The sequence below is a fragment of the Pseudomonas sp. 8209 genome, from assembly GCF_028682105.1.
Classification (GTDB): Bacteria; Pseudomonadota; Gammaproteobacteria; order Pseudomonadales; family Pseudomonadaceae; genus Aquipseudomonas; species Aquipseudomonas palmensis.
The window spans coordinates 110,453-168,123 of the sequence record NZ_JANIAH010000005.1 but is presented as its reverse complement, the minus strand read 5'-3'; the positions used below and the strand labels follow the sequence as shown (position 1 = coordinate 168,123).

Sequence of the window (57,671 nt, the reverse complement as noted above, 5' to 3'; positions counted from 1 at the left end):
CGAGCGGGTCGCCTTGTCGATGCGTGCCCAAGACGCCCACGCCAGCCAATGACGAGCCACAGGTAATGCGTTGATGATCGATGGGCCGCCAAGGCGTTGACATGATTCGTAAGCCTTCGAATTTGCAAAATTCTCCAGATTTATCTATAGGTCAGTTCTTTCGGGGGCTGGCCTTTACTGCTGTTGCAGCATCAACAATGCCGATCCACCGAGCCTGGTCGCAGCCTTTCGAGGATGTTGCCGGGCTTTGTGCGTTGGCTGGTCCCTACTGCTTAACCACGCTCGTTGTGACGGGAGCCGTATGTCAATACCTCGCTTGAAATCCTATCTGTCGCTGTTCGCCGCCGTGCTCATGCTCGGGCAGGTGCTCAACGCCCAGGCCGAAGCCCTGCCTGATTTCACCACCCTGGTCGAGCAGGCCTCGCCGGCGGTGGTCAACATCAGTACCAAGCAGAAGCTGCCTGATCGCAAGTATGCCGCGGGTCAGATGCCAGACCTAGAAGGCCTGCCGCCGATGTTCCGCGAGTTCTTCGAGCGCAACATGCCGCAAGCCCCGCGCTCACCCCGTGGCGATCGTCAGCGCGAGGCCCAGTCGCTGGGTTCGGGCTTCATCATTTCGGCCGACGGCTACATCCTCACCAACAACCACGTGGTGGCCGATGCCGATGAAATCATCGTGCGCCTGTCCGACCGCAGCGAACTGCAGGCCAAGCTGGTCGGCACCGACCCGCGTACCGACGTGGCATTGCTGAAGGTCGATGGCAAGAACCTGCCCACGGTCAAGCTGGGCGACTCCGAGAAACTCAAGGTGGGCGAGTGGGTACTGGCCATCGGTTCGCCGTTCGGCTTCGATCACTCGGTGACCAAGGGGATCGTCAGCGCCAAGGGCCGCACCCTGCCCAACGACACCTACGTGCCGTTCATCCAGACCGACGTTGCGATCAACCCGGGTAACTCCGGTGGCCCGCTGTTCAACATGAATGGCGAAGTGGTCGGCATCAACTCGCAGATCTTCACCCGCTCGGGTGGCTTCATGGGCCTGTCGTTCGCTATCCCGATCGATGTTGCACTGGATGTTTCCAACCAGCTGAAAAAGGACGGCAAGGTCAGCCGTGGCTGGCTGGGCGTGGTGATCCAGGAGGTCAACAAGGACCTGGCCGAATCCTTCGGCCTGGACAAACCGGCCGGCGCGCTGGTGGCCCAGGTGCTGGAAGATGGTCCGGCAGCCAAGGGCGGCCTGCAGGTGGGCGACGTGATCCTGAGCATGAACGGTCAGCCGATCGTCATGTCGGCTGACCTGCCGCACCTGGTCGGTGGCCTGAAAGATGGCGCCAAGGCCAAGCTGGAGATCATCCGCAACGGCAAGCGCCAGAACCTGGACGTGACCATCGGTGCACTGCCCGATGAAGATCAGGACGTGACCACCGGTGCCAATGGCGGCGTCGAGCGCAGCAGCAACCGCCTGGGCGTATCGGTAGCCGACCTGACCGCAGAGCAGAAAAAGACTCTGGAGCTCAAGGGCGGCGTGGTCATCAAGGAAGTGCAGGATGGTCCGGCCGCGATGATCGGCCTGCGTCCCGGTGACGTCATCAGCCACCTGAACAACCAGGCCATCCTTTCGGCGAAGAACTTCACCGAAATCGCCAAGGAACTGCCGAAGAACCGTTCGGTGTCGATGCGCGTGCTGCGTCAGGGCCGTGCCAGTTTCATCACCTTCAAGCTGGCCGAGTAAGGCCTGACCGAGAAGGTCGCGGTAAGAAAAAGCCCGACGCCGATGCGTCGGGCTTTTTCATGGGCGCGCAGTCAATTGCGAAAGCGTGCCAGAAGACCGGAGAAACCCCATGCGTGCTGGCTGTTCAAGCCAAGCAGTGTGGCGGCGGGCGTCATTGCGACGGCGATCATCTTTCTGTCCTTGGGGTAGTCTTGGAAGGCGATACCTTGGTTGCCAAAGGCAGTATCCAGTCGGCCATGGACTGTATAGCGGGCACGGTAGATGCGCTGACCGCCCAGGCCAAACACCACCAGCTTGCCGTCCTGGTGCAGCGCTGCGGCTTCCCATTCGTCTTCGGTGTGCGTGTTGAAGGTCAGCACCGTCGGGTTGCCGTGGTTATAGGTCGCGTCCCTCACACCTTCGGCATCGAATTGCCAAGTCATGGCGTTGGTGTCTTCGGGGCGCTCGCCGGGCAGGTTCCCCGCGACGATCAGGTGGCCATCGGGGCGTTGAATCAGTGTGTTGAAGCGGATGTTGGCGTTTCGACGCGGAGCAAGCCAGCGGAGCCAGCGCGGCAACCAGCGCAGCCAGCGCGACAGCGGGGATTCATACAGCTTGAAACCGTATCGGTCGCCAAAGGACGGGTCGGGTGTGCCGTCGTTTCTGAAGCGTGCGATGAAGCCTCGGGTCTCAGGCCCGTTGCGCAAGGTTCCGGCAGCGAGAAATGTACTTTCCTGCGCAATGACATTGGCGATCTGCACCGTCCCGGAAGGGTGCGTGATCTCGATGAACTGACCGCTCGGGAAACCGGCATTGCCGGCAAGATCCAGTCGATAGACGCAAGCATGGGTAGCCAGCCAATCCGACTCCAGCGTAGCACTGGCGAGCAGGTGTCCGGCCCGCAGCTGGAGTGACGTGGAATGCAGCTTCAGATGAAGGCTGTTGTCCTGATCCAGGGCAAGGTAACCGTGGGGGGAGGCATAGCTGGTGTCCAGCGCGCCCTGCGCGTCGAAACGTGCCACCACCAGTCTGTGGGGCTTGCCGGCGCTGTTCACCCATCCCAGCATCCATATCTTCGCGTTGGCATCGACGACGATGGCTTCCGCGCCCGATTCGGCCACCGGGTCGAATGTCCCGAACACTATCCCGTCGTCGCCGAACGTCGGGTCCAGGTCACCTTTTTCATCGAAGCGAAGCAAGGTGTAGCGGGACTGCTCGTGGTCCCCGGTCAGGCCACACACGGTGATTGTGTCATCGTGTATTGCCACATCAGTGATGAAACGATCGGTGTCCGCAATTTGCGGTAGGGAGCGCTCGCCGTTGTCACCAAAGCTCGTATCGGGGCTTCCGGGGACTGCTGGTTGAATATGTGCCATGGCCATTTCTCCGTCTGGTGCCCTATATTCGGGTCTGCGCGAGCGGCCATCTACTGACAGAAATATCAGGCACCATGAAACTGGAGGGGCGGGCGTGGCGGCTGGCCCCTTCATAAGGTACAATTCCCGGCTATTTTTCGGCGGGCGTTCGCCCCGCAGCCTTTTTGAGTGTTGACCCGTGAGTGATTTGAGTCATATCCGCAATTTCTCCATCATCGCCCACATTGACCATGGCAAGTCGACCCTGGCCGACCGTTTCATCCAGATGTGCGGTGGCCTCACCGCGCGCGAGATGGAAGCGCAGGTACTTGACTCCATGGACCTCGAGCGCGAGCGCGGGATCACCATCAAAGCCCATAGCGTTACCCTGTATTACAAGGCGAACGACGGCATCACCTACCAGCTGAACTTCATCGACACCCCCGGCCACGTCGACTTCACCTATGAAGTCAGCCGTTCGCTGGCCGCCTGCGAAGGCGCGCTGCTGGTGGTCGATGCCGGCCAGGGCGTGGAGGCCCAGTCGGTCGCCAACTGCTACACCGCCATCGAGCAGGGCCTGGAGGTCATGCCGGTACTGAACAAGATGGACCTGCCCCAGGCCGATCCGGACCGCGTCAAGGACGAGATCGAGAAGATCATCGGCATCGACGCCACCGACGCCGTGGCCTGCAGTGCCAAGAGCGGCATGGGCGTGGACGAGGTGCTCGAGCGCCTGGTGCAGACCATTCCGGCCCCTACCGGCGACATCGATGCACCGCTGCAGGCGCTGATCATCGACTCCTGGTTCGACAACTACCTGGGCGTCGTGTCCCTGGTGCGCGTGCGCCATGGCCGGGTCAAGAAGGGCGACAAGATTCTGGTCAAGTCCACCGGCAAGGTGCACCTGGTCGACAGCGTGGGCGTGTTCAACCCCAAGCACACCGCCACCGCCGACCTCAAGGCCGGCGAAGTGGGCTTCATCATCGCCAGCATCAAGGACATTCACGGTGCACCGGTCGGTGACACCCTGACCCTCAGCTCCACGCCCGACGTGGAAGTGCTGCCAGGCTTCAAACGTATCCAGCCCCAGGTATATGCCGGCCTGTTCCCGGTCAGTTCCGAAGATTTCGAAGATTTTCGTGACGCGCTGCAGAAGCTGACCCTGAACGACTCGTCGCTGCAGTACCTGCCTGAGAGCTCCGACGCACTGGGCTTCGGCTTCCGTTGCGGCTTCCTCGGCATGCTGCACATGGAGATCATCCAGGAGCGCCTGGAGCGCGAGTACGACCTGGACCTGATCACCACTGCGCCGAGCGTGATCTTCGAGGTCAAGCTCAAGACCGGTGAAACCATCTACGTCGACAACCCGTCCAAGCTGCCGGACGTGTCGTCGGTGGAAGACTTCCGCGAGCCGATCGTGGCCGCCACCATCCTCGTGCCGCAGGAGCACCTGGGCAACGTCATCACCCTGTGCATCGAGAAGCGTGGCGTACAGCGCGACATGCAGTTCCTCGGTTCCCAGGTGCAGGTGCGCTACGACCTGCCGATGAACGAAGTGGTACTGGACTTCTTCGACCGCCTCAAATCCACCAGCCGCGGCTATGCTTCGCTGGACTACCATTTCGACCGGTATCAGTCGGCCAACCTGGTCAAGCTCGATGTACTGATCAACGGCGACAAGGTCGATGCCCTGGCATTGATCGTGCACCGTGACAATGCGCACTACAAAGGCCGCGCGTTGACCGAGAAGATGAAGGAACTGATCCCGCGGCAGATGTTCGATGTGGCAATCCAGGCCGCCATTGGCGGGCAGATTGTGGCGCGTACCACTGTCAAGGCGCTCAGAAAGAACGTACTGGCCAAATGCTACGGTGGCGACGTTAGCCGTAAGCGCAAGCTGTTGGAAAAGCAGAAAGCCGGTAAGAAACGCATGAAACAGGTGGGCAACGTGGAAATTCCACAGGAAGCCTTCCTCGCCGTGCTCAGGTTGGATAGCTAGGTCCTATGTCACTAAATTTCCCGCTGTTGCTAGTCATCGCCGTTGCCGTGTGTGGACTGCTGGCCCTGATCGATCTGCTGTTCCTGGCCCCGCGCCGGCGCACGGCGATCAACACCTATCAGGGCAGCGTCAGCCAGCCCGAGATGGCGGTGGTCGAGCAGTTGAACAAGGAGCCGTTGCTGGTCGAGTACGGCAAATCGTTCTTCCCGGTGCTGTTCATCGTGCTGGTGCTGCGTTCGTTCCTGGTCGAGCCGTTCCAGATCCCTTCGGGGTCGATGAAGCCGACCCTGGAAGTGGGCGACTTCATCCTGGTGAACAAGTTCTCCTACGGCATCCGCCTGCCGGTGATCGACAAGAAGGTCATCGAGGTCGGTGACCCGCAGCGCGGCGATGTGATGGTGTTCCGCTACCCGAGCGACCCGAACGTCAACTACATCAAGCGTGTGGTCGGCCTGCCGGGCGACCAGGTGCGCTACACCAGCGACAAGCGTCTGTTCGTCAACGGCCAGCCGATTGCCGAACAACTGGTCGGCAGCGAGCCGGGCACCCTGGGCAGCGCCGAGCTGTACAAGGAGAAGCTGGGCGAGGCCGAGCACCTGATCCGCAAGGAGATGAGCCGCTATCGCATGCCGCCGGACCAGCAGTGGGTGGTGCCTGCCGGGCACTACTTCATGATGGGCGACAACCGCGACAACTCCAACGACAGTCGCTACTGGGATGACCCCAACATTCCCAAGGAGCTGCTGGGCATGGTTCCCGACAAGAACATCGTCGGCAAGGCCTTCGCCATCTGGATGAGCTGGCCAGAGCCCAAGCTCAGCCACTTCCCGAGCCTTTCGCGGGTTGGCCTGATCAAGTAACACCCTAACGGCGCTGTCCTTCGACAGCGCCGAATGCTTTTCTGGCATAGGCTGTACAAGGGCGTCCACAAGACGCGCCCCAGCCGGACGTCAGGCATGAACAAAACCGTCTTTCAGGATTTGCATTTGAACAACGCGTTAACCCCGTCGGCTTCGAGCCGGACAGAACTGTGTGAGCCCGGCGCCCTGGCGCCGCTGCTGAAAATCGACCACGAACAGCGCGTGGGTACACTGTGAGCGTTTCCTTGAGCCGCCTCGAGCGCCAGCTCGGCTACACCTTCAAGAACCAGGAGCTGATGCTGCTGGCCCTCACGCATCGCAGCTTTGCCGGCCGCAACAACGAACGGCTGGAGTTCCTCGGTGATGCGATCCTCAACTTCGTCGCCGGCGAGGCCCTGTTCGAGCGCTTCCCCCAGGCACGCGAAGGCCAGCTGTCGCGCCTGCGCGCCCGCCTGGTCAAGGGTGAAACCCTGGCCGTGCTGGCCCGCGGTTTCGATCTGGGCGAGTACCTGCGCCTGGGCTCGGGCGAGCTGAAAAGCGGCGGGTTCCGGCGCGAGTCGATCCTGGCCGATGCCCTCGAGGCGCTGATCGGTGCGATCTACCTGGACTCGGACATGCACACCGCTCGCGATCGCGTGCTGGCATGGCTGGCCGGTGAGTTCGAGAGCCTGACCCTGGTCGACACCAACAAGGACCCGAAAACCCGCCTGCAGGAGTTTCTGCAGTCGCGGGCCTGCGAACTGCCCCGCTACGAAGTGGTGGATATCCAGGGTGAACCCCATTGCCGGACGTTTTTCGTCGAATGCGAAGTGACCCTGTTGACTGAAAAAAGCCGAGGGCAGGGCGTGAGCCGGCGTATCGCCGAGCAGGTCGCGGCCGCCGCAGCACTGATCGCCCTGGGCGTGGAGAATGGCAATGACTGAACAGAACACTACCCGTTGCGGCTACGTCGCCATCGTCGGCCGCCCCAACGTGGGCAAGTCGACGCTGCTCAACCACATCCTCGGGCAGAAGCTCGCGATCACCTCGCGCAAGCCGCAGACCACCCGCCACAACATGCTCGGTATCAAGACCGAAGGTGATGTGCAGGCGGTGTACGTCGATACCCCCGGCATGCACAAGGGCAACGAGAAGGCGCTCAACCGCTACATGAACCGTACCGCCTCGGCGGCGTTGAAAGACGTCGACGTGGTGATCTTCGTGGTCGATCGCACCAAGTGGACCGACGAGGACCAACTGGTGCTCGAGCGCGTGCAGTACGTGCAGGGCCCGGTGATCCTGGCCATCAACAAGACCGACCGCATCGAGGACAAGGCCGAGCTGATGCCGCACCTGCAATGGCTGCAGGAGCAACTGCCCAACGCCGAGATCGTGCCGGTCTCGGCGCAGCACGGGCACAACCTCGATGCCCTCGAAGCACTGATTGCCAAGCACCTGCCGGAAAACGAGCACTTCTTCCCAGAAGACCAGATCACCGACCGCAGCAGCCGCTTCCTGGCTGCCGAACTGGTACGCGAGAAGATCATGCGCCAGCTCGGCGCCGAGCTGCCGTACCAGATCACCGTCGAAATCGAGGAATTCAAGCAGCAGGGCAACGTGCTGCATATCCATGCACTGATCCTGGTCGAGCGTGACGGCCAGAAGAAGATCATCATTGGCGACAAGGGCGAGCGCATCAAGCGCATCGGCACCGAGGCGCGCAAGGACATGGAGCTGCTGTTCGACGCCAAGGTCATGCTGAACCTGTGGGTCAAGGTCAAGGGTGGCTGGTCCGACGACGAGCGCGCCCTGCGTTCGCTGGGCTACGGCGACCTCTGATTGCCCTGGCCCGACACCGGCCGGTGTCGGGCCCACCTCTTCGTGAAGTGCTGAATCATGGACATGCCAGACGGCCAACCGGCCTTCGTGCTGCACAGCCGGGCGTACCGTGAAACCAGTGCGCTGGTCGACTTCCTTACCCCCCAGGGGCGCCTGCGCGCCGTGCTGCGTCGTGCGCGCGGCAAGGCCGGCAGCCTGGCGCGTCCGTTCGTGCCGCTGGAGGTGCAGTTCCATGGGCGCGGCGAGCTCAAGAATGTCGGTCGCATGGACAGCGCAGGCGTGGCGGTCTGGCTCAACGGCGACGCGCTGTTCAGCGGGCTGTACCTCAATGAGCTGCTGATTCGCCTGCTTCAGGCCGAAGACCCGCACCCGGTGATGTTCGAGCAGTACGCTGCCACCTTGCAGGCACTGGGCGCGGGGCGCCCGCTGGAGCCGTTGCTGCGTGCCTTCGAATGGCGCCTGCTGGACGAGCTGGGGTATGGCTTTGCGCTTGAGCACGACATCAATGGCGATCCGCTGGTGGCCGATGGCCTGTACCGCCTGCAGGTGGACGCGGGCCTGGAGCGGGTGTACCTGGTGCAGCCAGGCTTGTTCAGTGGCGCGCACCTGCTGGCCATGGCCGAGGCCGAGTGGTCGATGCCGGGCGCGCTGGGCGCGGCCAAGCGCCTGATGCGCCAGGCGCTGGCGGTGCACCTGGGCGGGCGTCCGCTGGTCAGCCGGGAACTGTTTCGCAAGCCTTGATCACGACGTATGCTGTGAGGCTCAATTTTCAGGAGAGTCTCTTCGTGACCACCAGCAACCGCATCCTCCTTGGCGTGAACATCGACCACGTGGCGACCCTGCGCCAGGCCCGTGGCACGCGATATCCGGACCCGGTCAAGGCCGCGCTGGACGCCGAAGAGGCGGGTGCCGACGGCATCACCGTGCACTTGCGCGAAGACCGCCGGCATATCCAGGACCGTGACGTGCTGGTACTGAGCGAGGTGCTGCAGACGCGCATGAACTTCGAGATGGGCGTCACCGAAGAGATGATGCAGTTTGCCGAGCGCATTCGCCCGGCGCACATCTGCCTGGTGCCCGAGACACGCCAGGAACTGACCACCGAAGGTGGCCTGGACGTGGCGGGGCAGGAGGCGCGGATCAAGGCGGCGGTGGAGCGCCTGTCGCGCCTGGGGTCGGAGGTGTCGTTGTTCATCGATGCCGACGAGCGCCAGATCGAGGCCTCGCGCCGCGTCGGCGCGCCGGCGATCGAACTGCACACCGGGCGTTACGCCGATGCGCAGACCCCGGCGGAGGTGGCCGAAGAGCTCCAGCGCGTGGCCGATGGCGTGGCCTTCGGCCTGGCCCAGGGGCTGATCGTGAATGCCGGGCATGGCCTGCACTACCACAACGTCGAGCCGGTGGCGGCGATCAAGGGCATCAACGAACTGAACATCGGCCATGCACTGGTGGCCCATGCGTTGTTCGTGGGCTTCAAGGGTGCGGTCAGCGAGATGAAACAGCTGATTCTGGCAGCCAGCAACCGCTGAATGCGTCGTGACCTTCGCCGGCAAGGCCGGCTCCTACAGGCGCTGCGATTCCTGTAGGAGCCGGCCTTGCCGGCGAAGCCGCCTAGCCAAATATCAGACTGAAGCGCGTAGGCCCCTGCGCCGCGCTGGTCACCTCCACCTGCCCACCATGTACCTGCATGATCGACTGCACGATGGCCAGCCCCAGCCCCGTGCCGCCCTCTACCCGCGAGCGCCCGCAGCCCACCCGGTAGAACCGCTCGAACAGGTGCGGCCAGTGCACCGCCTCGATCCCCGGCCCCTCGTTGCGCACCCAGCATTGCACGCCCCGTGCGCTCTGCTCGATGCCGATTTCCACCAGGCGGCCCTCGGGGCTGTGGCGAATTGCATTGCTCAACAGGTTCGACAGCGCCCGCTGCAGCATCAGCCGGTCGCCCTGCACCGTGCCCCAGCCGCTGACCTTCAGGGTGATCGCCTTGCATTCGGCGCTCAGCGCGAACAGCTCCACCACCCGTTGCGCCTCGTCGGCCAGCGCCACCGGCTTCAACGCCAGTTGCTGACGCGGCGCGTCCACCTGGGCCAGGAACAGCATGTCGGTGATGATCCGGTTCAGGCGCGTCAGCTCCTCGATGCTGTCCTCCAGCGCCACCCGGTAATCCTGCGCCGAGCGCACCCGTGACAAGGTCACCTGGGCCCTGCCCATCAGGTTGCTGATCGGCGTGCGCAGTTCGTGCGCCAGGTCATCGGAAAACTGCGACAGACGCTGCACGCCGCCATCCAGCCGGTCGAGCATCACGTTGATGCCGCGCGCCAGGGCACTCAGTTCCTGGGGCAGCTTGTCCTCGGGCAGGCGGTGGCTCAGCTCCTGCGCCGACACCTGGGCGGCAATCCGCCGAAACCTGCGCAGCGGCAGCAGACCACGCTGCACCAGCTTCCAGGCGGCAATGCCGATCAGCAGCAACAGCAGTGGCAACGCCAGCAACGTCGAACGCAGGTAGGCTTGCAGCAGGCCGAGGTCGTCGGCCCGGTTCAGCGTCAGCAGTACCCGCACCGGGGTGCCGTCACGCAGGGTCATCAGGCGCGCGGCGGTCATCAGGCGGGCCTCGGCGCTGTCCTGCCATTCGCTGTAGCCCAGCGCTGTCCCGGCCGCGATACGCCGCAGCGGCTCGGCCTCCACTGCAGGCCCCAGGCTCAACAGGGCCGGGTGGCGTCCGGTCTGGGCGATGATGTTCAGGCTCAGATCGTCGTGGCCCATCACCAGGTCGAGCAGGGGGTGGGCGCGCGAGCCCAGGTCGCTGGCCTTCAGGTCCACCCCCAGGCTGTGCTCGATCTGCTCCATCTTGCGTGCCAGCACCTTGCGGGCGCGGTTGTCCAGTTCGTGGTCCAGCGCCAGTACCGCCAGGCTCGCCAGCAGCAGCACCAGCGCCGCGCCCATCAGGCTGACGCTCAGGCCCAGGCGCAACGACAGTCGTGCCGGTTTCATTCGCGCGCTTCCAGTACATAGCCCACGCCGCGCAGGGTGTGGATCAGCTTGTCCTCGAAGGGGTCGTCGATCTTGGCCCGCAGGCGCCGGATCGACACCTCCACCACGTTGGTGTCGCAATCGAAGTTCATGTCCCACACCAGCGAGATGATCTGCGTGCGCGACAGCACCTCGCCGCTCTGGCGCATCAGCAGGTGCAGCAGGGCGAACTCCTTGGCCGTCAGGTCGATACGCTGGTTGCGCCGGTAGGCGCGGTGGCGGCTGGGGTCCAGCTCAAGGTCGGCGACCCTGAGCGTGGCCGGCGCCAGGTTCTGCTCGCTGCGCCGCAACAGGCTGCGAATGCGTGCCAGCAGTTCGGGAAATTCGAACGGCTTGAGCAGGTAGTCGTCGGCGCCCAGGTCCAGGCCCTTGACCCGATCCGAGAGCCGGCCGTGGGCGGTCAGCATCATTATGCGGGTCGAGGACTCCGCCCGCAGGCGTTGCAGCACGCTCCAGCCGTCGAGCTGCGGCAGGTTGACGTCGAGGATGACCAGGTCGTAGGCGTGCTGGCGGGCCAGGTGCAGGCCGTCAATGCCGGTGGCGGCGCAGTCGACGATGTAGCCGTTCTCGCTCAGGCCCTGCTGCAGGTACTCGGCGGTACGGACTTCGTCTTCGATGATCAATAGGCGCATGGGGTACTCGCGGCGTGCAAAACGGCAATTCTCAACCCTTGAGTCACTTCAGGGTCAAGGCGTGTCGCGCATGGTAAGCCAAGCCGGTCCTGAGCGGCGCTGGATAACAGATTTGTAATCCTGGGGTCATGTTGACGATAAAGCCCGCTCCCTAAAGTGCCCGCTTCGAAATGGGCGCGGGGGATTCACGCATGACGTGCAGGCACAGGCTTCATCCACAGCGCGTGGCGCGGCTGGCGGCGCTGGCCGGGGTGCTGCTGGGGCTTTCGACAGCGCTGCAGGCGAGCGTGCTGACGCTTGATGCCGCCTTGCGCACCGCGCAGGACAACAACCCCGAGCTTGCCGCGGCGCGCTGGGGCACCGAGATCGCCCTGGGCGAACGCAACCAGGCCGGCCTGCTGCCCAACCCGGAGTTGAGCTGGGAGCAGGAAGATACCCGCCGCGGCTCGCAGACCACCACCGTCAGCCTCAGCCAGCGCCTGGAACTGGGCGGAAAGCGCGGTGCGCGGGTGGAGGTGGCTCAGCGCGAGCAGGCCCTGGCGGCGCTGGAACTGGAACGCCAGGGCAATGCCTTGCGCGCCGAGGTGCTGGCTGCGTTTCATGCCGCCGTGCAGGCCCAGGAACGGCTGCAACTGGCCGAGCAGTCGCTGCGCCTGACTGAGCGTGGCCTGCAGGTGGTGCAGGGGCGGGTGCGGGCCGGCAGCGCTTCCCCCATCGAAACCACCCGCGCGCAGGTGCAGGTGTCCGAGATGCGCCTGGAACGAGGCCGTGCCCAGCAGGCCGTGGCCGTGGCCTATCAGCAACTGGCCAGCGTGACGGGGGCGCCGCAGGCGGGGTTCGAGCGGGTGGCAGGCATGCCGTCCGACGCCCTGACCCCAGCCGAGGGCGACACGCTGCTTGCCCGCCTCGAGCGCACGGCCGAGCTGCGCCTGGCCCGCCTGCAGATCGAGCAGCGCGAGGCTGACCTGGGGCTGGCTCGCAGCCAGCGCATCCCCGACCTCACCGTCAGCCTGGGTAGCCAGTACAGCGAGGCCGACCGCGAGCGCATCAATGTGGTCGGGGTGTCGATACCGCTGCCCTTGTTCGATCGCAACCAGGGCAATGTGCTGGCGGCGGCGCGGCGTGCCGATCAGGCCCGCGACCTGCGCAACGGCGCCGAACTGCGGGTGCGCAGCGAAGTGGTGCAGGCGCTGGCGCAGTGGCAGGTGGCTGCGGGCGAGGTACAGGCCTTCGACCGCTCGATACTGCCGGCGGCGCAGCAGGCGGTGGACGCCGCCACGCGGGGTTTCGAGCGCGGCAAGTTCAGCTTTCTCGAGGTACTCGACGCCCAGCGCACGCTGGTGGCGGCGCGCACCCAATACCTGGCGGCGCAGGCCCAGGGCAGCGATGCGCGAGTCCGCCTGGAACGACTTTTCGGCGACCTGGCCACCGCCAGCCGCTGACCCCCGACGATTTGCCGAGGAATGTGCATGAACAGCAAAACCATCACGCTGGTGGCCGTCACCCTGACCCTGGGCGTTGGCCTGGGGGTTGTGCTGGGTCACCAGATGAATGCGCCGCAGGCCTCCCACGCGGCGCATGCCGAGGCGGGCCATGGCGATGAGGAAAAGGGCCATGGCGACGACGCCCATGGCGAGGAAGGCCACGGCGAAGAACAGCAGGAGGGCCACCTGACCCTGAGCGACGAGCAGATCCAGGTGGCCGGTATCGAGCTGGCCACCGTGGCCCCGCGCACCTTGAGCCGCAGCCTCGGCCTGCCGGGCGAGATCCGCTTCGACGAGGACCGTACCGCGCACCTGGTGCCGCGTGCGGCCGGGGTGGTGGAATCGGTGGCCGTGGTGCTCGGCCAGCAGGTCAAGGCCGGGCAACTGCTGGCGGTGATCGCCAGCCCGCAGATCTCCGAGCAGCGCAGCGAGCTGGCGGCCAGCCAGCGGCGACTGGAACTGGCGCGCGGCACCTTCGCCCGCGAAAAGGACCTGTGGCAGGAGGGCATCTCTGCCGAACAGGACTACCTGCAGGCGCGCCAGGCCCTGCAGGAAGCCGAGATCGCCGCCACCAATGCCCGGCAGAAGATCAGCGCGCTGAGTGGCAGCGTGGTGCTGGCCGGCGGCAACCGCTATGAGCTGCGTGCACCGTTTGACGGGCAGGTGGTGGAAAAGCACCTGGTGCCGGGCGAAGTGGTCAGCGAGAGCAGTGCGGCCTTCACCTTGTCCGACCTGTCGCGGGTATGGGCAACCTTTGGCGTGGCCCCGCGTGACCTGGCCAGGCTGCGCGTCGGCATGCCGGTGACGGTGCTGGCCAGCGAACTGGACGAGCAGGCCAGCGGCACGGTCAGCCATGTGGGCAGCCTGCTCGGCGAGCAGACCCGCACCGCCACCGTGCGGGTCACCCTGGACAACCCTCGCGGCGCCTGGCGCCCCGGCCTGTTCGTGGCGGTGCGGGTGCCTACCGAACGCCTGGACGAGGCGCTGGCGGTACCGGAGGCCGCGCTGCAGACCCTCGAAGAGCAGCCCACCGTGTTCGTGCGCAGTGCAGAGGGCTTCACCGCCCAGGTGGTGACCCCGGGTGTGGTGGCCGACGGCTTCGTGCAGATCAAGGCGGGCCTGCAGGCCGGCCAGCAGGTGGCGGCACAGGGCAGCTTCATCCTCAAGTCGGAGCTGGGCAAAGCCAGCGCCGAGCATTCCCACTGAGCCCCCACGAGTACTCCTCATGTTCGAACGGATCATTCAATTTGCCATCGAGCAGCGCCTGATCGTGATGCTCGCGGTGCTGCTGATGGCCGGGCTGGGGCTGGCCAGCTACCAGAAGCTGCCGATCGATGCGGTGCCCGACATCACCAACGTGCAGGTGCAGATCAACACCTCGGCGGCGGGCTTTTCACCGCTGGAAACCGAGCAGCGCATCACTTTCGCCATCGAGACCGCCATGGCCGGCCTGCCGGGCCTGGAGCAGACCCGTTCGCTGTCGCGCTCGGGGCTGTCGCAGGTGACGGTGATCTTCGACGAGGGCACCGACCTGTTCTTCGCCCGGCAACTGGTCAACGAGCGCCTGCAACAGGCGCGCGGGCAGTTGCCCGACGGCGTCGAGGCGGCCATGGGGCCGATCTCCACCGGCCTGGGCGAGATCTTCCTGTGGACCGTGGAAGCCGCGCCGGATGCGCGCAAGGCCGACGGCAGCGAGTACACGCCCACCGACCTGCGCGAGATCCAGGACTGGATCATCAAGCCGCAGTTGCGCAACGTGCGCGGCGTGGCCGAGATCAACAGCATCGGCGGCTACGCCAAGGAGTACCAGATTGCCCCCGACCTCAGGCGCCTGGCCGCCTACAAGCTGACCCTGGGCGACCTGCTGACGGCCCTGGAGCGCAACAACGCCAACGTCGGTGCCGGCTACATCGAGCGCCGTGGCGAGCAACTGCTGATTCGTGCGCCGGGGCAACTGGCAGGCATCGACGACATTGCCAACATCGTGCTGGCCACTGTCGACGGCACCTCGATTCGCGTGCGCGATGTCGCCCAGGTGGGCATCGGCCGCGAACTGCGCAGCGGCGCGGCTACCGAAAATGGCCGTGAGGTGGTGCTGGGCACCGTGTTCATGCTGGTCGGCGAGAACAGCCGCACCGTGTCGCGGGCAGTGGCCGACAAGCTGGCGCAGATCAACCGCACGCTGCCGGCGGGTGTCAGCGCGGTCACGGTGTACGACCGCACCGACCTGGTCGACAAGGCCATCGCCACGGTGAAGAAGAACCTGGTGGAAGGTGCAATCCTGGTGATCGCGGTGCTGTTCCTGTTTCTGGGCAACATCCGCGCCGCGCTGATCACCGCCATGGTGATTCCGCTGTCGATGCTGTTCACCTTCACCGGCATGTTCGGCAACAAGGTCAGTGCCAACCTGATGAGCCTGGGTGCGCTGGACTTCGGCATCATCGTCGATGGCGCGGTGGTGATCGTGGAGAACGCGATCCGCCGCCTGGCCCACGCCCAGCAGCACCATGGCCGCCTGCTGACCCGCTCCGAGCGCCTGCACGAAGTGTTCAATGCCGCCCGCGAGGCGCGCCGCCCGCTGATCTTCGGCCAGTTGATCATCATGGTGGTGTACCTGCCGATCTTTGCCCTGAGCGGGGTGGAGGGCAAGATGTTCCACCCCATGGCCTTCACCGTGGTGATCGCCCTGCTGGGAGCGATGCTGCTCTCGGTGACCTTCGTGCCGGCGGCCATCGCGCTGTTCGTCACCGGCAAGGTCAAGGAAGAGGAAAACCTGCTGATGCGCAGCGCCAAGGCCGGCTATGCGCCGCTATTGCGCTGGGTGATGGGGCACCGTGGGCTGGCGTTTTCCCTGGCCGGGGCGTCGGTGCTGCTGTGCGCGGTGCTGGCCGGGCGCATGGGCAGCGAGTTCGTGCCCAGCCTCAGCGAAGGCGATTTCGCCCTGCAGGCGCTGCGGGTGCCGGGCACCAGCCTGAGCCAGTCGGTGCAATTGCAGCAGCGCCTGGAGGAGAGTGTGGTCAGCCAGGTGCCGGAGGTGCAGCGCGTATTTGCGCGCACCGGCACCGCCGAGATCGCCGCCGACCCGATGCCGCCGAACATCTCCGACAGTTACGTGATGCTCAAGCCGCAGGCGCAGTGGCCCGACCCCGGCAAGTCGCGCGAGCAACTGATCGCCGATATCCAGCGCGCGGCGGCGCGGGTGCCGGGTAGCAACTACGAGCTGTCGCAGCCGATTCAACTGCGCTTCAACGAGCTGATTTCCGGGGTGCGCAGCGATGTGGCGGTCAAGGTCTTCGGCGACGACATGACGGTGCTCAACCGCACGGCAGCACAGATTGCCGCAACCTTGCAGGCGGTGCCGGGGGCATCGGAGGTCAAGGTCGAGCAGACCTCGGGCCTGCCGGTGCTGACCATCGAGGTCGACCGCGACAAGGCTGCACGCTACGGGCTCAACGTCGGCGATGTGCAGGACACCATCGCCGTGGCCGTGGGCGGCCGCCAGGCCGGCACGCTGTACGAGGGCGACCGGCGTTTCGACATGGTGGTGCGCCTCTCGGACGATGTGCGTACCGATATCGAAGGCTTGTCGCAGCTGCTGATTCCGGTACCGGCCAGTGCGGGCAGCGACGGCGGTATCGGCTTCATCAGCCTGGCCGAGGTGGCCAGCCTGGCGCTGGTGCAGGGGCCCAACCAGGTGAGCCGCGAAGACGGCAAGCGCCTGGTGGTGGTCAGCGCCAACGTGCGTGGCCGCGACATCGGTTCGTTCGTGGCCGAGGCCGGCGAGCGCATCGATACGCAGGTGGAAGTGCCGCCTGGCTACTGGACGCGTTGGGGCGGTCAGTTCGAGCAGCTGCAATCGGCGGCCAAGCGCCTGCAGGTGGTGGTGCCGGTGGCATTGCTGCTGGTGTTCGGGCTGCTGTTCATGATGTTCAACAGCGTCAGGGACGGCCTGCTGGTGTTCACCGGCATCCCGTTCGCGCTGACCGGCGGGGTGGTGGCGCTGTGGCTGCGCGACATTCCATTGTCGATTTCGGCGGGGGTGGGCTTCATCGCCCTGTCGGGGGTGGCGGTGCTCAACGGGCTGGTGATGATCGCCTTCATCCGCAGCTTGCGCGAGCAGGGCCGGCCGCTGCGCGTGGCCATCGACGAAGGTGCGCTGACGCGTCTGCGGCCGGTGCTGATGACCGCGTTGGTGGCGTCGCTGGGGTTCATTCCGATGGCACTGGCCACTGGCACCGGTGCCGAGGTGCAGCGCCCGCTGGCCACCGTGGTGATCGGCGGCATCCTCTCGTCCACCGCGTTGACCCTGCTGGTGCTGCCGGCCCTGTACCACTGGGCGCACCGCAAGGAGGAGGAGCACAATCTTGCAGCACTGTAATGTGCGGCTCACCTTGGCGTTAGCTTGGGCTGCTTATGATCGGTTCGAATCCAATCATGAGGGAAGGTCGATGAACCTGAGCAAGTACGCACTGATCGCCGCGTTGCTGCTGGGCAGCAGCGCGGCAATGGCCGAAGGCGGCGCCGAGCGCACCAAGGCGTTCTGGGCCGAGTTTCGCAAGAGCCAGGAGCGGGTGCATGGGGAGGGCAGGAAGGAGGTAGCGCAGAAGAAGGAGCAGGTGCAGCAGCAGGTGGTGAAGGACTGACGCACGCCGTGTTCGCAAGGGCCTCTGCGCCGGCAAGGCCGGCTCCTGCAGGCGAAGGGGCCCCCTTCTGATTACTTGCGCGCCACCAGCACCGCCCGCCTGGGTGCCGGCAGGCCTTCGACGGTTCGGGTCGGGTCGGTAGGGTCGAGGAAGTCGCTCAGCGACTGGTAGCGCATCCAGTCGGTGCTGCGTTGTTCCTCGACGCTGGTCACGCTCACATCCACGCAGCGCACATCGCTGAAGCCGGCGCGACGCAACCAGCGCTCCAGTGCCGGCACCGAGGGCAGGAACCATACATTGCGCATCTGCGCATAGCGGTCTTCAGGCACCAGCACCTGATGCTCGTCACCCTCGACCACCAGGGTTTCCAACACCAGTTCGCCCCCCTTGACCAGGCAGTCCTTGAGCGCCAGCAAATGCTCGATCGGCGAGCGGCGGTGGTAGAACACCCCCATCGAGAACACCGTGTCGAAACCTTCCAGGTTGGCCGGCAGGTCTTCCAGGGCGAACGGCAAGTGCCAGGCGGGAAGGTCCGGCAGGTAACGCTGCACGGCCTGGAACTGGCAGAAGAACAACCAGTTGGGGTCCACGCCGATCACGCTGTCGGCGCCGGCGCCGAGCATGCGCCATTGGTAGTAGCCGTTGCCACAACCCACATCCAGCACGCGTTTGCCGCGCAGGTCCAGGTGCGGCGCGACCCGTGACCACTTCCAGTCCGAACGCCATTCGGTGTCCACGTGCACGCCGAACAGGTCGAACGGGCCCTTGCGCCAGGGCGACAGGCCCATCAGCGCGGTGCGCACCTGTGCGCGGGTGGCGTCGTCGCAGTCGCTGTCCAGGCGCAGGCCGTGCAGCAGGTCGACCTGGCTGGGCTCCAGGGCCGGCAGCGCATCCAGTGCGCTTTGCCAGCGCTCCAGGTCGCCATGGCCCTTTTCCAGCTTGGCATCGAGTTGCGCTTGCAGGCCTTGGGCCCAGTGCGCCAATGGGGTGCCCGCCATGCGGCGGACCAGGGGAGTCAGATCGATCATGGCAGGGCAATCAGCGAGGCGAAGTTCAGGCACTGGAACCACGGCACCACCTGCGAGAAACCGGCTGCCAGCAGGCGCTGACGGTGTTCCTCGAGGCTGTCGGGTTTCATCACGTTTTCGATGGCACTGCGCTTCTGGGCAATTTCCAGTTCGCTGTAGCCGTTGGCGCGTTTGAAGGCCACGTGCAGATCGGTGAGCAGGGCCTGTTGCTGCGTGTCGGCAAAGCGCAGCTTCTCCGACAGGATCAGTGCGCCGCCAGGCACCAGGCACTGGCGAATGCGGCCAAGCAGGGCCAGGCGTGCCTGCGGCTCGATGAACTGCAGGGTGAAGTTCAGCGCCACCACCGACGCCGGCTGCAGGTCCAGCGCGGTGATGTCGGCCTCGATCACCTGCACCGGCAGCAACTCCTGGTGCATCGCGTCCTGGTGGCTGAGGTATTCGCGGCAGCGCTCGACCATGGCCGGGGAGTTGTCTACCGCCAGCACCTTGCAGCCCTCGCTGCGTACATGTCGGCGCATCGCCTGGGTCACCGCACCGAGCGAGCTGCCCAGGTCGTACAGCAGGGTATCGGGCTGGGCGAACTGGGCAGCCAGCACGCCGATGTTCTCGACGATCGTCGGGTAGCCGGGCACCGAGCGCTTGATCATGTCGGGGAAAACCCGCACGACATCTTCGTTGAAGGTGAAATCGGGGACCTGCGCCAGCGGGGTGGCGAACAGGCGATCGGGCTCTTTGCTCACGGGCAATCCAGGCGTTCGGCGGTAAAGGGCCGGCATTTTAGCCAATGTTGCAACAGGATGCATGGCCGACTGACCGGCGCGGCTGGCCGCTGCATTCCAATGCCGGCTTCGAGGAAAGCCTGCCGGCTATTTGTCTTGCCGGCGGGTCCTTAGAGTGAAGTGGCTTGACCCTATTGGCTCACTCACAAGGAATGTGAAATGAAACTCGAACCTGGCGCGCGCTCGTACGATACCGGTGAACTGGAAAAGGAAGCGGCCCTGCTGCCCAGAAACCTGATCGAAGGCATGAACCAGCGTGATGGCGAAAACGAGGGAGGGCTGACGCTTTCCCGCGAACATATCGTCACGCTCAATCAGTATGTGAAGTATGTCACCGGCCTGCCGACCGAAACCGCGTCGCTGGTGCCCTGGCTTGGCTACACCGACATCAAGGAGCCGGTACTTTCGGTCAGTGCCATGCGCACGACCTTTCTCAACCTGCACAAGCATGCCCGCGCCTGGGGCACGCTGTCCGACGAGTGCAAGAAGCTGTCCGCCGAGCTGGGGGTGTGTGCCCGTGGCATCAACACCACCGGCGAGGGGGTGATGCAGGAATGCGAGAAGACCAAGGCCCTTGGCGGGCGGCGTGATACGTGGGAGTCCGTGCAGTTCGCAGCGCCGGTTGCGTTGAGCTTCGGCGACCGGGAGATCGTCTCGTCGCTGGTGGACTACATGGAGGTGCTCAAGGATGAAGTCGAGCATTTTCACGCGCGCGTAAGCAGTGTGCGCAGCCACACCGAAACCTTTCGCGACACCGCGCGTTTCGAGCTGATGAACGAGGTCGCCCTCAAGACCGACGCCATCGAGCGCCACCAGGCCAGCGGTGCCACCCAGGCCCTGCGCGATGAGCTGGCGGCGCTGGACAAGGAAATCGACAACCTCAACAAGCAGTACGACGAGTACGTCAAGGCGGCCCTGTCCGGGCTGGCGGCCGGCCCGCTGGGGGCGGTCATCTCAGGCTCGATCTATGGCTCCAAGGCCGAAAAGGTGCGCAAGACCCGCAACCGGGTGCAGAAGGAACGCAAGGCTGTGGGGGCGCGCCTGACGGCGGCGGTCAACCTGGAGGGACGCCTGCAGGTGCTCACGACCCATATGGATGAACTGGCCACCCGCCTGCAGGAGGTGGTGACCGCTTCCTCGCACCTGCAGACGGCCTGGCAGACCATCGGCACCTACATCGAAGCGTCCATCGAAAAGCTCGAAAAGATGAACGACAGCCGGCAGCTGGGCATTTTCATCATCCATTTCAGAAACTTTCTCTCGCAGTGGGCGTTTATCGAAGCCTGCTCCATCACCATGAGCCGGGTCTTCGACGACACGCTGTGGGCCCAATAAGGAGCTACCCATGAGCAACATTCTTCAATTTCCGCTGGGCTGGGATGATCCGCAGTTCGACAGGGTCCTGCGTGCCGGTGCCGCCTACCTGAAGGCCGCCCAGGACAGCCGCTATGCCTTCCTGCCACTGTTGCACGAGCGTGTGGAGCGCAATGCACGCTGTCTTGACGACAACCTCCAGCAACTGATGCGCCATGCCGATCGCATCATCGTCGCGATCAAGAGCAATGACCTGGGCGGCCTCGAAAAGGACATCGACCCGAACGATGATCCCGAGGACATTGCGCAGTATCTGGAGGTGGCACAGGACGCCATCGGCGAGATTGCCGTCAAGCTCAACGATCAGTTGGGGCAGTTGCGCACGGCCACGGCTCAGATCACGGCCATCCCGGTCTATGACTCCAGTGCCGACAAGGCTCGCTATCAGGGCGAGCTCGACAGGCTGGCGGCCAATAGCAAGGCCTGCGAAGACGAACTGGCCGTGCGGCGCGAGGCCCTGGCCAGTCTTGACGAGGCGATCAAGGTACTTGAGGCGGCCAAGGTGGAATCCACCTTCGGCGGCCTGTTGCCGACCACCGAGCAGCTCAAGGCGGCGGCGGATGTCATCGCCACGGGCGGACTGTCGGTCGAGGCAGTGCAAGGCGCGCTGAAGAAAATTGGCGAAATCATCGGTGCGGCAATGGAAGGCATGCGCTATGCAACGATGCTCGAGCAGCGCCGAGGGATGCAGAAGCAGCACGATGAACTGCAACTGCAACTGACCGCGATGGCACGGGACAAGACGCGCCTCCAGGCCCAGTGCCAGCACCTTGAGGCTTATGCCGAGCTGGTCACGTCACGCGAGCAATGGCTGGCCGGCATCAGGCGCATCGCCGTGCAACTGAAGCCGGTTTGGGATCGGCTCATCGCCTGCAGCATCGACGATGTGCAGGCGTTGAGAGCGGTCAGCGAGCTGGTCGAGGCGTTGAAAGCCTACAAGAAAAAGATCAAGGCCGAGTATGTTGCCGGCCTTTGAGTGAAGGGCGCAAGGCGCTACAGGCTGTGCTGGCCAGCAGCGCCTTGCGGCTTCTGGATTGCTCTGGTGATGACCCACAATGAACAACATTATTCAAAGACTGAGGCATCCACTGCCTCAGGATGAGCTGGATACCCAGATAGCCCTGATTCCGCTGCAATTGGTGCAGGATCTGGAGGAGGAGGGGCGAATCGACCTGACGTTCACCCGCGAACACGTTGCCGTACTGGATGCCTACATGGACCATGTGATGGCGATACCGACCCGGCGGGAGGCCTTTCTGCAGTGGTTGGGATACTACCGTCACCCGGACCCCGAGCTCGACTTCTACCCGATGCAGGTGTTGTTCCATCGCATCAACCTCCACGCCGACTCATGGGGGCGGTTGAAGCAGAAAAGCATTCAGTTGCCCATCGCGCTGATCAACTGCGCCAGCTCCATCAGCCTGTCAGGCGAGCGTGCGCTGCTGGCCTGTGAACGTACCAAGGCGTTGGGCGGGCGCAGGGAGGCTTGGCAAGGCGTGCAGTTCGAGGTGCCCGTGCAACTGGATGCACCAGACCGAACCCTTGTGCTGGAGATGGCACGGTGGGTGGCCAACCTCAAGAACTCGGCGGGCGTCTTCCAGTTCCAGGTCGGTGAAGTACGCAAGGAGACTGACAGGTTTCGTGATGACGCCCGGTTCGAATTGAGGCCGGCACTGGGGCGCAAGATCGAGCGCCTGGTGGCATCCGGCACAAAGGAAGGGAACCTGGGGCTACTGGCGCAGCGCATGCGAAATCTGGTGGTACGCCTGGAAGACGTCACCACTGCTGCGTCGCACCTGCAGACCGCCTGGCAGTTCATCGAGACCTATCTGGACGCCTCGATCGGCAAGTTGCACAGCATGCAGGACAGTCAGCAACTGGCCAGATTCGTCATTCACTTCAAGAATTTCCTGGCGCAGTGGTCATTCATCGAAGAGTGCGCCAGGCGTCTTCAGAAACGCCTCGAGTAAATGCTCCGCGGCGCAGCCTCAGCGTACCTGGATGTCGCAGTCGAAGCTCATCGCCGGCTTGACCTCCGGTGCCCAGGGTTGCTGATACACCAGCAGCAGGTGGCCGCTGCCGCTGGCGCTGGCCTTGAAGCGCCACAGCGATCGGCCGGCACTGCCCACCAGGCCGGTGTCTTCGGGGTTGCTGTAGACCTCGGGGCCCAGCGCCGCAAGTACGCCGTTGGCCGGATTCTGCAGCAGCCAGCGATAACCGGTACTGGGGTTGCTGGGCAACGCCAGGGTGATGGCCTGGCCGACATCGAGCGTGACCGGGCACTGGCTCTGTTTTTCCACCAGCAGCGGCTGTGGAGGTGTGGGCTGGCTGGCACAGCTGGCCAGGAGTATCAGGCTCGAACTCAGTAACACACGGGATGCGGTCATCATGACTCCTGGCTCGGGGAGGGTCCGGGCAGCCGATAATAGGGAAAGTGTGCTGCCTTGGGAAGATTCTCACGCTTCGCTGCCGGGTGCCCGCGCGGGCTGCCTGCAGCCCGCGCTGTTTCTGTTACCGCTGTTTCAGAACAGCACCTTGGCCACGTCGCTGAAGCGCCTGGCGAAATGCACCTGCAGGCCGGCCTTCAGGTAGCCGGGCAGTTCTTCGAAGTCGCCGCGGTTGGCCTCCGGCAGGATCAGCTCGTGGATCTTCTGCCGGCGCGCCGCAATCACCTTCTCGCGTACCCCGCCAATCGGCAATACCTGCCCGGTCAGGGTCAGCTCGCCGGTCATGGCCACGCCTTTCTTCGGTGCCTGGTCGCGTGCCAGGGACAGCAGGGCGCTGGCCATGGTCACCCCGGCACTCGGGCCGTCCTTGGGCGTGGCCCCTTCGGGCACGTGCAGGTGAATGAACGACTCGTTGAAGTAGCCCACCTCACCACCGTACTGCTTGAGGTTGGCGCTGACGTAGCTGTAGGCGATCTCGGCGGATTCCTTCATCACCTCGCCCAGCTGGCCGGTGAGCTTGAAGCCACGGTTGAGGGTGTGGATGCGGGTCGCCTCGATCGGCAGCGTGGCGCCGCCCATGCTGGTCCAGGCCAGGCCGGTGATCACGCCCTTGCCCGACAGCACCTGCTCGCTGCGAAACACCGGCATGCCGAGTGAAGCTTCGAGGTCCTTGGGGCCGATCTTTATCACTGCATCGGGTGTGTCGATCAACTGCACCACGGCCTTGCGCACCAGCTTGCCCAGTTGCTTTTCCAGCTGGCGCACCCCGGCTTCACGGGCATAGCCTTCGATAACCGTGCGCAATGCGCTGTCGCTGATACCCAGGCTGGCCTTGGCCACGCCGGCCTTGGCCAGTTGCTTGGGCCACAGGTGACGCTTGGCGATGGCGACCTTTTCCTCGGTGATGTAACCGGACAGGCGGATCACCTCCATGCGGTCGAGCAGCGGCCCGGGGATGGCATCGAGGGTGTTGGCGGTGCACACGAACAGCACCTTGGACAGGTCCAGGCGCAGGTCCAGGTAATGGTCGAGGAAGTCGACGTTCTGTTCCGGGTCCAGGGTTTCGAGCAGGGCCGAGGCCGGGTCGCCCTGGTAGCTCTGGCCCATCTTGTCGATCTCGTCGAGCATGATCACCGGGTTCATCACCTCGACGTCCTTGAGCGCCTGCACCAGCTTGCCCGGCTGGGCACCGATGTAGGTGCGCCGGTGGCCCTTGATCTCGGCCTCATCGCGCATGCCGCCGACGCTGAAGCGGTAGAACGGCCGCCCCAGGGACTCGGCGATGGACTTGCCGATGCTGGTCTTGCCCACGCCCGGCGGGCCCACCAGCAGCACGATCGAACCGCTGATCTCGCCCTTGTAGGCGCCCACGGCAAGGAACTCGATGATGCGATCCTTGATGTCATCCAGGCCGGCGTGGTGCTGGTCGAGCACCTTGCGTGCATGCCTGAGGTCGAGCTTGTCCTTGCCGTACACGCCCCAGGGCAGGGCGGTGGCCCATTCCAGGTAGTTGCGGGTGACGGCGTACTCGGGCGAGCCGGTCTCCAGGATCGACAGCTTGCCCATTTCTTCGTCGATGCGCTTTTGCGCCGCAGCGGGCAGGGTCTTGCCTGCCAGGCGCTGCTGGAACTGCTCCAGGTCGGCGCTGCGATCGTCCTTGGTCAGGCCCAGCTCCTGCTGGATGACCTTGAGCTGTTCCTTGAGGAAGAACTCGCGCTGGTGCTCGCCGATCTGGCGGTTCACCTCGGCAGAGATCTCGTTCTGCAGGCGTGCCACCTCGACTTCCTTGCGCAGCATCGGCAGCACCTTTTCCATGCGCTTGAGCATGGGCACGCAGTCGAGTACTTCCTGCAGCTGGTTGCCGGTGGCGGAGGTCAGGGCGGCGGCAAAGTCGGTGAGCGGCGAAGGGTCGTTGGGGCTGAAGCGGTTGAGGTAGTTCTTCAGCTCTTCGCTGTACAGCGGATTGAGCGGCAGCAGCTCCTTGATCGCGTTGATCAGGGCCATGCCGTAGGCCTTGACCTCGTCGGTCGGCTGGCTGGGCTGGTGCGGGTATTCGACTTCCACCAGGTAGGGCGGGCGGTGGTGCTTGAGCCAGGTGCGGATCCGCACGCGGGTCAGGCCCTGGGCGACGAACTGCAGCTTGCCGTTCTCGCGGCTGGCGTGGTGCACCTTGACCAGGGTGCCGTACAGCGGCAGGGCCGAGGTATCGAAGTGGCGATGGTCTTCGGGCGGGGTGTCCATGAAGAACAGCGCCAGGTTGTGGTGCGGGGTCTTGGCCACCAGGTCCAGGGTCTCGGCCCAGGGTTCTTCGTTGACGATCACCGGCAGTACCTGCGCGGGGAAGAACGGGCGGTTGTGGATCGGGATCACGTAGACCTTGTCCGGCAGTTGCTGGCCGGGGATGGCGAGGGTGCGACCGGTGTGGTCGGAGGCGTCGAGATGCTCGACTTCAGCGTCTTGGTCGGGATGTTCGGGGAGATCCTGCTGGTCGCTCATGGGGCACCTGCGTGAATGACTATGGTGCTTAGATGGGGCGGGAGGGGGGAGGTTTCAATGGGCGGACAGGTATGTGCAGTGCCGGGCGGCCCCTTCAGCGACAAGGCCGGCGCCTGCCGGGCCATGCTGTCACATGGTCCTGCAGGCGCCGGCCTTGCCGGCGAAGGGCTGCACGGCAGCCCAGGTTCAGCGGTCGATCACTGCGCCAGTTTGTAGGCGATCATGTAATCGCCCATCTTGGTGCCCAGCGAACCGTGCCCGCCAGCCATCACCAGCACGTACTGCTGGCCATCCTTGCCGGTGTAGGTCATCGGCGTGGCCTGGCCGCCAGCCGGCAGGCGCGATTTCCACAGCTCCTTGCCGGTGTTCACGTCATACGCACGCAGGTACTGGTCCAGGGTGCCGCTCAAAAAGCCCAGGCCGCCGGCCGTCACCATCGAGCCGCCCATGCTCGGTACACCCACCGGCAGGCCGATCGGAATCGGCGAGCTGTCGCGGCTGGTGCCGTTCTTGTGCTTCCACACCACCTTGTTGGTGGTCAGGTCGATACCGGCCACATAGCCCCAGGCCGGGGCCTGGCACGGTACGCCCAGGGGCGACATGAACGGGTGCATGATCACCGCGTAAGGTGCGCCGGTGTTGGGCTGCACGCCGCTGGTCTCGCTTTCGCGCTTGCTGCCCTCGGCCACTTCGGCACGCGGCACCATCTTCGACACGAAGGCCATGTAGTTGGGGCTGGTGAACAGCAGCTGACGCACGGGGTCGACCGACACGCCGCCCCAGTTGAACACGCCCACGTTGCCCGGGTAGATCAGGCTGCCCTGCTCCGACGGCGGGGTGTACTGGCCCTCGTAGCGCAGTTCGCGGAACTGGATACGGCACAGCATCTGATCGAACGGGCTGGCGCCCCACATGGCCGCCTCGGTCAGGTCCGGGCCCAGCAGGTTCAGGTCCGAGCGGGCCTGGGTCGGTGCGGTGTGGTCGCCCTTGACCGCGCCCTGGGGCGCCGGGATCTCGCGGATCGGCACGATGGCGCTGCCGTCACGACGGTCGAGCACGTACAGGCTGCCCTGCTTGGTCGGGGCGATCAGTGCAGGTTTGACGCCGTCGGCGGTCTTCAGGTCGAGCAGGGTCGGCTGGCTGCCGACGTCCATGTCCCACAGGTCGTGGTGGGTGAACTGGTAGTTCCAGCGTACCTTGCCGGTGGCCAGGTCCAGGGCGACGATGCCTGCACTGAACTTCTCGGCACCTGGGGTGCGGTCGGCGCCCCACTGGTCAGGGGTCTGGTTGCCCAGTGGCAGGTACACCATGCCCAGCTTCTCGTCGACGCTGGCCAGCGACCACATGTTGGCCGAGTTGCGGCTGTAGGTCTTGCCCGGTGCCAGCGGCGCGGTCTCGTCCGGGTTGTCGCTGTCCCAGTTCCAGACCAGACGACCGTCATGCACGTCGTAGGCACGGATCACGCCTGAGGGCTCGTTGGTGGACTCGTTGTCGGTGACGTGGCCACCGATGATCACCAGCTCGCGAGTGATCGCGGCAGGCGAGGTGGAGTAGTAGCCACCGGCGGTGAACGGGCCGATGCCCTGGGTCAGGTCGACCACGCCCTGGTTGCCGAAGCCTTCGCAGACCTTGCCGGTGTCGGCGTTGATCGCGATCAGGCGCGCATCGGCGGTGGGCAGGTACAGGCGACGCGGGCAGCTGCGCACCACGGCCTGGCCGGCTTCGGAGATTTTCGGCGCAGGGGCGCCGTCCATGTTCACGTAGTTGTTTTCGTCGTAGTACGACACGCCACGGCAGGTCATGTGGGCAAAGCCCTTGAAGCCCACCGGGCTCTTGATCTGCGGATCGAAGCGCCAGATCTCGGCACCGGTATCCGGGTCCAGGGCCAGCACCTTGCTGTGCGCGGTGCAGGCATACAGCTTGCCATTGACCTTGAGCGGGGTGTTCTCGTTGGTCAGCTCGACCGGGTCATCGCTGGTCGGCAGGTCGCCGGTGCGAATGCGCCAGGCCTCTTCGAGCTTGTGCACGTTGTTCGGGGTGATCTGGCGCAGCGGCGAGTAGCGGTCACCGAATTCGGTGCGCCCGTAGGCCTGCCAGTCGCCATCGGGCATGGCCGGCGCGGTGCTGCTCAGCTCGGTGCTGTCGCGGCCCAGCTCGCCCTTGATTTCACCCGGGAAGGTGAACTGGCTTGCCACTGCGGTGGCGCCCGACAGCACCACCGCCAGGCTCAGCAGCCCGGTGTTGAGCTTGCCGGGCTGGCCCAGCAGCGGGCGGCGTGCCCACGGCAGCAGCAACACCACGCCCAGGGCGAACCACAGCGACAGGCGCGGTACCAGTTGCCACCAGTCCAGGCCGACCTCCCACAATGCCCACAGGGTGCTACCCAGCAGCACCAGGCCGTACAGGCCCAGCGCGGTGCGGCGCAGTGCCAGCAGCAGCACGCCCGACAGGGCAAAGCCGATACCGGCGATCAGGTAATACAGCGAGCCGCCGAGCTGGCTCAGCTTGATACCGCCGGCCAGCAGCGCCAGCCCCATCAGCAACAGCAGCACGCCGAGCAGTCTCGGCAGCCAGCGGGTTCTACTCAAGGCACCATCAGTGCTCATCGTGTGTTCTCCATCAAGGTGAAAAGGTTCGAGCCGCAGGGCCCGTTCAGAAGCTGCTCTGGATCTTGAGGCCGCCGATCAGCGCGTCGTCCACGTGCCCGACCCCGCCCGGGTGGCGGATGTACTGCAGGTTCGGGCGCACGGTCAGCCACTGGGCCAGGTGGATGCCGTAATACAGCTCGGCGCTGTACTCGGTGTCCTGGACGGGCAGGAAGGCGGGGTTGTCGTAGTCGAAGAGGGCATTGGCGCGGTTGCGGGCCTCGGCGTTCCTGCGATAGGCCGGGTTGACGTGCACGCGAGCGAGGGCGAAGCCGATGTCGTCCTTGGCGCGGGCATCGAACAGCCCTTTGTAAACCACACCTGCCTGAACATAGTTGTCGATGGCATTGGTCTTCTTGTCGTGCAGCGTGGCATTGGCAAAAACGCTCAGGCCACGTGAGTGATCGCTGGCCAACGACGTCACCTGCTGCTGTGCCCCCAGCCAGAACCCGTGCTTGCTCGAGCTGCTGCGATAGTCCTGGCCACTGAGGGCTGCCGGTTGGCCGTTGCCGTCCTTGTAAACATCTTGTGCCTTGGCACTACTGTAGTAGTAACCGGCGCGATATTCCCCTTTGAGGCCGTCGATGGCCGGCGTCCACACCAGTTCCACCGGCAGTACCGCGCCCTGGGTGCCGCTGCCGCTGAGCTTGAAGCCGTTCTGGCGCTCGAGGTTGGAGGGGTTCTGTTCGTAGGCACCGACCTGGGCGTAGAGTTCCGGCGTAAGGTGGTACTTGACGCGCAGGGCCCACTGGCTCACCGGCCAGTTGTACCAGATGCTGCCGGCCCAGTTGCCCACCTGCGAGCCGCAGAAGGCCAGGTTCTGGAAGTCGCAGGGGAAGCTGTTGAAGTCCTCGCCCTGGCCGAAGCGCCCGACCTTCACGTCGAGGTCGCCGTCCAGGTACGTCTGCTTGAACCACATCTGGGTCAGCCGCCAGGTCTGGCCACGGCCCCAGACTTCCTGGGCCGAGGTGAAGCCGCCCACCCGCGGATCGTTGATGCGATCGTTGCTGATGTTGTTGCCGTGGCGCTCGGTCACGGTCAACTGGAATTCGGCGCCCTGCCAGCCGAGGATCTTCTGCAGGTCCAGGTGGCTGCCCAGGCTGAACTGGTCGCTGTAGCGGGCGGTGTTGCTGTGGTCGTGGCCACCGTGCAGGTTGCTGCCCATCTCCCCGGTGTAGCCCAGAGTGAAGTCGTAGCCGCGCTCGGCCAGCGCCGAGCGTGTGCCGCCCCAGTCGCCGAGCATCCAGGGCGAGTCGCCGTCGAAGAGGGGGGCGGCCTGCAGGCTGCAGGCCAGCGTGCTGGCGGCCAGGCCTGCCAGCAAGGTCGCGGCGGCGGGGGGCAGATGATGGAACTGATGCATGAGATAGCGCTGTCTTTTGATTGTTGGAAGAACGGCAAATTGCCCGAGATGCAGGCATCGTCGAGGGCAAGGCAGTATCAGGAATAGGTGAAGCGGTTCAGCTTGAGGCGGGGAGGATATAGGCGAACGTGCCGGAAAAAAAGCCGGATCAGCAAGAGTGACCGTTGCCGGATGGGTAACAATCCGGCAACGGTGTGGGTTCAGAAGGTGGTTCGCAGGCCTACCTGGACGCTGCGACCCGGCGCTGGGGCGATGTCGCGCAGGATCGAACTGGCATAGCGTACGGTCTGGTCGGTGAGGTTTTCGCCGCGCACGAAGGCCAGCCATTCACTCTGGCCGATCTCGAAGCGATAGCCCACGCTGGCCCCCAGGGTGGTGTAGCCGTCGGTGCTGGTTTCATTGGCCGGCTTGCGATGCTGGCTGCTGGCATGCTGCACGTCGACCCGTGCCTGCCAGCGTTCAAGGTTCCAGGTCAGGCCGCTGTTCAGGCGCAGCGGGGCAATGCGTGGCAGGTCTTCGCCGGTATCCAGGTTCTTGGCGCGGGTGTAGTCGCCAGACAGTTCCAGGGCGAAGCTGCCGTAGGCGTTTTCCAGCAGTTGCCAGCGGTCCTGGGCTTCGATGCCGTAGAAGCGGGCGCGCACGCCGTGATAGAGGTATTCGGGCACGTCGCCATGCTCGTGATCATGGTCGTGATCGTGATCGTCATCCCCGTGATCGTGATCATGCCCTTCGCGCAGGTTGCCGCTGGCCAGCAGGCCGATGTAGTTGCGGAAGTGGCTGTAGAACACGCCCACGCTGCCCTTGTGCGTGCCGTTGTCGAAACGCAGGGCCAGGTCGCTGGAGATCGCCTTCTCCTTCGAAAGCCCCGGGTCGCCCACCTCGTAGGTGCCGGTGGCGACGTGAGCGCCATTGGCATACAGCTCGTAGAAGGTCGGTGCACGTTCGGTGTAGCCCAGGCTGGCGGCCAGCGACCACACCGGGGTCAACTGGTACACCGCACCCGAGGACAGGCTGGCGGCGGTGAAGCTGCTGGCGCTGTCGGCCTGGGCGAAACGTTCGCTGCCCTGGCTGTCGGGGTCGACCCGGGTGTGCTCCAGGCGTGCGCCCAGGCTCAGGTCGAGGCGGTCGGTGGCCTTCCACTGTTCGAGCACGAACAGCGCCAGGCTGTCGGTATCGGTCTGCGGCACGAAGGCTTCTTCGCCCAACGCCGAGAACTCGTTGCGGGTGACCTGGGCGCCGATCACGCCTTCCACCGGCCCCAGCGGCTGGTGCCGAGCCTCGACGCGGGCCTCGTAGCCCTTGTTCTTGAAGGTGGTATGCACCTCGCCGCCTTCCAGCTCCTGATGCTTGTAGTCGGTGTAGCCGGCGTCGAACTTGAGCGAGCTGAACGGGCCGTCGAGGTCGCGCAGTTCGGAGGCAAAGGCGTAGTGGTCCTGTTCCATGGCCAGACGCACGCCGGGCTCGGCCACCGAACCGTAGTTGGCATCGTAGCGGCTGTAGGACAGGCCCGCGTAACCGTGTTCCCAGTTGTACGAACCGCCGACGGCACCACCGTCCTGGCGCCCGTCGCTGTTTTCCAGGCGATGCTTGCCGCCGGGTTCGTCGGCATCGCGCACCTTCGAACTGCGGGCGTAGCCGGGGATGCGCAAATCGTTGAACTGGCGGCTGTTGGCGTCCAGGTGCAGGGCGAAGCGGCCATCGCCGGCTTCCAGCTTGCCCGCACTGCTGCGGGTGGTGTCGGCGCCCCCGTAGCGCAGCTCGCCGGCACCATGAATGCCTTGCACCGGCGCGTCGGGGATGCGGTTGTCGAAGGTGTTGACTACCCCGCCGATGGCATTGCCACCGTAGAGCAGGGCGGCCGGGCCGCGCACGATCTCGACGCGCTCGACGTTCACCGGGTCCAGTGGCACGGCGTGGTCGTACGACAGCGAAGAGGCATCCAGTGCACCCACGCCGTTGCGCAGGATACGGATCCGGTCGCCGTCCAGGCCGCGGATCACCGGGCGGCTGGCGCCCGGGCCGAACCAGGTGGAGGCGACGCCGGGCTGGGTGTTCAGGGTTTCGCCCAGGCTGCCCTTTTGCTGCAGGGTCAATGTGTCGCCTTCGAGCACGCTGCTGGGGGCTGCCAGCGGGGTGCCCAACGGGTTGGCGGTGATGACCTGGGGTTGCAGTTCAACCGCGTGGCTGGGCAGCGAGGCCAGCCACAGTGCGGCGGCAAGGGGGGAGAGGTGGAGCGGCAGGTGACGCATGGTGGGGTCCTTGGCAGTTATCGTTTTGGTTACAATATAACATTACCGTAAAACAATAAATGCCAAGGTGCTGTCCAGAGCCTTCGTGGTCACTAGAATCACCTCAGGTGCCCTTGATCGAGAAAGGCCGCACCAGGTGCTGACGCGCCGCCGCACCTGGGCTAAGGTGCGCACCTTCGTTTGGCTGGAGCACAGGCATGACTGCCGCTGACAACAACCCGCTGCATGGCGTGACACTGGAACAGATCCTCACCGCGCTGGTGGCGCACTACCAATGGGAAGGGCTGGCGCAGCGCATCGATATCCGCTGCTTCAAGAGTGACCCGAGCATCAAGTCGAGCCTGACCTTCCTGCGCAAGACGCCCTGGGCGCGGGAGAAGGTCGAGCGCCTGTACCTGAAGCTGCAACGCGGTCGCTGAGCCGATGCCGGTGGCTGACCGTCGCATGGGCATCGGCCTGCTGGCGGGCCTTGGCTGGGCGGCGTTGACCATCCAGCTGTATCTGGTGCTGCTGGCGCGCTGGCAGGATCAGGCCAGCCTGCTGGGCGGGCTGGTGAATCTGTTCGGTTATTTCACGGTGTTGAGCAATACCCTGGTGGCCACGGTGCTGACCCAGGCGGCCTTTGGCCGTGAATCGGCGGCGCGGCGCTGGTGGCTGTCGCCCTGGGTGAGTTCCGGGGTGGCGGTGAGCATCGTGTTCGTGGCGCTGGCCTACAGCCTGTTGCTGCGTCACCTGTGGCAACCGCAGGGCTGGCAGTGGCTGGCCGATGAGCTGCTGCACGACGTGATGCCGGCGGCCTATGCGCTGTACTGGTGGTGGTGCGTGCCCAAGGGGCAGTTGCGTTTCACGCACCTGCTGGGCTGGCTGGTGTATCCGCTGGGGTACTTTGGGTATGTGCTGGCGCGCGGTCACGGTATCGGTTTCTATCCGTACCCGTTCGTCGATGTGGCGAGCCTGGGCTATGCGCAGGTGCTGCTCAATGCGCTGGCCATGCTGGGGGGCTTCATTCTGGTCGGCGTGCTGCTGATCGTCCTCGACCGCTGGCAGGGCAGGCGCCTGGCACGGGCCCAGGCGCAACCCTGAAGGTCGACGCTTATTCCTCGTCGTTGGGGTCCAGTCGCCAGTAGGCGGCCGCCTTGAGGTACGCCTCGTTAACGCCTTTCTCTTCCAGCAGCAGGCTCTTGGCCTTGCGCGTCAGCGCCTTTTCCAGGGCAACCCAGGCGTACAGCGTGCCCGACGGCAGGCTCAGGTCGCGCAACACCTGCAGCACGTCCTGCTGGTGGCGCCGTACCCAGATCACCTCGACCTGCGCCGCGCTGGGCAGCGGCTGGCGTTCCTGGTCGTCCTCGATTTCGATCACCGCCAGCACCTTGCGTCCGGCTGGCAACTCTTCGAGCCGGCGGCCGATGGCCGGGATGGCGGTTTCATCGCCCACCAGCAGGTAGCTGTCGAAGATGTCCGGCACCACCAGCGAGGCGCGTGGCCCGGCGATATGCAGGTAATGGCCGGGTTCGGCCTGGGCCGCCCAGGTGGAGGCGGGGCCGTCGCCGTGCAGCACGAAGTCCAGGTCCAGCTCGCCGGCGGCCAGGTCGATGCGCCGCGGGGTGTACTCGCGCATGGTCGGTCGCACGTCGGTGGCGCCGGGGTTGTCCAGGGCCACCTGTTCTTCGGGGGAGCAGGCGAACATGAGTTTGACGTGGTCGTCGCTGCCGACGCTGAGAAAGCCCTGCAGCTCGGCGCCGCCGAGGGTGATGCGGCGCATGCGCGGGGTCAGCTCGGTCACGCGCAGTACCTCGAGGCGGCGGCGCTTGATCTCGTGGTTGACGCGATGGATCGAAAGGTTGGGGCTGTCCGTCATTCGGAAGTCTCCTGGGTGGGGGTTGCCGGGCCGGCAACGATGGCTTTTGCGGTGTCGTTGAGCAGGGTGCGTACCCGCTCGATCTCTGCGGGGTTCCAGCGCCCGGCGTGGATCTGCAAGGCATGGCGCAGGTTGTGTACGGCTTCGTGGATTTCCGGCGGACGGTCGTGCACGCGCATCGAGCGCTTGCTCACCTCGATGCGCGTGCGCACGCCGTCCAGGGCGATGGCCTGGTCGACCAGCGACTGGCGCCCGGCGTCGGTGACGCTGTAGAGCTTCTTGCTGCCGTGGACTTCGCCGCTGATCAGCTCGCTCTCTTCGAGAAAGGTCAGGGTCGGGTAGATCACGCCGGGGCTGGGGCTGTAGCCGCCGTCGAACTCGGCCTCGATCTGGCGGATCAGGTCGTAGCCGTGGCCGGGCTTTTCCGAAAGCATGGCCAGCAGCAGCAACTTGAGATCGCCGGGGGCGAACACGCGGGGGCCACGGTCGCCGCGTTCACGGCCGTGCCGGCGCTCGAAGCCGTCATGGCGCTCGCCGCTGTCGCGGTGGGGTGGGTGATGGTCACGCATGGACTGTCTCCTGTCTGCGTTTCGATGTATCTAAAGATATTACTCAAGATATATCTTAACGCAAGACGTGGAGATGATTATTTTTCGCATTTGGCGCTGATCTGTTTCGCCGGCAAGGCAGGCTCCTGCACGCAAGCGTGTGGTTGGTGCAGGCGGGCGAATGGCTTCAGGGCTTCGAAAGGTCTTGCGTTGCCACCAGCGGCGGCGTGCACAACGTGTTGCCCCCCGGCTGCAGGTACGGCAGCAGTATCGGCGCCATGCCCTTGAGCACCTGCACCGGCAACGCCGAGGTGAACTTGAATGCCTCGGCCGCGCGCCCCGGCACGAACGCCGTCAAGGTGCCGAAATGGTTGTCGCCCAGAAAGAACACGAACGTCGCGGTGCGGTTCAACGAACGCGAACCGATCAGCCGCCCGCCAGCACCGAAGCTCTCGATGCGGTTGTCCCCGGTGCCGGTCTTGCCGCCCATGGTCAGCAGGGTGCCATCGGGCAGCTTGAAGCTCCCCGACACCCGTCGTGCCGTACCGGCGTCCACCACCTGCGACATGGCCCCGCGCAGGGCCCGCGCCACTTCCACCGACAGCACCCGCTGGCCCCGGTCCGGGTCACCGGCCAGGCGCAGTTCATAGGGCGTGTCGGCGGCGAAGTGCAGGGTGTCGATACGCAGCACCGGCAGGCGCACGCCGTCGTTCTGGATGATGCCCACCAGCTCGGCCAGCGCCGCCGGGCGGTCGCCCGAGCTGCCGATGGCGGTGGCCAGCGATGGCACCAGGTGATCGAACGGGTAGCCCACGCGCTTCCAGCGCTGGTGAATGTCGAGGAACGCCTCGATCTCGACCATGGTACGGATACGGCTGTCACGGGCGCCCTTGTGCCGGCTCTTGAACAGCCAGCTGTAGACTTCCTGGCGTTCGAAATGGCTGGCCAGCACCGCGTCCTGAAAGCTTGCGGTGGGGTTCTTCAGCAAGTAGCCCAGCAGCCACAGGTCCAGCGGGTGCACCCGGGCGATGTAGCCCTGGTCGGGCAGGTCGTAGGTGCCCGGGCCGTAGGCGGCATACAGGCCTTCCAGACGCTGGTCGGTCAGTTGGTCCTTTTTCAGCGGTGGCCGCTTGGCCGCCCCTGGCTCGGCCTTCATGTGCGCGCGCACGAAGGCGTTGAAGGTGGCCTGGTCGGCCTCGGGGAACAGGTAGCGGTGCACGGCGGCCAGGCGGATCGGCGTGACCCGCAGGCTGTCGAGAAAGGTGTCCAGGCGTTCCTGGGAGGTCTTGCGCTGGTACTTCTTCCAGAACCGGCGCATGAAGTCGGTGCCCTCGCGGTCGGCGAAGCGGGCAAGGTATTCCTGGCGCCGCGGCTCGGCATCGTCCTTGAGCAACTTGCCGCTGTTGCCCGGTGCCGAATAGGTGCTGTAGCGCACCAGGTCGCGCATCAGGCGAATGAAGGGCAGGTTGATCGACTCGCGCAGGGCATCCTTGAGGGTCGGCATGCGGCCGTTGTCCTCGCGGCGAAAGTTGTTGAACACGTGCATGCCGCCGCCGGTGAAAAAGGCTTCGCCGGGGCTGGCCGAATACTTGCGCTCCAGCGCCGCGTCGAGCATCGCGGTGATGTTGCGGTCCTTGTTGCGGGCCAGGTAATCCAGGGCCCAGCGGCTGATGAAGTCGGTGTCGGCCACCTCCACCTTGCTCAACTGGGCCGGGGTCATGTCGACGTACTTGTCGTGCAGCTCGGCGATGATTTCCAGGTACTGGGTCAGCACCCGCAACTTGGCGGTGGAGCCCAGCTCAAGCTTGCTGCCCTCGTTGATGTCGAACGGCTGGTCGGTGCTGTCGGTCTGTACCCGTACCCGCGAGCCGTCGGCGGTGCGTTCCAGCAGGGTGAAGCTGTAGCGCACCTGGGTGGTGCTGGTGGGGGTCAGCAGGCGTTCGCCAATCAGCCCCATCTGCGCCGCAAAGGCCGGGTCGGCGAGGCTCTTGAGGTACTCGCTGACCTGCCCCTGCAGGTCGGCCTGCAGCGTGCTGGTGGCCGACAGGTCGAGGCGGTCCAGGTCGTACAGCGGGCGCCCCAGCGCCGACGACAAGCGGCTGCGGGCCACGCTGATGCCCTTGTTGGTGACGATGGGCACGATGGTCGGCTGCGCCACCCAGTCGCGAAACACCACCTTGCTTGCCAGCGCGGCATCGGCCAGCGGGCGGTCGATGATGTTGTTGGCGGCCAGCAGGCGCACGTGGCTGTCGGTGAGGGTGGCCAGTTCGTTGCGACCCTTGGACAGAAAGTGCGACGGGCGACGCTGGGCGATCATCAGCGACAGCACCTGGCGCAGTGCCAGGCCACGCGCGGCCAGGCTGGCCGGGTCGCTGTCGGTACTGGCCAGGGTCTTGTTGACCTCGGCAAAGTCGGCGCCGTACCACACCCGCAGGCCCTCGGCCATGCCGTGCACTTCGCCGTGGCCGGGCACCGCCGACAGCGGCACGCTGTTGAGGTAGTCGCGCACGATGCGCTGGCGTGCGCCCAGGGTCTGCGGCCCGTCCTGGTAGGCGCGCACGCTGGCCGAAATCATCTGGCGCAGTTTCTCGCTGCCCGACACCGTGAGGCCATCGGGGGAGTGGCGGTATTTTTCCAGCTGCGTGGCCAGCGTGCTGCCGCCGGCCGACTGGCCGGGCAGGGCCAGGTGCTTGGCGACCTGACTGTAGGCGGCCATGGCGAAGCGCGGCCAGTCCACCGCCGGGTTGCTGCGCGGATCGGCGGGGTCGAGCAGGTCGCGGTTCTCGATGAACAGCAGGCTGTGCACGATCACCGGCGGGATCGAGGCGAAATCCGGGTACAGGTGCTGCGGGTAATGGAACTGGTACAGCGCGTCGCCCTTGCAGTCGGTGATCGACAGGCCGGCCTGGATCTTCTCGGCATAGGGCACGAAGAACCCGTGCTGCACATAGTTCATCAGCGCCGGCGAAAAACGCGCCTGCTCGACGATCACGTAATCGCGCTTGAACAGCCGCGGCAGGAACTCGCCCAGCGCGCTGTAGCCCAGACGCTTGTCGAACGGGCCTTCGCCCGGGTAGATGACGGCATCGCTGGGGCCCTTGTGCATCGAATAACTCAGGGTGGCGGCGAACTGGCTGAACTCGCGCGCCTGCAGGCGCGAGGTGTGCATTTCACGGGCGATCGCCAGGCCCAGCAGTACCAGGGCCCCCAGCACCAGCAGGCCGAACAGCCACCAGCCATAGCGCCGGCGGGGACGTTTGGGCAATGCGGGAGTATCCGGTTGTTCTGCGGCAGCCTGCGTCTTGTCTGGTTCCGTTTGCCACTGTGCGCCCATAGTGTTCAGCCCGGCTGCGTATGTTCGTCTCGCTTGCCTGAAGCTTAGACGCTGGTCGCAATTGATGAAAAATTTGTGGGTTGCCAGCGGCAGGTTCGCCAATCACGGCGCGAACATGCGCCTTTGGTGCAAGGTTGTGTTGCCCCGTTTTGGTGCTATGTTAGCCGCCCGGTTGACACCCGCACGGCCAAGCGCGGGTAATGCCACTCCGAATAAGCGGTAATTGCCGAGAGTTCTCGCCAAATATCGGGGTTTATATAGTGAAAAGCCCTGTAGCGGCCTTCCTATACTGCTCGCCCCTTTCGCTCGGCCGGTGCTCCGCGCACCGGTCGACGTGCTTGCCCACAAGGTGAGCCCGGCGCGGCGAAACAGCAGCCTATCGGCGCTGTACAGCCTGCACGAAGGGTTATATCCAATAACAAAATGAGGTTGTATTCCTATGCCAGTCGGCAACCACCCTTCTCATGGTGAGACCGCCCAGGGCGGCCCACTCAAGCGGGAACTCGGCGAACGTCACATTCGCCTGATGGCGCTGGGCGCCTGTATCGGTGTCGGGCTGTTCCTCGGTTCGGCCAAGGCCATCGAAATGGCCGGGCCGGCGATCATGCTGTCCTACATCATCGGCGGCCTGGCGATCCTGGTGATCATGCGCGCGCTGGGCGAGATGGCCGTGCACAACCCGGTGGCCGGGTCCTTCAGCCGCTACGCACAAGACTACCTGGGCCCGCTGGCGGGCTTTCTGACCGGCTGGAACTACTGGTTCCTGTGGCTGGTGACCTGTGTCGCCGAGATCACCGCGGTGGCCATCTACATGGGCATCTGGTTCCCGGACGTACCGCGCTGGATCTGGGCCCTGGCGGCGCTGGGCAGCATGGGCGCGATCAACCTGGTGGCGGTGAAGGCCTTCGGCGAGTTCGAATTCTGGTTCGCCCTGATCAAGATCGTGACCATCATCGCCATGGTGCTGGGCGGCATCGGCGTGATCGCCTTCGGCTTCGGCAACGACGGTGTGGCGCTGGGCATCTCCAACCTGTGGAGTCACGGCGGCTTCATGCCCAACGGCGTGACCGGCGTGCTGATGTCGCTGCAGATGGTGATGTTCGCCTACCTGGGCGTAGAGATGATCGGCCTTACCGCCGGTGAAGCGCGCAACCCGCAAAAGACCATCCCGCAGGCCATCGGCTCGGTGTTCTGGCGCATCCTGCTGTTCTACGTCGGCGCGCTGTTCGTGATCCTGTCGCTGTACCCGTGGAACGAGATCGGCAGCCAGGGCAGCCCGTTCGTGATGACCTTCGAGCGCCTGGGCATCAAGACCGCAGCCGGCATCATCAACTTCGTGGTGATCACCGCGGCGCTGTCGTCGTGCAACGGCGGTATCTTCAGTACCGGGCGCATGCTCTACAGCCTGGCGCAGAACGGCCAGGCCCCGGCCAGCTTTGCGCGCACCTCGCGCAACGGCGTGCCGCGCAATGCACTGCTGCTGTCGATCGGCGCGCTGCTGCTGGGCGTACTGGCCAACTACCTGGTACCTGAAAAGGTCTTCGTGTGGGTGACCTCGATCGCCACCTTCGGCGCGATCTGGACCTGGGTGATGATCCTGCTGGCGCAACTGCGCTTTCGCGCCGGGCTGAGCCAGGCCGAACGGGCCGCGCTCAAGTACCGCATGTGGCTGTGGCCGCTGAGTTCCTACCTGGCCCTGGCGTTCCTGATCCTGGTGGTCGGCCTGATGGCCTACTTCGAGGAAACCCGCGTGGCGCTGTTCATCGGCCCGGCGTTCCTGGTAATGCTGACGGTGCTGTACCACGTGTTCAAGCTGGCGCCCAAGGGCGACAGTGAAGCGGTGGCGGCATCCAGCGCATCCTGATGTACATAACCCCGGCCCAGGCCGGGGTTTTTGTGTGGCTGTACTGCCCCTTCGCCGGCAATGCCGGCTCCTGCAGGTGAGGAGTCGGCGACGTCGTTACGCCGCTTCGGCGTTGGGCTCGAAACTGTCTGCCCGCGCCATCTGCCACATCCGCGAGTAGAACTCGCCGTTCACCTCGCCGGTAAGCAGTTCACCCGGCTTGAGGAACACGTGCAGCTGCGAGAACAGCTTGATCTCGGTGGCCGACATGCGCCGCACCAGGTGCTTGGCCTCCAGCTGCGAGGGGTGATCCAGCCCGGCGGCGGCGAGCATCTCGGCCAGCGCCTTGAGCGTGTTGCGGTGGAAGCTGAACACCCGCTGCGCCTTGTCCGGCACCACCAGCGCCCGCTGGCGCAGGCCGTCCTGGGTGGCCACGCCGGTCGGGCACTTGTTGGTATGGCAGCTTTGCGACTGGATGCAGCCGATGGCGAACATGAAGCCGCGCGCCGAGTTGGCCCAGTCGGCACCGATGGCCAGCACGCTGGCGATATCGAACGCACTGACGATCTTGCCGCTGGCGCCCAGCTTGATCTTGTCGCGCAGGTTCAGCCCCACCAGGGTGTTGTGCACGAACAGCAGCCCTTCGCGCAGCGGCACGCCGATGTGGTCGGTGAACTCCACCGGCGCGGCGCCGGTGCCGCCTTCCTTGCCGTCGACCACGATGAAGTCGGGCAGGATGCCGGTCTCGAGCATGGCCTTGGCAATGCCCATGAACTCCCACGGGTGGCCCAGGCAGAACTTGAAGCCGACCGGCTTGCCGCCGGACAGCTCGCGCAGCTGGGCAATGAACTGCATCAGCTCGATGGGGGTGGAGAATGCGCTGTGGCGCGACGGCGAGATACAGTCTTCGCCCATCATGATGCCGCGGGTGTCGGCGATTTCCTGGGTCACCTTGTGCTTGGGCAGGATGCCGCCGTGGCCGGGCTTGGCGCCCTGGCTCATCTTGATTTCGATCATGCGCACCTGCGGGCTGCTGGCCTGCTGCGCGAAGCGCTCGGGGTCGAAGCGACCGTCCGAGGTGCGGCAGCCGAAGTAGCCGCTGCCCAGTTCCCAGGTCAGGTCGCCGCCATGTTCGCGGTGGTAGGGGCTGATGCTGCCCTCGCCGGTGTCATGTGCGAAGTTGCCGAGCTTGGCACCCTGGTTGAGGGCGCGAATGGCGTTGGCGCTGAGCGAGCCGAAGCTCATGGCCGAGATGTTGAACACCGAGGCCGAATAGGGCTGGGTGCACTGCGGGCCGCCGACGATCACCCGAAAGCTCTCGGGGTCGCTGAGCGGTGCCGGGCGCATGGAGTGGCCGATGAACTCGAAGCCCGACTGGTAGACGTCGATCAGGGTGCCGAACGGCTTGTCGGCGGTTTCGTTCTTGGCCCGCGAGTACACCAGCGAGCGCTGGGCGCGGGAGAAGGGCAGCGCATCGCTGTCGGATTCGAGCAGGTACTGGCGGATTTCCGGGCGGATGCCCTCCACCAGGTAGCGGATATTGCCCAGGATCGGGTAGTTGCGCCGCACCGCATGGCGGCTCTGCAGCAGGTCGAACAGGCCCAGCAGGCTGAGCAGGCCGGTGACCAGGGTGAAGGGCCACAGCCAGTCGTGGTGCAGGAACGGCAGGCTGGCGAGGGTGAACACGACACACGCGGCGAAGAAGGCATAACGGCTGAGGAGGGAGAGGCTCATGCGGGTTCCTTTTGCAGGCAATCCAAGACCTTATATCGAATGGGGGATTGGATGCCAGTGAACCCATCAAGACAGCGTCGCGGCCTTCGCCGGCAATGCCGGCTCCTGCACACACCGCAAAGCTTCGGGATCAGTGATGGACATCGCGCACCACCCGCTCACGCAGCGCCGCATCCTCCTGCACCCAGTACTGCGCCTTGCCCGCCACCCGCGCCGCCACCGCCACGCCGTCGCGGTACACCACCCGGTTGCCGCTCACCGCTGCCACCTTGCTGCCGGGCAGCAAGGTGCCCACCAGGTTCAGCGGGTCGCTGGCACTCACTGCCACCAGGCTGCCATCCAGCGGGCGCCTGCGTACTTCGCGCAATACGCCGATGGCCTCGGGCAAGGCGAACTGTTCGCCGGCCAGCCCGCTGATGAAGCGACCGCCACGGATCTCGCCACGCGCCTCCAGGCGGTGCAACGTGCGCAGCAGGTCCCGCCAGCTCGGCAGCCAGTCGGCCTCGCGTTCGAGCAGCCGCCAGCACACCACGCCATAGCGGCGCAGCAAGGTCAGGGCCACCTGTTCCAGGGCGTCCTCGGCCGGCGTGCCGGCGCGGCGCAGCAATGCCCAGCGCCCGGCGTCCTCCATGCCGCCACTGAATGCCCCGCGACCACGCCGATGGCTGCGTGCCTGGCGCTTGCTGGCCGGGGTGATCAGTGCACGCAGGCCGGCAAAGCTGTCGGCACTGATCTGCCCGGCCGCCACCAGTACCTGCAGGGCTGTCTCCAGCTCGCTGGGCAACAGGCGTGCCTCGTCGCGCAGTTCATCGAAAAACAGCGCGCCGTGCTCGCTGAGCGCGGCCAGTACACGTTGCGCGCGGGGCGACGGTGCCGGGGCGTCGTCGGTGGCGGCCAGTGCTCGCCACAACCCCAGCCGCGCCCGTGGCAGCAGCACGACAGGGGTGCTGCGCAGGGTACTGGCCGCAGCCTTGCCCGAAGGGGCCAGGCGAGCCCACACGAACTTGCCGGCCCGGCAGGCATCGTCCAGCCACTGCCCGCTGTAGTCGCGCAGCCGGCTCGGCAGCAGGTCGCTTTCCCAGGCCGAGGCCGCTGCGGCGAAGCCTTCCAGTTGGGTCAGCGCCTCGCCCAGCGCCGCCGGGCCCTCCAGCCGGGTGCCGGGCGAAAGGTGCTGCCAGTCGAACAGAAAGCGCATGAAGTCCTGCAGGCTGACCGGCTCGATTTCGCGGCGCAGGCGCTTGAGCGTGTAGCGGTGGATGCGCGCCAGCAGGTGGCGTTCGCACCATTGTTCAGGGGTGTGGCCCGGGCTGAAGTGCCCGCGCATCACATAGCCCTCGGCTTCGAGGCGCAGCATGGCCTGCTCGACCTGTGAGGGGCTCAGACACAGCGGCGCGCCGATCTCGCTGCTGGTCAGCGGGCCGAAGCCGCTCAGGCGCGCGCGCAGCAGTTCCACGGCAGCACTGTCGGCATCGATGGGCTGATCGAACCCGGGCAATGGGGTGGGCGCCGCTTGCGGGTACAGCGCCAGCAGCCACGGCAGGCGTTCGCGGGCCAGCCACAGGCCGCCACCCTGCGGCAGCCTCAGGTGGCAGGCGCGTGCGCCGGCGGCCAGTTGCTGCAGCCATGCCAGCCAGCCCGGGTTGGCCTGCACCTCGGCATCGCACACGGCCGCCAGGCTCATCAGTGCCTCGTGCATTTCGTCGGTGCCGCCGGGCAACGGCCAGGCCTCGGCACGCACTGCGGCAATCGCCTGCGGATCCAGTGCGCCCAGGTCGTCGGCACTTTGCGGGTCGCTCCAGCGCCGGTTGAGCACGGCCTGGGTGCGCCGCTCTTCCAGCGGTGCGTCATCGAGAAAGGCGTATGGACGTGCATTCAGGATCGCCGCCGCCAGGGGCGAAGGCGCCGGCAGGTCGCGGCAGATCAGGCGGATGCGCTTGTCTTCGATGCGCCGCAGCAGGTTCAGCCAGCCCTCGCAATCCATCGCCTCGTGCAGGCAGTCGTCGAGGGTCTGCTCCACCAGCGGGTGGTCGGGAATCTCGCGCTCGCCGACGATGTTTTCCAGGCACGCCAGCTGGTCGGGGAACACGGCAGCGGTGAGGTCTTCGCTTTTCATGCGCTGGATCTGCGGGGCGACCTTGCGCCCGCCGGCATAGCGCGGCAGTGCCAGCGACACCCCGGCGTTCCAGCGCCAGCGCACGCCGAACAGCGGCGCATCGAGCACGGCCTGGGTCAGCAGGTGCTCGGCACTGGCGCTGGAAATGTAGCGCCACACCTCTTCCAGGGCAAAACTGTGGCCGGCCGACAGCGACAGGATCAGCGCATCCTCGCTGGCTGCCGCCTGCAACTCGAAATTGAAGGTGCGACAGAAGCGTTTGCGCAGTGCCAGCCCCCAGGCGCGGTTGATGCGGCTGCCGAAGGGCGAGTGGATGATCAGCTGGGTACCGCCGGACTCATCGAAAAAGCGCTCCATGATCAGCGTGTCCTGCGAGGGCAGGGCGCCGAGGGCCTGGCGGGTGCGGGCCAGGTAGTCGAGCAGTTGCTCGGCGCTGTCCGCGTTCAGCCCGAGCGTGGCGTGCAGCCAGGTCAGCAGCGGTTGCAGCTGGCCGCCGCTGGCATCCAGGCGCTGGTCGATTTCGGCTTGCAGGCGTGCCACCGCGAAGGACAGCTCGTCGCTGCGCCCCGGCGCCTCGCCCAGCCAGAAGGGGATGGTCGGCGGTTGCCCGTGGGCATCCTCCACCCGTACCTTGCCGGCCTCCACGCGCAGGATGCGGTACGACGCGTTGCCCAGCTGGAAGATGTCGCCGGCGATGCTCTCCACCGCGAAGTCTTCGTTCACACTGCCGATGTTCAAGGCCTGGGGTTCGAGCAGCACGCGGTAGTCGGCGTTGTCCGGTATCGCCCCGCCACTGGTCAGGGCGGCCAGCTGGCTGCCGCGCCTTCCACGCAGCTGGGCACTGACCGCATCGCGGTGCAGGTACGCGCCGCGCACGCCCTGGCGCCCGCTGTAGCCTTCGGCGAGCATGCGCAGCAGGGCCTGGTAATGCGCCTGGTCGAGATTGGCGTAGGGCATCGCGCGGGTGAGGCACGCAAACAGCGCCTGTTCGTCCCAGGGCTGGCAACTGACCTCGGCGACGATCTGCTGGGCCAGCACGTCCAGCGGTGCGTTGGGGATATGCAGCTCGTCCAGCTCGCCACGGCGCACGCAGTCGAGCAGGGCCACGCACTCGATCAGCTCGTCGCGGGTGGTGGCGAACACACGACCCTTGGGGGTGCCGTCCACCTGGTGGCCGGAGCGGCCAACCCTCTGCAGCAGCGCGGCAATCGAGCCAGGCGAGCCGATCTGGCACACCAGGTCGACCTCGCCGATGTCGATGCCCAGCTCCAGCGAGGCGGTGGCCACCAGCACCTGCAGCTCGCCGCGCTTGAGACGCTGCTCGGCGTCGAGGCGAAATTCCTTGGCCAGGCTGCCATGGTGCGCGGCCACCGCCTCGCGCCCCAGGCGCTCGCTCAGGTGGCGCGCCAGGCGCTCGGCCAGGCGCCGGGTGTTGACGAACACCAGGGTGGTGCGGTGCTCGCGGGCCAGTTGCGCGAGGCGATCGTAGACCAGCTCCCACACGTCGTTGGCCATCACCGCGCCCAGTGGCGCGCGCGGTACCTCGATGGCCAGGTCGCGCTGGCGCGCATGGCCGATATCCACCAGGGCGCAGGGGCGCTGATGGCCCACCAGGTACTGCGCCACCCGCTCGATCGGACGCTGGGTGGCCGACAGGCCGATGCGCCGCAACGGGCGCTGGCACAGCGCCTGCAGGCGTTCCAGGCTCAACGCCAGGTGGCTGCCGCGCTTGTTGCCGGCCACGGCGTGGATCTCGTCGACGATTACCGTGTGCACCGAGGCCAGGCCCTGACGCCCGGACGTCGAGCCGAGCAGCACGTACAGCGACTCGGGGGTGGTCACCAGGATATGCGGGGGCTGGCGGCGCATGGCCGCGCGTTCCTTCTGCGGGGTATCGCCGCTGCGCACTGCGGTGCGCAGGGTCGGCGTGGGCAGCCCGAGGGCGGCCAGTTCGGCGCTGATACCGGCCAGGGGGGCCTGCAGGTTGAGCTGGATGTCGTTGGACAGCGCCTTGAGCGGCGAGACGTACACCACCAGCGTCTGTTCGGGCAGCTCGCCGCCGGCGTGCAGGGCCTGGGTGAAGAGTTCGTCGAGGACCGCGAGGAACGCGGTGAGGGTCTTGCCGGAGCCGGTGGGGGCCGCCACCAGCAGCGATTGCCCGCTGCGGATCAGCGGCCACGCCTGGGCCTGGGCGGCGGTCACCGTGGCGAAACGGTGCTGGAACCAGGCACGGACGGCGGGGTGGAAGGCGTCGAGTACCGGGTGATTGCGGGCGGGCAGGTTCATCAGCTGTTTATGCGGCCGTTGCGCCCTGGTTGCAAGGGGCTTTCGTCAGGCTGCTGCGGCCGCTTCGCCGGCAAGGCCGGCTCCTACAAGGAATGCGCCGAACCTGTGGGAGCCGGCCTTGCCGGCGAAGCGCTCAGCAAGATTGAAAGCCCTGCGCCAGCATGTGATCCTAGCGCGCCTTCCCCGCCACGAGCCGCCTACCATGAGCAAAACCATCCGTATCGCCGCTGCCCTGTTGCTCGATGCTCAGGGCCGTACCCTGTTGGTACGCAAGCGCGGCACCCTGGCCTTCATGCAGCCTGGCGGCAAGATCGAACCCCACGAGCAACCCGTGGATGCCCTGGCCCGCGAGCTGTTCGAAGAGCTGGGCCTGCGCATCGACCCGCAGCAGGCGCAGTACCTGGGCCAGTTCAGCGCACCGGCGGCCAACGAGCCGGGTTTCGAAGTGCAGGCCGAGTTGTTTCAGTTGCACACCGACCTGACGCTTGAACCCGCAGCGGAAATCGAGGAAGCCTGCTGGGTCGACGCCCATCAGGTGGATCACCTCGAACTGGCGCCGCTGACCCGCGACCTGATCCTGCCGCTGCACCTGCAACGGGCTGCGCAATGATCCCGCTGCACGAATGGCTGCTGTTCAGCGGCGCCGCGCTGCTGATGGTACTGACCCCCGGGCCGAACATGATCTACCTGATCTCGCGCTCGATCTGCCAGGGCCGCATGGCCGGCGTGACGTCGCTGATCGGTGTGGTGGGCGGGTTTCTGGTGCACATGACGGCCGCAGCTGTGGGCCTCACCGCGTTGTTCATGGCCGTGCCGCTGGGTTACGACCTGCTGCGCTGGGCCGGTGCCGGCTACTTGCTGTGGATGGCCTGGCAGGCGGTCAAGCCGGGTGCGCGCTCGCCGTTCGAGCCCCGTGAGCTGGCCCCGGATTCACCGGCGCGGCTGGTGACGATGGGGTTTCTGACCAGCGTGCTGAACCCCAAGGTGGCGGTGTTCTACCTGTCGGTGCTGCCGCAGTTCATTTCGCCCGAGCACGGCTCGGTGCTGGCGCAGAGCCTGACCCTGGGCCTGACCCAGATCGGCGTGAGCTTCACCGTGAACCTGCTGATCGCACTGTTCGCCGCCGGCCTGTCGGCCTGGTTCGCGCGCTACCCGCTGTGGCTGATGTTGCAGCGCTACGTGATGGGCTTTGTGCTGGCGGCCCTTGCGCTGCGCCTGGTGCAGGAACAACGCAAACTGGCTTGATGCTTGCCACTTGAACCTTCAGCGCACTGCACTGACCCCATCCAGGGTCGAGAACGAGGTGTCCTTGGCGGTCAGCAGAAAGTCGCGCATGTACGGTGCATCGAGCATGTCGCTGCGCACTGCGGCGTACAGCGTGGCGAACAGGCCCTTCTCACCCAGGCGCTTGCCCTTCACGTAGCCGCGCGAACTGTACTCGTGCAGGGCCCAGTGCGGCATGCCGCACACCCCGCGTCCGCTGGCCACCAACTGCATCATCATCACCGTCAGCTCGGCGGTGCGCACCTGCCCGGGCTCGATGTCGGCAGGCTCCAGAAAGCGCGTGAAGATGTCCAGGCGGTCGCGTTCCACCGGGTAGGTGATCAGGGTTTCCGTGGCCAGGTCCTGCGGCACCACGTAGGGCCTGGAGGCCAGTACGTGCTGGTTGGCCACCGCCAGCATCGCCTCGTAGGTGAACAGCGGCACGTAGGTGATACCGGTCAGCTCCAGCGGGTCGGAGGTCACCACCAGGTCCAGGTCGCCACGGGCCAGGGCCGGCAGCGGGGCGAAGGCGAAGCCCGAGGCCAGGTCCAGCTCCACCTCTGGCCAGGCATCGCGGAACTGGTCGATGGTGGGCATCAGCCACTGGAAGCAGCTGTGGCACTCGATGGCCATGTGCAGGCGCCCGGCGGTGCCGCCGGCCAGGCGCGCAATATCCCGTTCGGCGCCGCGCAGCAGCGGCAGGGTGGCATCGGCCAGTTGCAGCAGGCGCAGGCCGGCGCTGGTGAAGCGGATCGGCTTGGTCTTGCGGGTGAACAGCTGCATGCCCAGGCGTTCTTCGAGTTCCTTGAACTGGTGGGACAACGCCGACTGGGTCAGGTGCAGGCGCTCGGCGGCCTCCACCAGGCTGTCGGCTTCGCGCAGGGCGTGCAGGGTCTTGAGGTGGCGAATTTCCAGCACCAGGGTGCTCCATGAACAGAATTTGATGGATGAGACAATTCGTTGAGTTTGTCTCATGTTGACGATGCTGTCGACCGCCCGGCAGTTGTCATCAAACGGTCACCGATCTGTGGCAGCGCGCCGGCATGAACTTCATCAGACTCGCGCTTTACTGGCGAACTGCACTCTGGTGTTTCTTTCATGCGGGCAATCCTGTTTCTGGTGGCGCTGTGCAGCGCCTTTTCTTCGTTCGCGGCGCCTCGCTGCGACATCACTTCAGCTATCCGATACGCCGAGGCGGGGCGGGTCAGCCTGGCCTATCAGAGCATCGGGCGTGACAGCGACCCAGCCCTGCTGCTGGTCATGGGCCTGGGCGGCCAGTTGATCCACTGGCCCGACGAGGTGGTACTTGCGCTGTGCCAGCAGGGCTTCAGGGTGATCCGCTACGACAACCGCGACGTCGGCCTGTCGCGCTGGAACCAGCCCCCCGCCCAGGCCAACCTGACGGTCGAGGCGCTGCGCTACCGGTTCGGCCTGCCGGTGGCGGCGCCCTACAGCCTGAGCGACATGGCCGCTGATGGCCTGGCGCTGATGGATGCGCTGCACGCGCAGCGCTTTCATGTGCTGGGGGTGAGCATGGGTGGAATGATTGCCCAGCACCTGGCGGCGATGGCGCCCGAGCGGGTCGAGAGCCTGACCCTGATCATGTCCAGTTCGGGGGCACAGGGGCTGCCGGCGCCTGCGCCGGCGCTGATTCGGCAGTTGGCCCGGCGCGGTGCGCCGAATCGCCAGGTGGCCCTGGAGCAGCAGGCCGACCTGCTGGCCGCGCTGGGCAGCCCGCAGGTGCAGGATGATCGCCAGGCCCTGTTGCAGCAGGCCGCCACTGCCTACGACCGGGCCTTCAACCCCGAAGGCGTGCAGCGCCAGGTCATGGCCATACTTGCCGAGCCCAGCCGTGTCGAGCTGCTCGACAACCTGCGGGTACCGGCCCTGGTGGTGCACGGCACGGCCGACCCGCTGTTGCCGGTGATGCACGGCGTGCACCTGGCCGCGCACATCCAGGGCAGCCAGCTACGCCTGATACCGGGCCTGGCGCACCGCTTCCAGGAGCCGTTCAAGGCCCCGCTGCTGGCGGCGGTACTGCCTTACCTGAAGGCGCACCGCGAAGAGCTGGGCCATCTGGCCCAACGCTAGTGCAGGCGCCCCCATACGCTGACCAGCACGGTGGCGGCGATCAGCCAGGCCACCGCCGCCAGCGCCAGTGACAGCTCCAGGCGCAGGCGGTCGACCAGCACGTACAGCGCGGCCAGGTACACGAAGTAGGGGATGATCGACCACATGCCGAACACGATGGTGGCCTTCAGGTCCTCCAGCGAGCGGCCCTTGCCGATGATGTAGTGGGCAATCAGGGCAAAGGTGGGAAACAGCGGCACCAGCCCGGCCACGTAGTAATTGCGGGTCTTGGCCAGGGCCGCGATGATCAGCACCACCACGGCGCCCAGGCAGGCCTTGAGAATCATGTCCATCGAAACGCTCGCTCAGGCCAGGCCGTATTTTTTGACTTTGTCGAACAGGGTGGTCTTGGCCATGCCCAGCTCCTGGCTGGCCTGGCTGAGGTTGCCGCCGGTGCGCTGCAGGGCGTCGCTGAGCAGGTTGCGCTCGAAGGCCTCGACCGCCTCGGCAAAGCCCAGGCTCTGCGCCACATTGGCGCCGGCCTTCTTGAACGCCGGCAGGCCCAGGGCGTGGCGCTCGGCCACGTTGCGCAGCTCGCGCACGTTGCCCGGCCAGTCATGGGCCATCAGGCGCGACAGGGTCTGGCTGTCCAGCGGCGGTGCCTCGCGGTCGAAGCGCAGGGCCGACTGCTGCAGGAAGTGCTCGAACAGTTGCAGGATGTCTTCGCGGCGCTCGCGCAGCGGCGGCAGTTCCAGGGTCACCACGTTGAGGCGGTAGTACAGGTCGCTGCGAAACTGGCCGGTCTGGCCGAGGGCATCCAGGTCCGATTTGGTGGCGGCGATCACCCGGCAATCCACCGCAATGCTCTGGTTCGAACCCAGGCGTTCCAGGGTGCGCTCCTGCAACACGCGCAGCAGCTTGATCTGCAGGTTGAGCGGCATGCTCTCGACTTCGTCGAGAAACAGCGTGCCGCCGTTGGCGTGCTCGATCTTGCCGATGCGGCGCTTGCCGGCACCCGTGAAGGCGTTGGCCTCGTGGCCGAAGATTTCGGTCTCGAACAGGTTCTCCGGCAGGCCGCCGCAGTTCAACGCCACGAAGGGCTGGCTCTGGCGCCGGCTGAAGTCGTGCAGGCAGCGCGCGACCAGCTCCTTGCCGGTGCCGGTCTCGCCCTCGATCAGCACGTTGGCCGAGGTATCGGCGACGTTGGCGATCAGCTCGCGCAGGTTCTGCATGGCCGGCGAGCGGCCGATGATGCGCCCCTCCAGAGTGCTGCGCTCGGCCAGCTGGCGGCGCAGCGAGAACACTTCGCGGGCCAGGCCGCGCTGTTCCAGCGCCCGGCGCACCACATCCACCAGGCGCTCCGGCGAGAAGGGCTTTTCCATGAAGTCGTAGGCGCCGTTGCGCATGGCGCCCACGGCCATGTCGATGTCGCCGTGGCCGGTGATCAGCACCACCGGCAGGCTCTTGTCGCGGGCCTTGAGGCGGCTGAGCAGTTCCAGGCCATCGATGCCCGGCAGGCGGATATCGCTGACCACGATGCCGGCGAAATCATCGCCGATGCGCTCCAGTGCCTGTTCGGCACTGCCGACGCCTTCGCAGGCGATATCTTCCAGGGCCAGCGCCTGCTGGCACCCGAGCAACACATGCGGATCGTCTTCGACGATCAGGACGGTAAGGGGCGATGGGGTCATAGGGACTCGGCAGGTTCAGTGGGGGCATCGACCAGCGGCAGGCTGAGCACGAACGCGGTACCGCCGCTGGCGGGGTGTTCGACGTTCAGGGTACCGCCGGCTGCAGCGGCGAGGCTGGCCGACAGGGTCAGGCCCAGGCCCAGGCCGTGCTCGCCCGGTTTGGTGGTGAAAAACGGTTCGAACAGGTGCTTGCGCGCTTCATCGTCGATGCCATGGCCGTTGTCGCGCACGCGCAGGCGGTACTTGTCGCCCACCAGCTCGCCTTCGAGCCAGAGTTGCGGCAGCGGCACCGCGGCCATGGCATCCAGGGCGTTGCCGATCAGGTTGACCAGGATCTGCTCCAGGCGGGTCTGGTCGATGGTCAGTTGCTGGTCGGCGTACTCGAGGTGCAGTTTCAGGTGACAGCCCTCGATGCGCGCATTGAGCAGTTGCAGGGCGGCGGTCACGGCCTTTTCCAGCGAGGCCTGGCCACGGTCGTCGCCGCGCCGGGCGAACGAGCGCAGGCTGGCGGTGATACGGCCCATGCGGTCGATCAGTTCGTTCATGGTCAGCAGGTTGGCGCTGGCGGTTTCCAGCGCACCGCGCTGCAGAAAGCGCACGGTGTTGCCCGACAGGGTGCGCAGCGCCGCCAGCGGCTGGTTCAGCTCATGGGCGATGCTGGTCGACATCTGCCCGATGGCCGCCAGCTTGCCGGCCTGCACCAGTTCGTCCTGGGCATGGCGCAGGGTCTGCTCGGCGTGCCGGCGTTCGCGGATCTGGCCCTTGAGGCGTTCGTTGCTGGCACGCAGGTCGGCGGTGCGCTCGGCAATCTTGCGTTCGAGCTGGTTGTTGGCTTCTTCCAGCGCCTCGCGGGCGGCCAGGCGGGTGGCGATCACCTTGCGCCGCTCGTTCCAGGCTATCAGCAGGATCGCCAGCAGGGCGAAGGCCACGGCCACCAGCACGCCCTGGATCATCGATTCGTGGCGCAGGTCCTGCAGTGGGGTCAGCAGGGTGAAGTGCCAGGGCGTGTCGCTCAGGCGCCGGGTCTGGGCCAGGTAGGTGACCTTGCGGTTGCTGTCGCCCAGTTCGGCATTGGCCGGAAAGGTCAGCTTCTCGACCCCGTCGGCGAGCTTCTCGCGCGCCAGCGGCTGCAGTTCGTTGAGCGGGAACCAGTAGTACTGCAGGCTGCGCGCCAGGCGCTCCTTGATTTCCGGGGTCAGCGGGCGCACCGACTTCAGCCGCCGCGCCGGGTCGCTGGAGAGGATGATGATGCCGTTCTCGTCGCTGACGAAGGCTTCCAGGCGGGCTCGCTGCCAGCGCTCTTCGAGCGCTTCCAGGCGCACCTTGATCACCGCCACGCCGATGATCTTGCCGTGTTCCTCCAGGCCATGGGCCAGGTAGTAGCCAGGTTCGCCGGTGGTGCTGCCGATGCCGTAGAAGCGCCCGGGCTGGCCGCGCACGGCATTCTGGAAATAGGCACGGAACGAGAGGTCTTCGCCCAGGTAGCTGTCGACGTCGCGCCAGTTGCTGGTGGCCTGCACCCGGCCGGTGGTGTCGAGCACATAGATGGCGCGGCTGCGGCTGCGCCGGTTGAGCCCTTCGAGGTATTCGTTGACCGCCTGGCGCTGGTCGCCATCGGTGGAGTTCAGCAGGCTGGAGACGCTGTCTTCGAGTTCCAGCAGGCTGGGCAGGTAGGTGTACTTGCTGATCTCGCTCTCGACCGCGCGGGCATGCAGTTCAAGCTGACGCTCGCCGGTCTCGCTGAGGGTGCGGATGCCGTTGTGCTCGCTGATCAGGTAGCCGATCACACCCAGGCCGATCATCAGCAGCAGGACCAGTGGGGGCAGGAACAGGTGGCGGATCAGGCGAGGTTTCACGGCAAGGTCAGGCTTGGCTGGGCGAAAGAGCGTGGGATCGCATTTCATCACAGTGGCCTTGTCACGACCAGCGCCCTCTGCCCGGCGTGGGCCGGGCAGGGGCACCGGGCGGCATCAGTGCTGCAGGATCTTGCTGAGGAAGTGCTGGGTACGCTCGTCGCGCACGCTCTGGTCACCGAAGAACTCTTCCTTGGTGCAGTCTTCGATGATGTTGCCCTTGTCCATGAAGATCACCCGGTTGGCCACTTTGCGCGCAAAGCCCATTTCGTGGGTCACGCACATCATGGTCATGCCTTCGTGGGCCAGTTGCACCATCACGTCGAGTACCTCGCTGACCATTTCCGGGTCCAGGGCCGAGGTGGGTTCGTCGAACAGCATCACGATCGGGTCCATGGCCAGGGCGCGGGCGATGGCCACGCGCTGCTGCTGGCCGCCGGAGAGCTGGCCGGGGTGCTTGTGCGCATGGGCCGACAGGCCGACGCGCTCGAGCAGTTGCAGGCCCTTCTTGGTGGCTTCTTCCTTGCTGCGGCCCAGCACCTTGATCTGCGCGATGGTCAGGTTCTCGGTGATGGTCAGGTGCGGGAACAGTTCGAAGTGCTGGAACACCATGCCGACCCGCGAGCGCAGCTTGGGTAGGTTGGTCTTGGGGTCGGCGATCGAGGTGCCGTCGACCACGATGTCGCCCTTCTGGAACGGTTCCAGCGCGTTGACGCACTTGATCAGGGTGGACTTGCCCGAGCCAGACGGCCCGCACACCACCACCACTTCGCCTTTCTTGACCTCGGTGCTGCAGTCGGTCAGAACCTGGAAATCGCCGTACCACTTGTTGACGTTCTTGATGGAAATCATACGGTTATCCTTTTCTGCAGACGCTTGACCAGGAAGGAAGCGGAGAAGCTGATGACAAAGTACACGGCGCCGGCAAACAGCAGGAACTCGTTGGAGCGCCCGATGATGTCGCCACTGGCCCGTGCCGAGTTGAGGAAGTCCACCAGGCCCACGGTGTAGACCAGCGAGGTGTCCTGGAACAGGATGATGCTCTGCTGCAGCAGCAGCGGGGTCATCTTGCGAAATGCCTGGGGCAGGATGATCAGGCGCATGGTCTGCGCGTAGTTCATGCCCAGTGCCTGGGCAGCCGCCATCTGGCCCTTGGAGATCGACTGCACGCCGGCCCGCACGATTTCGCAGAAGTACGCCGCCTCGAACATCATGAATGCCACGACGCAGGAGGTGAACGCACCCACCGGGGTGTCTTCGCCGGTGATCCAGCGCAGCACGAACGGTACCGCCAGGTAGAACCAGGTGATCACCAGCAGCAGCGGGATGGAGCGAAAGTAGTTCACGTAGGCGCCGGCCAGGCGCGACAGCAGCTTGCTCGACGACAACCGCATCAGTGCCAGCACGGTACCCAGCGCGATGCCGCCAATGATGCCCATGAGCATCAGCTGCAGGGTCATCTTCATGCCGTTCCACAGGCCCGGCAGGGCTGGCACGATTCCACTGAAATCCATGTCCATTATTTACCCCCCACGGAGATCAGGCCCGGCACCGCGACTTTCTTCTCGACCAGGCGCATCAGCAGCATCAGCCCCATGTTCAGGGTGAAGTAGATCAGCGTGGCCAGGGTGAAGGCCTCGAACAGGTTGGCCGAGAACTCGGCGGTCTGCTTGGTCTGTGCCAGCAGCTCCATCAGGCCGATCAGCGACGCCACCGAGGAGTTCTTGAACACGTTCAGGAATTCGGAGGTAAGCGGCGGAATGATGATCCGGTAGGCTTGCGGCAGCAGCACGTTGTTGTAGATCTGCGGCAGGCTGAAGCCCATGGCGCGGGCAGCGGCTTCCTGGCCACGGGGCAGTGCCTGGATGCCGGTGCGCACCTGCTCGCACACCCGTGCAGCGGTGAACAGCCCCAGGCAGATGACCACGCTGATCAGCGCCGAGGTGGTCGGGTTGAGGTCCTGCTTGTACCACTCCTGCAGGCCTTCGGGCAGCAGGTCGGGTACCAGGAAGTACCAGATGAACAGCTGCACCAGCAGCGGCACATTGCGAAACAGTTCCACGTAGCACGTGGCGATACCCGACACCAGACGGTTCGGTACGGTACGCATGACGCCGAGCACCGAGCCCAGCAGCAGCGCAATGATCCAGGCGGCAACGGCGATCAGGATGGTCCAGCCAAGGCCGGTGATATACCAGTCCAGGTAGGTCTCGCTGCCAACGCCGGTGGACTTGAAAAAAACGCCCCAGTCCCAGTTGTAATTCATCGGGGTCTCCCCTCAGATCGGTTGTTTCACGGGCACCTTCGAGCATCCGGGGGCGCTGGGCGCCCTCGGATGAAAGGTTAGACACTAACTAGCTGGGGGTCAGGACTTCTTTTCGTCTGCAGCTTTGTCGGTAGGATTGGCGATCAGCGCCTTGAGCTCGTCGCTCATGGGGAACATCAGGTTCAGGCCTTTAGGCGGGATTGGCTGGTTGAACCACTTGTCGTAGATCTTGTTGATCTCACCCGACTTGTACAGGGCGACGATGGCGTCATCGACCGCTTTCTTGAACGGGGCATCGCCCTTGCGCACCATGCAGCCGTAGATTTCATAGGACTGCGGGGTACCGGTCACGGCCCAGTCGGTCGGCTTCTTGGCCTTGGCCATTTCGCCGGCGAGCAGGGCGTCGTCCATCATGAAGGCCACGGCGCGGCCGGACTCGAGCATCTGGAACGACTCGCCGTGGTCCTTGGCGGAGATGACGTTCATCTTCATCTGCTTGTCGGCGTTCATCGACTTGAGGATGCGCTCGGATGTGGTACCGGCGGTGGTCACCACGTTCTTACCGGCCAGGTCCGGGAAGTCCTTGTAGGAGGAATCCTTTTTGGACAGCAGGCGGGTACCGATCTCGAAGATGCCGACCGAGAAGTCGACCTGTTGCTGGCGCTCGAGGTTGTTGGTGGTGGAACCGCACTCGACGTCAACGGTGCCGTTCTGCACCAGCGGGATGCGGGTCTGCGAGGTGACCAGGTTGTATTTGACCTTCAGGTCCGGCTTGTTCAGGTCCTTTTTCAGGGCCTCGACGATAGCCAGCTGGATGTCGTGGGAGTAACCGACGGGTTTGCCCGAAGCGTCGGCGATGTAGGAGAACGGGATGGAAGCGTCGCGGTGCCCCAGGGTAATGGTGCCCGAGTCGTTGATTTTCTTCAGGGTGCCGGTCAGTTCGGCGGCAAGGGCCGGCGTGCTGATCAAAGCGGTCGCCATGGCGGCGCCCAACAGATGGGGAACGATACGCATCAAATTTTCCTCGACGTTGTTTTTCTTATTGAGCCGTTGGCGGGCTCTTTCGTTCAGCGAACACAGCAATGAAGCGGTTGCGCATTCGGGTACTGAGTGTAGAGCATGACTCATGCCAAACTCTGATTTTGATCATAACCCCATGCAAATAGCGGCGGCGGGCATTTTTTGCCGGGGTATGGCGGGGGAGGGATGTCCGGGTTTCCGATTAAGGGCCAATGGCTCGTTCGGGAAACCGAACAGATAGTGCTTTGGTGGCCTCATCGCGGGTCAAACCCGCTCCCACTGGTTTGGTGACCTTGTGGGAGCAGGCTTGACCCGCGATGCGATTTTGCGGTGTCAGGCTGCCTGAATACGCCCGCGGCTCAGTTCTACCCGTTGCAGGTAAACCCGCAGAGCCTGTTGTTCGGCCGGGCTGGTGAAAAGCCCCAGCTTGGTGCGCCGCAGCAGGATATCGTCGGCGCTGACCGCCCATTCCTCGCTGCACAGGTAATCCACCTCGCGGGTGAACAACCCGCCACCAATCGCATCGCCCAGGTCGTCCGGGCCCTGGACGCCCTCGAGCAGGCGCCATACGCGGCTGCCGTAGGTCAGCGCCCAGCGCTTGGCGATATCCGCTGGCAGCCAGCCGAAGCGCGCGAGAATCTCGTCGCACAGCGCCTGCGGCGTGGTCATCTGTTCACCGCCCGGCAGGCTGGAGGTGGCGGTCCAGCTACCGGTCATCTGGGTGAAGTACGGCGCCAGCTCGGCCATGGCCGACTCGGCCAGCTTGCGGTAGGTGGTCAGCTTGCCGCCGAACACCGACAGCAGCGGCGCCTCGCCGGCAGACGCCGACAGGGCCAGGGTGTAGTCGCGGGTGACCGCCGAGGGGTTGTCCGACTCGTCGTTGCACAACGGGCGCACACCGGAGTAGGTGCTGAGGATGTCGGCGCGGCCCAGCTGGTGGTTGAAGTGCGCGTTCACAACCTTGAGCAGGTAGTCGGTCTCGGCCTCGGTGATGCTCACCTGGGCCGGGTCGCCGCTGTACTCGCGGTCGGTGGTGCCGATCAGGGTGAAGCGCTCCAGGTACGGGATGGCGAACACGATGCGCTGGTCTTCGTTCTGCAGGATGTAGGCATGCTCGCCCTCGTACAGCCGGGGCACGATCAGGTGGCTGCCCTGAATCAGGCGAATGCCGTAGGGCGCCTCCAGCTTGAGGTCGTCCTTGATGAACCTGGCCACCCACGGGCCGGCCGCGTTCACCAGGGCGCGGGCCTGGATGGTCTGCTGGCTGCCGTCGGCGCGTTCGAGCTGCACGTTCCACAGCTTGCCCACGCGCCGTGCGCTGACGCAGCGGGTACGGGTGAGGATGTGCGCACCCAGCTCACGCGCGGCCATGGCGTTGAGCACCACCAGGCGGGCGTCGTCCACTGCGCAGTCGGCGTATTCGAAACCGCGGGTGATGGCCGGCTTGAGCGGGTTGCCCGGGCCGAAGCGCAGGCTGCGCGAGGCGCCCAGCTGCTTGCGCTTGCCCAGATGGTCATACAGGAACAGGCCGGCGCGGATCATCCAGGCCGGACGCAGGTGCGGCTGGTGCGGCAGCACGAAGCGCATCGGCTTGACGATATGCGGCGCCTTGGCCAGCAGCACTTCGCGTTCTGCCAGCGCTTCGCGCACCAGGCGGAACTCGTAGTGCTCCAGATAGCGCAGGCCACCGTGGATCAGCTTGCTGCTGGCCGAGGACGTATGGCTGGCCAGGTCGTCCTTTTCGCAGAGCAGTACCGACAGGCCGCGTCCGGCCGAATCGGTGGCGATACCGACGCCGTTGATGCCGCCACCGATCACGGCAACGTCGTAGATTTCGGCAAGGGCGGGCGATGGCGAGCTGGACTGGGACACGAGGCGGCCT

General features: G+C 65.5%; 46 protein-coding genes (1 of these 46 cut by a window edge). 22 read left to right on the top strand and 24 right to left on the bottom strand.

What is annotated here, in order from left to right; translation table 11 throughout:
- Positions 1–52, top strand: partial view of a MucB/RseB C-terminal domain-containing protein gene (locus tag NP552_RS12380; protein ID WP_043862031.1) — the 3' end only. 914 nt of this gene lie to the left of the window's left edge; 52 of the gene's 966 nt are visible here — the last part of the coding sequence; its start codon lies beyond the left edge, outside the window; it ends in the stop codon at positions 50–52.
- Positions 53–352: 300 nt separating this feature from the next.
- Positions 353–1,732 carry a DegQ family serine endoprotease gene (locus NP552_RS12375; protein WP_370409179.1) on the top strand — a complete coding sequence of 460 codons (1,380 nt, stop codon included), beginning with the start codon at positions 353–355 and terminating at the stop codon, positions 1,730–1,732.
- A gap of 71 nt (positions 1,733–1,803) precedes the next feature.
- Here the strand turns inward: NP552_RS12375 and NP552_RS12370 are convergent, their stop codons facing one another.
- Positions 1,804–3,087 (bottom strand): hypothetical protein, encoded by a 1,284-nt coding sequence (locus NP552_RS12370; RefSeq protein WP_274096773.1) that lies wholly within the window; start codon positions 3,085–3,087, stop codon positions 1,804–1,806.
- Positions 3,088–3,265: 178 nt separating this feature from the next.
- Between NP552_RS12370 and lepA the strand changes: the two genes are divergently transcribed.
- The 7 genes from lepA (at position 3,266) to pdxJ (ending at position 9,272) form a co-directional block, all read left to right on the top strand.
- Complete coding sequence (gene lepA, locus NP552_RS12365) at positions 3,266–5,065, top strand: translation elongation factor 4 (RefSeq protein ID WP_043862028.1); 1,800 nt, start codon at positions 3,266–3,268, stop codon at positions 5,063–5,065.
- Between the two features lie 5 nt (positions 5,066–5,070).
- Complete coding sequence (lepB, locus tag NP552_RS12360; RefSeq protein WP_043862027.1) at positions 5,071–5,925, top strand: signal peptidase I; 855 nt, start codon at positions 5,071–5,073, stop codon at positions 5,923–5,925.
- Positions 5,926–6,021: 96 nt separating this feature from the next.
- Positions 6,022–6,162, top strand: coding sequence for a hypothetical protein (locus NP552_RS12355; RefSeq protein WP_156326207.1), 141 nt, complete (start codon positions 6,022–6,024; stop codon positions 6,160–6,162).
- The gene (gene rnc, locus NP552_RS12350; protein ID WP_043862025.1) at positions 6,159–6,848 is read left to right on the top strand and encodes a ribonuclease III; all 690 of its coding nucleotides are present in this window, start codon (positions 6,159–6,161) and stop codon (positions 6,846–6,848) included. The genes NP552_RS12355 and rnc overlap by 4 nt, the downstream gene beginning before the upstream one ends.
- A complete protein-coding gene (gene era, locus NP552_RS12345) occupies positions 6,841–7,743 on the top strand; it encodes a GTPase Era (RefSeq protein WP_043862024.1) in 903 nt (300 codons plus the stop codon). The genes rnc and era overlap by 8 nt, the downstream gene beginning before the upstream one ends.
- Positions 7,744–7,800: 57 nt before the next feature.
- Positions 7,801–8,484, top strand: coding sequence for a DNA repair protein RecO (gene recO, locus NP552_RS12340; protein WP_043862023.1), 684 nt, complete (start codon positions 7,801–7,803; stop codon positions 8,482–8,484).
- 44 nt (positions 8,485–8,528) lie between these two features.
- Positions 8,529–9,272, top strand: a complete 744-nt coding sequence (gene pdxJ, locus NP552_RS12335) for a pyridoxine 5'-phosphate synthase (RefSeq protein ID WP_054914771.1) — start codon at positions 8,529–8,531, stop codon at positions 9,270–9,272.
- 82 nt (positions 9,273–9,354) lie between these two features.
- Here the strand turns inward: pdxJ and NP552_RS12330 are convergent, their stop codons facing one another.
- Both NP552_RS12330 and NP552_RS12325 read right to left on the bottom strand, forming a co-directional pair.
- On the bottom strand, positions 9,355–10,734 hold the full coding sequence (locus NP552_RS12330) for a heavy metal sensor histidine kinase (RefSeq protein WP_043862021.1): 1,380 nt from the start codon (positions 10,732–10,734) through the stop codon (positions 9,355–9,357).
- Positions 10,731–11,405: a heavy metal response regulator transcription factor gene (locus NP552_RS12325; RefSeq protein ID WP_043862020.1), complete on the bottom strand. Its 675-nt coding sequence runs from the start codon at positions 11,403–11,405 to the stop codon at positions 10,731–10,733. Before NP552_RS12325 ends, NP552_RS12330 begins: the two co-directional genes overlap by 4 nt.
- 191 nt (positions 11,406–11,596) lie before the next feature.
- Between NP552_RS12325 and NP552_RS12320 the strand changes: the two genes are divergently transcribed.
- The 4 genes from NP552_RS12320 to NP552_RS12305 all read left to right on the top strand — a co-directional run bounded on the left by NP552_RS12320 (position 11,597) and on the right by NP552_RS12305 (position 17,532).
- Positions 11,597–12,847 carry a TolC family protein gene (locus tag NP552_RS12320; RefSeq protein ID WP_054914770.1) on the top strand — a complete coding sequence of 417 codons (1,251 nt, stop codon included), beginning with the start codon at positions 11,597–11,599 and terminating at the stop codon, positions 12,845–12,847.
- A gap of 27 nt (positions 12,848–12,874) precedes the next feature.
- Positions 12,875–14,095: an efflux RND transporter periplasmic adaptor subunit gene (locus tag NP552_RS12315; RefSeq protein ID WP_100633587.1), complete on the top strand. Its 1,221-nt coding sequence runs from the start codon at positions 12,875–12,877 to the stop codon at positions 14,093–14,095.
- Between the two features lie 19 nt (positions 14,096–14,114).
- A complete protein-coding gene (locus NP552_RS12310; RefSeq protein WP_043862017.1) occupies positions 14,115–17,267 on the top strand; it encodes a CusA/CzcA family heavy metal efflux RND transporter in 3,153 nt (1,050 codons plus the stop codon).
- Positions 17,268–17,337: 70 nt separating this feature from the next.
- Positions 17,338–17,532 carry a co-regulatory protein PtrA N-terminal domain-containing protein gene (locus NP552_RS12305; protein WP_058540951.1) on the top strand — a complete coding sequence of 65 codons (195 nt, stop codon included), beginning with the start codon at positions 17,338–17,340 and terminating at the stop codon, positions 17,530–17,532.
- Between the two features lie 71 nt (positions 17,533–17,603).
- On the opposite strand, the gene cmoB is transcribed toward NP552_RS12305, so the two are convergent.
- On the bottom strand, positions 17,604–18,560 hold the full coding sequence (gene cmoB, locus NP552_RS12300) for a tRNA 5-methoxyuridine(34)/uridine 5-oxyacetic acid(34) synthase CmoB (RefSeq protein WP_043862015.1): 957 nt from the start codon (positions 18,558–18,560) through the stop codon (positions 17,604–17,606).
- Positions 18,557–19,336: a carboxy-S-adenosyl-L-methionine synthase CmoA gene (gene cmoA / locus NP552_RS12295; RefSeq protein WP_274096772.1), complete on the bottom strand. Its 780-nt coding sequence runs from the start codon at positions 19,334–19,336 to the stop codon at positions 18,557–18,559. The genes cmoB and cmoA overlap by 4 nt, the downstream gene beginning before the upstream one ends.
- 162 nt (positions 19,337–19,498) lie before the next feature.
- Between cmoA and NP552_RS12290 the strand changes: the two genes are divergently transcribed.
- From NP552_RS12290 to NP552_RS12280, 3 genes are all read left to right on the top strand, one after another.
- Entirely contained in the window at positions 19,499–20,674 is a 1,176-nt protein-coding gene (locus tag NP552_RS12290) for an alpha-xenorhabdolysin family binary toxin subunit A (RefSeq protein WP_054914767.1), read from the top strand.
- Positions 20,675–20,684: 10 nt separating this feature from the next.
- Positions 20,685–21,689 (top strand): alpha-xenorhabdolysin family binary toxin subunit B, encoded by a 1,005-nt coding sequence (locus NP552_RS12285; protein WP_058540954.1) that lies wholly within the window; start codon positions 20,685–20,687, stop codon positions 21,687–21,689.
- 79 nt (positions 21,690–21,768) lie between these two features.
- A complete protein-coding gene (locus tag NP552_RS12280; protein ID WP_054914765.1) occupies positions 21,769–22,683 on the top strand; it encodes a hypothetical protein in 915 nt (304 codons plus the stop codon).
- Positions 22,684–22,701: 18 nt separating this feature from the next.
- Here NP552_RS12280 and NP552_RS12275 read toward each other — a convergent pair whose 3' ends face one another.
- From NP552_RS12275 to NP552_RS12255, 5 genes are all read right to left on the bottom strand, one after another.
- Positions 22,702–23,100, bottom strand: coding sequence for a protease inhibitor I42 family protein (locus tag NP552_RS12275; protein WP_043862010.1), 399 nt, complete (start codon positions 23,098–23,100; stop codon positions 22,702–22,704).
- A gap of 135 nt (positions 23,101–23,235) precedes the next feature.
- Complete coding sequence (lon, locus tag NP552_RS12270) at positions 23,236–25,656, bottom strand: endopeptidase La (RefSeq protein WP_043862009.1); 2,421 nt, start codon at positions 25,654–25,656, stop codon at positions 23,236–23,238.
- Positions 25,657–25,853: 197 nt separating this feature from the next.
- Positions 25,854–28,262, bottom strand: coding sequence for a glucose/quinate/shikimate family membrane-bound PQQ-dependent dehydrogenase (locus NP552_RS12265; protein WP_274096771.1), 2,409 nt, complete (start codon positions 28,260–28,262; stop codon positions 25,854–25,856).
- Positions 28,263–28,308: 46 nt separating this feature from the next.
- A complete protein-coding gene (locus tag NP552_RS12260) occupies positions 28,309–29,661 on the bottom strand; it encodes a carbohydrate porin (RefSeq protein WP_058540955.1) in 1,353 nt (450 codons plus the stop codon).
- Between the two features lie 200 nt (positions 29,662–29,861).
- Positions 29,862–31,910, bottom strand: coding sequence for a TonB-dependent receptor (locus tag NP552_RS12255; RefSeq protein ID WP_058540956.1), 2,049 nt, complete (start codon positions 31,908–31,910; stop codon positions 29,862–29,864).
- Positions 31,911–32,107: 197 nt separating this feature from the next.
- Between NP552_RS12255 and NP552_RS12250 the strand changes: the two genes are divergently transcribed.
- Entirely contained in the window at positions 32,108–32,329 is a 222-nt protein-coding gene (locus NP552_RS12250; RefSeq protein ID WP_043862005.1) for a VF530 family DNA-binding protein, read from the top strand.
- A gap of 25 nt (positions 32,330–32,354) precedes the next feature.
- Complete coding sequence (locus NP552_RS12245) at positions 32,355–32,993, top strand: Pr6Pr family membrane protein (protein ID WP_376787183.1); 639 nt, start codon at positions 32,355–32,357, stop codon at positions 32,991–32,993.
- Between the two features lie 10 nt (positions 32,994–33,003).
- On the opposite strand, the gene NP552_RS12240 is transcribed toward NP552_RS12245, so the two are convergent.
- The 3 genes from NP552_RS12240 to NP552_RS12230 all read right to left on the bottom strand — a co-directional run bounded on the left by NP552_RS12240 (position 33,004) and on the right by NP552_RS12230 (position 37,650).
- On the bottom strand, positions 33,004–33,768 hold the full coding sequence (locus tag NP552_RS12240; RefSeq protein ID WP_043862003.1) for a siderophore-interacting protein: 765 nt from the start codon (positions 33,766–33,768) through the stop codon (positions 33,004–33,006).
- Positions 33,765–34,337 carry a PadR family transcriptional regulator gene (locus NP552_RS12235; RefSeq protein WP_054914759.1) on the bottom strand — a complete coding sequence of 191 codons (573 nt, stop codon included), beginning with the start codon at positions 34,335–34,337 and terminating at the stop codon, positions 33,765–33,767. The genes NP552_RS12240 and NP552_RS12235 overlap by 4 nt, the downstream gene beginning before the upstream one ends.
- 166 nt (positions 34,338–34,503) lie before the next feature.
- Positions 34,504–37,650: a transglycosylase domain-containing protein gene (locus NP552_RS12230; RefSeq protein ID WP_088515478.1), complete on the bottom strand. Its 3,147-nt coding sequence runs from the start codon at positions 37,648–37,650 to the stop codon at positions 34,504–34,506.
- A 439-nt stretch (positions 37,651–38,089) separates the two neighbouring features.
- On the opposite strand from NP552_RS12230, the gene NP552_RS12225 reads away from it, so the two are divergent.
- Positions 38,090–39,514, top strand: coding sequence for an amino acid permease (locus NP552_RS12225; RefSeq protein ID WP_043862000.1), 1,425 nt, complete (start codon positions 38,090–38,092; stop codon positions 39,512–39,514).
- Between the two features lie 96 nt (positions 39,515–39,610).
- Here the strand turns inward: NP552_RS12225 and NP552_RS12220 are convergent, their stop codons facing one another.
- Together NP552_RS12220 and NP552_RS12215 are read right to left on the bottom strand one after the other, a co-directional pair.
- Positions 39,611–41,227: an FMN-binding glutamate synthase family protein gene (locus tag NP552_RS12220; protein ID WP_054914757.1), complete on the bottom strand. Its 1,617-nt coding sequence runs from the start codon at positions 41,225–41,227 to the stop codon at positions 39,611–39,613.
- A gap of 130 nt (positions 41,228–41,357) precedes the next feature.
- A complete protein-coding gene (locus NP552_RS12215) occupies positions 41,358–45,626 on the bottom strand; it encodes a DEAD/DEAH box helicase (protein WP_274096770.1) in 4,269 nt (1,422 codons plus the stop codon).
- A gap of 202 nt (positions 45,627–45,828) precedes the next feature.
- Between NP552_RS12215 and NP552_RS12210 the strand changes: the two genes are divergently transcribed.
- Complete coding sequence (locus tag NP552_RS12210; protein WP_043861997.1) at positions 45,829–46,236, top strand: NUDIX hydrolase; 408 nt, start codon at positions 45,829–45,831, stop codon at positions 46,234–46,236.
- Positions 46,233–46,871 carry a LysE family translocator gene (locus NP552_RS12205; protein ID WP_054914755.1) on the top strand — a complete coding sequence of 213 codons (639 nt, stop codon included), beginning with the start codon at positions 46,233–46,235 and terminating at the stop codon, positions 46,869–46,871. Before NP552_RS12210 ends, NP552_RS12205 begins: the two co-directional genes overlap by 4 nt.
- 18 nt (positions 46,872–46,889) lie before the next feature.
- Here NP552_RS12205 and metR read toward each other — a convergent pair whose 3' ends face one another.
- Positions 46,890–47,807 carry a transcriptional regulator MetR gene (gene metR, locus NP552_RS12200; RefSeq protein ID WP_043861995.1) on the bottom strand — a complete coding sequence of 306 codons (918 nt, stop codon included), beginning with the start codon at positions 47,805–47,807 and terminating at the stop codon, positions 46,890–46,892.
- Between the two features lie 180 nt (positions 47,808–47,987).
- Between metR and NP552_RS12195 the strand changes: the two genes are divergently transcribed.
- Positions 47,988–48,980, top strand: a complete 993-nt coding sequence (locus NP552_RS12195; protein ID WP_274096769.1) for an alpha/beta fold hydrolase — start codon at positions 47,988–47,990, stop codon at positions 48,978–48,980.
- Here NP552_RS12195 and NP552_RS12190 read toward each other — a convergent pair.
- The 8 genes from NP552_RS12190 to glpD form a co-directional block, all read right to left on the bottom strand.
- Complete coding sequence (locus tag NP552_RS12190; RefSeq protein ID WP_274096835.1) at positions 48,977–49,303, bottom strand: GlpM family protein; 327 nt, start codon at positions 49,301–49,303, stop codon at positions 48,977–48,979. The genes NP552_RS12195 and NP552_RS12190 overlap by 4 nt on opposite strands.
- A gap of 21 nt (positions 49,304–49,324) precedes the next feature.
- The gene (locus tag NP552_RS12185; RefSeq protein WP_043861992.1) at positions 49,325–50,650 is read right to left on the bottom strand and encodes a sigma-54-dependent transcriptional regulator; all 1,326 of its coding nucleotides are present in this window, start codon (positions 50,648–50,650) and stop codon (positions 49,325–49,327) included.
- Positions 50,647–52,554: a sensor histidine kinase gene (locus NP552_RS12180; RefSeq protein ID WP_043861991.1), complete on the bottom strand. Its 1,908-nt coding sequence runs from the start codon at positions 52,552–52,554 to the stop codon at positions 50,647–50,649. Before NP552_RS12180 ends, NP552_RS12185 begins: the two co-directional genes overlap by 4 nt.
- 66 nt (positions 52,555–52,620) lie before the next feature.
- A complete protein-coding gene (locus tag NP552_RS12175) occupies positions 52,621–53,355 on the bottom strand; it encodes an amino acid ABC transporter ATP-binding protein (RefSeq protein WP_043861990.1) in 735 nt (244 codons plus the stop codon).
- On the bottom strand, positions 53,352–54,023 hold the full coding sequence (locus tag NP552_RS12170) for an ABC transporter permease subunit (RefSeq protein WP_043861989.1): 672 nt from the start codon (positions 54,021–54,023) through the stop codon (positions 53,352–53,354). The genes NP552_RS12175 and NP552_RS12170 overlap by 4 nt, the downstream gene beginning before the upstream one ends.
- Positions 54,023–54,769, bottom strand: coding sequence for an amino acid ABC transporter permease (locus NP552_RS12165; protein ID WP_043861988.1), 747 nt, complete (start codon positions 54,767–54,769; stop codon positions 54,023–54,025). The genes NP552_RS12170 and NP552_RS12165 overlap by 1 nt, the downstream gene beginning before the upstream one ends.
- Positions 54,770–54,868: 99 nt before the next feature.
- Positions 54,869–55,783 (bottom strand): glutamate/aspartate ABC transporter substrate-binding protein, encoded by a 915-nt coding sequence (locus NP552_RS12160; protein ID WP_043861987.1) that lies wholly within the window; start codon positions 55,781–55,783, stop codon positions 54,869–54,871.
- Between the two features lie 339 nt (positions 55,784–56,122).
- A complete protein-coding gene (glpD, locus tag NP552_RS12155) occupies positions 56,123–57,661 on the bottom strand; it encodes a glycerol-3-phosphate dehydrogenase (protein ID WP_274096768.1) in 1,539 nt (512 codons plus the stop codon).
- Positions 57,662–57,671 lie beyond the last annotated feature (10 nt).

Bases quoted from the DNA above. Each gene is read 5' to 3' on its own strand.
- NP552_RS12375 (WP_370409179.1), top strand. From the start codon at position 353: ATGCTCGGGCAGGTGCTCAACGCCCAGGCCGAAGCCCTGCCTGATTTC.
- NP552_RS12370 (WP_274096773.1), bottom strand. From the start codon at position 3,087: ATGGCACATATTCAACCAGCAGTCCCCGGAAGCCCCGATACGAGCTTT.
- lepB (WP_043862027.1), top strand. From the start codon at position 5,071: ATGTCACTAAATTTCCCGCTGTTGCTAGTCATCGCCGTTGCCGTGTGT.
- NP552_RS12355 (WP_156326207.1), top strand. From the start codon at position 6,022: ATGAACAAAACCGTCTTTCAGGATTTGCATTTGAACAACGCGTTAACC.
- era (WP_043862024.1), top strand. From the start codon at position 6,841: ATGACTGAACAGAACACTACCCGTTGCGGCTACGTCGCCATCGTCGGC.
- recO (WP_043862023.1), top strand. From the start codon at position 7,801: ATGGACATGCCAGACGGCCAACCGGCCTTCGTGCTGCACAGCCGGGCG.
- NP552_RS12330 (WP_043862021.1), bottom strand. From the start codon at position 10,734: ATGAAACCGGCACGACTGTCGTTGCGCCTGGGCCTGAGCGTCAGCCTG.
- NP552_RS12325 (WP_043862020.1), bottom strand. From the start codon at position 11,405: ATGCGCCTATTGATCATCGAAGACGAAGTCCGTACCGCCGAGTACCTG.
- NP552_RS12320 (WP_054914770.1), top strand. From the start codon at position 11,597: ATGACGTGCAGGCACAGGCTTCATCCACAGCGCGTGGCGCGGCTGGCG.
- NP552_RS12315 (WP_100633587.1), top strand. From the start codon at position 12,875: ATGAACAGCAAAACCATCACGCTGGTGGCCGTCACCCTGACCCTGGGC.
- NP552_RS12310 (WP_043862017.1), top strand. From the start codon at position 14,115: ATGTTCGAACGGATCATTCAATTTGCCATCGAGCAGCGCCTGATCGTG.
- NP552_RS12305 (WP_058540951.1), top strand. From the start codon at position 17,338: ATGAACCTGAGCAAGTACGCACTGATCGCCGCGTTGCTGCTGGGCAGC.
- cmoB (WP_043862015.1), bottom strand. From the start codon at position 18,560: ATGATCGATCTGACTCCCCTGGTCCGCCGCATGGCGGGCACCCCATTG.
- cmoA (WP_274096772.1), bottom strand. From the start codon at position 19,336: ATGCCGGCCCTTTACCGCCGAACGCCTGGATTGCCCGTGAGCAAAGAG.
- NP552_RS12290 (WP_054914767.1), top strand. From the start codon at position 19,499: ATGAAACTCGAACCTGGCGCGCGCTCGTACGATACCGGTGAACTGGAA.
- NP552_RS12285 (WP_058540954.1), top strand. From the start codon at position 20,685: ATGAGCAACATTCTTCAATTTCCGCTGGGCTGGGATGATCCGCAGTTC.
- NP552_RS12280 (WP_054914765.1), top strand. From the start codon at position 21,769: ATGAACAACATTATTCAAAGACTGAGGCATCCACTGCCTCAGGATGAG.
- NP552_RS12275 (WP_043862010.1), bottom strand. From the start codon at position 23,100: ATGACCGCATCCCGTGTGTTACTGAGTTCGAGCCTGATACTCCTGGCC.
- lon (WP_043862009.1), bottom strand. From the start codon at position 25,656: ATGAGCGACCAGCAGGATCTCCCCGAACATCCCGACCAAGACGCTGAA.
- NP552_RS12265 (WP_274096771.1), bottom strand. From the start codon at position 28,262: ATGAGCACTGATGGTGCCTTGAGTAGAACCCGCTGGCTGCCGAGACTG.
- NP552_RS12260 (WP_058540955.1), bottom strand. From the start codon at position 29,661: ATGCATCAGTTCCATCATCTGCCCCCCGCCGCCGCGACCTTGCTGGCA.
- NP552_RS12255 (WP_058540956.1), bottom strand. From the start codon at position 31,910: ATGCGTCACCTGCCGCTCCACCTCTCCCCCCTTGCCGCCGCACTGTGG.
- NP552_RS12250 (WP_043862005.1), top strand. From the start codon at position 32,108: ATGACTGCCGCTGACAACAACCCGCTGCATGGCGTGACACTGGAACAG.
- NP552_RS12245 (WP_376787183.1), top strand. From the start codon at position 32,355: ATGGGCATCGGCCTGCTGGCGGGCCTTGGCTGGGCGGCGTTGACCATC.
- NP552_RS12240 (WP_043862003.1), bottom strand. From the start codon at position 33,768: ATGACGGACAGCCCCAACCTTTCGATCCATCGCGTCAACCACGAGATC.
- NP552_RS12235 (WP_054914759.1), bottom strand. From the start codon at position 34,337: ATGCGTGACCATCACCCACCCCACCGCGACAGCGGCGAGCGCCATGAC.
- NP552_RS12230 (WP_088515478.1), bottom strand. From the start codon at position 37,650: ATGGGCGCACAGTGGCAAACGGAACCAGACAAGACGCAGGCTGCCGCA.
- NP552_RS12225 (WP_043862000.1), top strand. From the start codon at position 38,090: ATGCCAGTCGGCAACCACCCTTCTCATGGTGAGACCGCCCAGGGCGGC.
- NP552_RS12220 (WP_054914757.1), bottom strand. From the start codon at position 41,227: ATGAGCCTCTCCCTCCTCAGCCGTTATGCCTTCTTCGCCGCGTGTGTC.
- NP552_RS12215 (WP_274096770.1), bottom strand. From the start codon at position 45,626: ATGAACCTGCCCGCCCGCAATCACCCGGTACTCGACGCCTTCCACCCC.
- NP552_RS12210 (WP_043861997.1), top strand. From the start codon at position 45,829: ATGAGCAAAACCATCCGTATCGCCGCTGCCCTGTTGCTCGATGCTCAG.
- NP552_RS12205 (WP_054914755.1), top strand. From the start codon at position 46,233: ATGATCCCGCTGCACGAATGGCTGCTGTTCAGCGGCGCCGCGCTGCTG.
- NP552_RS12195 (WP_274096769.1), top strand. From the start codon at position 47,988: ATGCGGGCAATCCTGTTTCTGGTGGCGCTGTGCAGCGCCTTTTCTTCG.
- NP552_RS12185 (WP_043861992.1), bottom strand. From the start codon at position 50,650: ATGACCCCATCGCCCCTTACCGTCCTGATCGTCGAAGACGATCCGCAT.
- NP552_RS12180 (WP_043861991.1), bottom strand. From the start codon at position 52,554: ATGAAATGCGATCCCACGCTCTTTCGCCCAGCCAAGCCTGACCTTGCC.
- NP552_RS12175 (WP_043861990.1), bottom strand. From the start codon at position 53,355: ATGATTTCCATCAAGAACGTCAACAAGTGGTACGGCGATTTCCAGGTT.
- NP552_RS12170 (WP_043861989.1), bottom strand. From the start codon at position 54,023: ATGGACATGGATTTCAGTGGAATCGTGCCAGCCCTGCCGGGCCTGTGG.
- NP552_RS12165 (WP_043861988.1), bottom strand. From the start codon at position 54,769: ATGAATTACAACTGGGACTGGGGCGTTTTTTTCAAGTCCACCGGCGTT.
- NP552_RS12160 (WP_043861987.1), bottom strand. From the start codon at position 55,783: ATGCGTATCGTTCCCCATCTGTTGGGCGCCGCCATGGCGACCGCTTTG.